This window comes from Ileibacterium valens, from assembly GCF_001945525.1.
GTDB lineage: Bacteria > Bacillota_I > Bacilli_A > Erysipelotrichales > Erysipelotrichaceae > Ileibacterium > Ileibacterium valens.
In genome coordinates this window covers 1-46,638 of record NZ_MPJW01000105.1, presented here as the reverse complement: position 1 = coordinate 46,638, position 46,638 = coordinate 1, and the positions used below count along the sequence as shown (strand labels likewise).

The window sequence follows — 46,638 nt, the reverse complement described above, 5'->3', positions numbered from 1 at the left end:
ACAGTTCTGAGGTTCATCAGGATTGGGCAGGATTGGAAAGTTGGATCCGTCTACGCCAATGAGTCTGTATTTTCCTTTGAATAAAGGAGATTCCTGAACAAGCTCATCAGTAAAGCCCAGACAGGCGGTCTTTAAAACTGTGTGGTCGAACTTGCTTCGAGCCTGACATATGGCAGAGTCAGTGACCTGGATTTTATGCGTCTTGAAGTAAGTCAGATTCTGCTGGCGAATAGAGCCGCTTGTCAGAGAAGCGATAAAACGAGCAATACGGGAAAGGCCAATTTTTCTGTTTCGCGTGAAGGCTTCGCCTTCAATCAGGGAACGATCCGGGCAGTCTGCCAGACCGTCCAGGTAAGAATAGAAGATTTGGCGATACTGTTTAGGGGATTTCGAATGGGTCAAAATAACCACCTCCGAAATCCTTCGGATTATGGATTAGTTCCGAGCTTCGGTCTGTCAAGTGCTATATTCGGATAATTTATAAACTTTTGGAGCAACTCCACTGCTTGTGTTAAAAATCAAAAAAACGAGGAGCGAATTCCGCATGGAAGACACTCCTTAACTTAACGACATTGCTGAAAATCCCGATTTTCTTATATCGCAATAAAGAAAAACCATATCGTCTAGAAGATTAAAAAACTTCAGAAGTAAAAAAGGATGATTCATATCAATCCTGGAAAACAGAAAAAAATGAATCATCCAACCTGATGGAAACTCGAAAATTCAAGAACTGCTCTTCTTAATCGAGTAATTTCTTTTGAAAACGGGAAAAGTAATACAGCACACTTCTGAATTCAACGACATTTTTAATCCATTCAAAGAAGATCAGATTACTTTGAAAATCCCTTAATGATGAATTTAAAATCAGATGATGATCTTCGTAAGAAAAAAACTCTGCTTCGCTGTGAGTCAGAAAATGAACAGGCTGTGAGCGAATCTTCTGAAGATGTGCACGATCAGTAATTTGTTTGTATTCTTGAAAACTTAGATTCTGACCTTTTTTGCTCAGATCTTTCCAGTTCTCATTTTTGGAAAAAAAGCTCTTCCATTACTCAAGCATCTTCTTATCCGAAACTTCCATACGAATCACCTGATGTTCCTGATCGATCAGACTCATTAAGACTGGCATCTTATAGACGCGGCTCATGGCAGTTGTTTCAATACAATGAATGAACTTTCCTGCCATTGAATTCATCAGTATTTTTTCTTCTTCATTCAATTCTCCTAATCCACTTAAGAAGGCAAGATAATTTTGAAAAGGATTCAGAGAAGATTCACGAAGAATGATATCAAGCAGCTCATCTTCCATATTTTCGAAGAATTCTCTTTGAGAAGGTCTATGCTCGATGGTCTGTCTGATTCGATAATATTCATCCTTGATCCACTCTGATTTGGTTCGTTTGGATTTTTTGATCTTTTCGAACAGATCGATCAGTTCAAGATCAAAATCGTAAAGACATCCTTCAGGTAATGAAAGCTGGTGAATAGATACCAGACTGTTTGCCTTTTTCACTCCTTTACTGAGTAAGGCCGCACTTAAAAACGCCCTCTCATAGTTGCCAATGAAGTCAAGCACAGTCAGATATTTTTTACCTTTTGAAAGACGCAGGCCTCGACCCAGCTGCTGCAGAAAAATTGTACTTGATTCAGTCGGACGAAGAAACATGACCATATCGATCGTTTCGATATCGACGCCTTCGTTAAACATATCTACTGTAAACAGAACGCGTTTCTTCCCTTCCTGCAGCTGTGAAATCGCCTCTGCTCTCTCAAGAGCATATGGATCCTTAGAACTTGAGGAATAAACTGCTGCGCTCCGGTATTCCGTTATCGGTAAAATACCTCGCCATCAATGAAGCATGAGCTTTGGATGCGCAAAATCCAATTGCCTGTTTTGAAGGATACTTTCGATAATGCTTCAGGATGGATAAGGATCGGCTCTTTGAAGATTCATATGCTTTTTCAAGATCCTCAATGACAAATCGTCCACCTGATTTTCTCATTTGAGAATAATCTGTATCGTCATAGATAGCATAGTAATGGAATGGAACCAGCAATGATCGATTGATTGCTTTCTGAAGATCGACCTTGTAAGGCACATTAAAGTCACAAAGTGCATAAACGCTTCTTCCGTCCATTCGTTCTGGAGTGGCACTTAATCCTAAAAGAAATTTCGGTTGAAGATAATCAAGGATTTTCTGATAGGACTTTGCTGCAGCATGGTGAAATTCATCGATTACGATATAGTCGAATGCCTTTCTGGAAAAAATTTCATGATTCAGATATTGATCCGATGAAAGTGTGAGGACTGAAGCCATAAGAATCTTGGCATCCAGGTCCTTGTGATCCTGATCGAGCAAGCCGATATTTTCTGTCTGGTGAATTTTTTTAAAAGCTTTTGCAGCCTGCAGTAAGATTTCCTGACGATGAGCCACAAATAAGATTCGCTGATAGGACAGTGAATCAAAAGCAGCCAGATAGGTTTTTCCTACACCAGTTGCAGCCTGAATCAAGGCTTTCGAATATCCTTCCTGACGAGTTTTGTTTAATGCGTATAACGCTTCAATCTGAGCATCCCTTGGCTCAATCACTTTATATTTTTGCGATTGGTTCTCTGAAATGTCTGATTCTTCAGATCCTTTATAATTTTCTTCCAGGATTGGAGAATTTAAAAGTTTTGGCCGGATCCAATTTTCTGAATATTCCTCCTACAAAGTTTCATCGACAATTCTTGCCTGCTCAAACAGACGATCAAATTCAAGATGCATCTTATGGATGGTCTGCTGATCTTGTATACCATCAATTCTATAGTTCCACTCGATCGAACGGGTCAGAGCCGAAGCAGAAAGATTGCTTGAACCGATATAGGCTTCCTGTTATCCATCTTCTCGTCTGAATAAATAACTCTTGGGATGAAAGGAGCGCCTGTTTTCTGTATAAAAACGAATCTCGATGTTTTCAGGCAATTCGTAGTAAAGCATCGCTAAGGCGGCTGGTTCAGTAATGTTTAAGGTATTCCCGCACAGGATTCGAATCTGTGCATTTCTTTTAGCACCTTCCTTGAGATCCTCAATCAATAATCGAACTCCAGAAACCATCACAAAGGAAACAATGAAATCGATTGACGAGGCTTTAGCGAGGCTCTTTTTCAAAGGAGTGATCAGCCAGCAGCTTTGTTGGTCACTTCCAAAGGTGATTCGGTTTTCTTTTGAATCAATATATTGAGCCATTGCTCGTTTTTCCTTTCTTTTCTGGCATCTTCAGTCAACCATATTTTTAAAACATCCGCTTGTTCAATTGATGAAATCATCTGAAGAAAAGCTTTTTCATTTAGATCCAGGAAAAACCGTCCATTTCGAAGACCTTCAAATGCTCCATATTTAAAAGAACAATAAAGGATTCCTTTTTCATGAAGTCCATCCATCAATGATTGAAAGACTTCTGGCAGCTTCTTTGAGGAAAGATGAAGCAGACTTGCACAGGCCCAGATTCCATCGTACGAATCGATCTGATTAAATTCTTCAAAACGCATTTTTTTACAGGGATACCAGAAAATTCTGATGCGATTTCACACATCTTTTTAGAACCATCAATTGCACTCACCTGAAAACCTAGAGATTTGAATGCAGCACTATCCCTTCCGCTCCCACAGCCAAAATCAAGAATACTGGAATTCGGCTGCAGTCTTGAAATAAACTCCTGATGAATATCTGACAGAGAAGCTTTCTGTGTTGAATTGGTGAAAGCTTTTGAATTCAGATTATAGTACTCAATCGTTTCATTGGTTTCTAATGTTATGTTCTGACTATCCATTCATAATCTCCTCAGCAATTGTATTTTTTGTTTATTTGGTTGACCTTTCTGGTTGAATTCAAATTGTCTCCTACCCAGAACAGATTAAAAGTATAGATATCTCCTTTTTCATTAAACCACATCCATAAAAACAAATACGATATCGTATAAATATCCATTGTCCTGGATTAATTCCTGTTCAATCACTATAAACAGGAGAGAGATCAAATTTTAATTTTAATATTTTAAATTAGTAATATATTTTTAAGTTTATTGTAATAATCGTTTTAATCAGTTTATCTAACATAAATAATGCTATATTTTCAATTAACAATAAAAAACTTCAGATCTATTCTGGATTTGAATCCTGATTAAGATCTGAAGTATGTTTTTTACTAACAACTAGTTTGCAAATCCTTGCTGCATCTCTTGGAGAACATGGTAAACGATTTCCCACTCGTCTTCTTCAATCGGGGAAAGAACCTGTTCTGGATCACTGGCATCAAAACTTGCAGCACTCAAAGATGTTCCTCCGTGTTCACTTGGAGAATAATCTGTAAATACCACATATTCCTTTTGAGAATCTTCCTTATTGAAGACGAACAGAATATCGAATTCCTTTTCATCACCATTATCGGCTTTAATCGTAATTGTTTTATTATCAAGATCAATCATTCGAATGTCCTCCTGATCTCTATTGTAGAGATTCAAAAGGTTTCTCATCACCATCTTGACCTGATCAATGACCGTTTCTCTTAGCTTATTGAGCTTTCTTTTTCTTACGCTTCTTTTCGATTTTCATCTCTAAATCCGTCAGCTGCCGGTTGATCTTTCCAATTGACAATATGTCCGTTATTCTCAGTCGAATACCAGATGGTTTTACATCTGAATTTAAATATTCTGTATTCTGTTCAAAAACAAGTTTTAGTCCCGCAGGATCTGGGAAAATCTTATAGGAGGTTTTTGATCTGGCATCCTGAGAATGGTGAGATATAACCATTTCTTTTCCTGGGATGGCTTTAACGACAGCAAATCTGGTTGTTCTGGTACCATTCTTTGTGGTTGTTTTTACTTTATGAGAATATCCAGTCTGTATGTCTTCAGGACTTAGTGATTTTGACAGCTCAACATTGATCTGATGGGCCATCGATTCCTGCATGGCTTCATAAAACTCTTCTGGTGACATATTCAGTGTTCTTTCGATTTTCATCTAAGTTCATTCCTACTCTTGTTTTTTAAACCTATTGTAAATCAGTCTTCGCAAAGATCTCATCAATCACATCGAAAAGATCGGTCAAGGATTTGATACGATACGGAGTATCTGAGTTTCCAAAACCGTATTCTGCCAGGATAAACGGTACCCCCGCCTTATTGGCACTGATTCCATCGTCTTCAATATCTCCAACATATAACGCTTCTGAGATATTATTTCTCTTGATCACTTTTCGGATATTTTCATCTTTATAACATAGCGTATTGCCATAACTTTCATAGTCATCAAACAGATCCGCCAACTGATGCGCTTTTAGAAAGGCTTCGATGTATCCCTTCTGACAATTAGATATGATGGCCAGAAAATAGTCTTTATGAAGCTCTTCTAAAACCTTTCTCAGATTTGGATATAATGTCGCCCCATGGACTTCTAGGTATCGGTTCTCGTTTTCCATACATTCTTCAAGCATCTTAGAGGCATTCTCGAAATCCTGATCCGGATACATCTGTCTTGCAAATACATCCATTGGCTGCCCAAGCAGGGAGCTGATTTTTTCATGACTCACAAGATCATATCCCTGCTGAATACGAATGTCATTCCAGGATTCAACGATCTGATTGGTGGAATCCCACAAGGTTCCATCGAGATCAAAAAGTATTGCCCGTTTATTCTGATTCATTTTTTCATCTTTCCTTTCTGAATCGAACTGCTTCCTCGAAGCTGTTTCCAGACTTCTAAAAATTCAGTATTGCTGGCCGTGACAAATTTCATTTTTCGTCCTCGAATTTCAAGTTCAATACCATTTTTTGTTTCTTTGACTTTTACCAGGTGAACAGGATGCCTGAACGAAAAATCGGGATTTTCAAAAGCGATATTTTGATCACTTAAGAGCAGCAAACCTTCTTTTCCATCATAGTGATCCTGCCTTGCCTGGTCTGCCCAATAGAGAATTTCTTTCGGCTTTAAAAACTTCTGGTCGATCTGTAAAGGAATCAGTTCTCCTTTTTTCATGTCTTTTTTCTGATCTTCAGTCAGGATTGAAGTCAGCGCTGATGTTTGTGATGACTCTTTGGATTGATTCTGTTTTTGTTTTCGCTTTTTATCCCAGAGAGACATACCGATTAATACCACACTGCCGATTGCCAGCCAGAGAGAAGCCCTGGCTGCATTTTCATCCATGAATTCCATCACAGCAAACCCAACAGTAATAATGACTACACTCCAATACAGTGTTTTATACGTCGATTTTTCCATGTCCACATTTTACAGAAAAACCAGCAAGAATGATTGAGTATTCTTGTTCCATCTTAAAATTTGAACAAATTCGTAAAAGAAGCAATCTCAGAAATTCAATATAAAAAAAGCTGGTCCATTCTGCGTGAGATACTCACAGCAGTGATCCAGCCATTTGTTATGGACAGATATAAACAGTTTCAGTGCGTTGCTTTGTTTTTCGATGAAAAGTATTTCACCAGAAAGACCACAAAAGTAATAATTCCAATCAGATATGGAATACTTTTGGAATACTCTTTTTTCTTCAACGAACCAATCGCACCAAAAATATTAGCCATTCCACTCAGGACAGAAGAGATTGCCAGCAGATTCATAGTCGCCTCCACAAACGTTGTTTTGTTTTTATGCTTCTATTTTAGACTGCAAAGACTTTCTCAACAAACTTCCTGATTATTGGATATATTACTCAGCCTGGTCTTCATCAGTCACTTCCTCAACAGTAATTGATTTGATGACTGGCTGATTGTCGGGCGCTACAGATCCGTTGTTATCGGTAACGGGTGTTTCATCTGCAATCTGATCTACAATATCCATGCCGGACACGACATGACCAAAACCGGCATATTCGCCATCCAGGAATGGTGAATCTTCATGAACAATAAAGAACTGACTGCTTGCAGAATTCGGATCGCCTGAACGTGCCATAGAAATGACACCCCGTTCATGAGAAAGATTGTTTTCGACACCATTGGAAGCAAATTCACCTTTAATGTTGGTTCCACTTCCCCCGGTTCCATTCCCTTTTGGATCTCCACCCTGAATCATGAATCCCTTGATCACTCTGTGGAATGTTAATCCATCGTAAAAGCCTTCGTTGGCTAGCTTTACAAAATTATCGACAGTTTGCGGAGCAATGCTTTCGTCGAGTTCGACAACGATATCTCCCTTATTCTTAACAGAAATAGTTGCCAGATATTTCTTATCGGGTTTAGCTGTCCCTGAACATGCGCTTGCAAAGATCAGCGTAAAGACCAGGAACAGACCAAAGAATTTCTTGAATTGTTTCACTTCTGAATTTCCTCACTTTCAGTCACTATTTTACAAAATGATTTCGTTTAAACAAAATCGATTCACTGCAGTCTGAAGAGGCCGCAATGAATCGATGAGTCTTTTCTGGTAATTAAAGATTAATAACGATTATGAATTTTTTCGATTGCAGTACGCAGCTGTTCAATGACTAAAACCGTTCCATCATCTAAAACACAGCTTCCATTGAGAATTCCAAAATACTGGTGCTGATCTGAACTGACAGGTCCAGTTTTAATCAGGGCTGCCCGATCCAGATCAGGTTGGAAGATGGCTTCGAAACGTCCATCCGAACTGGTGATTGTCCATGGCATCATTGGATCCTCGGGGATCAGAAAGTTTATGTCATCCAGCTTATGAATTTTTCCATCATAGAAAATAACATTTTCACTGGCTTTTGAGGTATCGCCAAAACCATAACCCAGGTTGATTCCAAATGGTTTTTCATTCAGGTAAGCGGATGCTGTGGCCCAGTACCAGGTTGTCTCATAAGGCCAATAACCTCTGCCCCAATCCAGAACACCCAGATCTTTCTTTGGATTGAACCGATAGATATGCCAGTTGAAAATCACTTTTCCAGCACAGGGCATCGCATTCATCTTCTGGTTCAGATAAAAATGCTTCCCATCTTCAAAAGGAGTCAGAATGTTCATACTTTCCTTTGGCAGATCGGTAAACCACAAATCGGCCTTAAAATCACTTCTGCCTACGAAATTCTTAAATTCGCAGTACACGTGTCTTCCATTTGGGGCAGACTCAAATCGCAAAAGCAAATCATTGCTCTTGAACTCGCAAACACCCTGTCTGGGAGATACAGGCATTTTATATGAGATAGATGGCGCTTTTAATACCGTTCTGGTGGTTTCTTCATGGGTTTCAAAATTTAGAAAACTAACTGAAGCCATTCGAATATAGCCCAGATCGGAAAGAGTAAATGCAACTCCAATTTCATGATTCATTACGAGATAGTAATCCCATTCTTTCATTTTCAATCGATTGACTTTCAAATTTTCCCGATTATATGTAAATAATCCCTTCCTTGCAAAACCGGTTGTCTGCAGATTTCCCTGTGTATCAAATATGGAAATCGGTCTAAGAATTTCAATATTTCTCATTAGTAATTTCCTTTTTCTTTTTCAAATACTTATTCAGCTGTTTTTGATCGAATTACATCATAGAACTTCAGCTGTCCAGGTTCACTTTACCATATGGATAAAGCTCATCGCTTTCAAAATTGCAAGGTTACAGATTCGTTTTGATCCATCAACCATTTCTCCAAACAAAATAGTGAAAAACAAAGCAATATCGCTAACCAAAAGCGGCAGTAAAAATCAGGTTTAAATTATAACAATGTATATAGTTTATCTATTTATATCATTTAATTATCAGATTTAATGGCATTTAATATCTTTTGGATCGGAGATTTTGAAGTCTGATTCGTATTTTTATCCGAATTGGATTCGTTTTTTTCATTTTCTAATTCTGAAGATGATTCAAGAGACTGATTTTCTTCTACCTGATCATCTGAAGCATTTTCCGCTTTTAAATCACCATAGCTTTCCTTATGAATGACGGCAAGCAGATCATAATAAGCCTGCCAGTAATCTTCCTGCTTCGCATAACAGGTCAGATTTAAGCTTACTTTATTGAGCTGATAGCTGCTGATATATGCCTCTGGCTTTGGCTCTGGATTGATCAATGAAACTTTTGAAGCGGCATGTTCGAGCAATGAAATATAGTAATCTACTTTATCATTAGGGACCGGAAATTCTACTGTAATCTTTCGGTTCGGTTCGTTGGAATAATTTTTTATGATTTTTGAAACGACTTTATTATTTGGAACGACGTCGATCTGATTATCCTTTGTTAACAGGGTAATATAAGTCATTTCGACCGATTCAACTCTTCCTTCATGATGTCCGATTTTTACAATATCCCCCACTCTAAAAGGCTTTGTTAAAAGAATCTGCATGCCTGAGGCAACTGACGCCATATTATCCTTTAAAGCCAGAGAGATTCCAACACCAAACGCTGAAAGAGCTCCAATAATAATATTCATCGCTACTCCGATCTGGTCGAGCGCAATGATAATGCCAACAATCTTGATCGTTATATTGCAAAATGAAGCAAAAAACGTCATGATCCCCTTATTTAACGCTTTATTGGCCATCTTCAGAATCATCGTTTTAACGAGTGATCCAATGATAAAGGCAGCGGCAATTTCACCTGATGCCAGTATCAATCGAATCAGCAGATCGTAATTTCCGATATCATTCTTTAATTTATACCAGTCCATCTTGCTCAGATAATTCATAACCAAAATAGAATTCATTTTTCATCTCCCCTTTCTTTTTCAATTATATCCAGCCTCAAAATTCATTTTTTCCAGGATGACTTTGGAAACCAAATAGACAAATATATTCCTCAAATTCGAACTCTTTTAGAAATCGAAAATCAGATTTCAGCTTTAACATCATTCAACTTTCATCCATGAAATATAAAAAAGAGAGCCTGACTGAACAGACTCTCTTATGATCTGATTTAACAAAATCAAATATATTTTTATTTTTTGTGTTTGATCGCAGCCTGAGCAGCAGCCAGTCTAGCAATTGGTACACGGTATGGAGAACAGGATACATAATCGAGTCCAAGCCCATCGACAAATTCAATAGAAACTGGATCTCCACCATGTTCTCCGCAGACACCAAGTTTGATATCAGGACGAGTGTTACGTCCGCGTTCAGCAGCGATTTCAATCAGTTCGCCAACGCCTTCCTGATCAAGTTTTGCGAATGGATCATTTTCGTAAATCTTGGCTGCATAGTATTCTGGCAGGAATTTACCTGCATCATCACGTGAGAATCCGAAAGTCAGCTGTGTCAGGTCGTTGGTACCAAAGGAGAAGAATTCTGCTTCTTCAGCCAGTTCACCTGCTTTTAAGGCAGCTCTTGGAACTTCAATCATTGTACCAACATGATAATCCATATCTACGCCTTCATCGGCTATGATCTGATCAGCGGTATCGGTAACCATTTTCTTGACATATTTCAATTCTTTGAGATCGCCAATTAATGGAAGCATGATTTCTGGAACAATGTTCCATTCTGGATGACGTTTATTGACATTGATTGCTGCACGGATCACAGCTTCTGTCTGCATCTTGGCAATACCAGGATTGGAGACGTCAAGACGGCTTCCACGATGACCCATCATTGGGTTGACTTCATGCAGACCATCAATGATTGCAGTCAGTTCTTCAACATCCATGTTCATTTCAGCAGCCAGTTCAGCAATATCTTCTGGTTTTGTTGGAACGAATTCATGCAGAGGTGGATCGAGGTAACGGATGGTCACTGGACGGCCTTCCATGGCTTCGTAGATGCCCTCGAAGTCTTCCTGCTGCATCGGTTCGAGTTTTGCAAGAGCAGCTTCCATCTGTTCAGGAGTCTTGGCAACGATCATTTCGCGGATTGCCTTGATCTTATCGCCATCAAAGAACATATGTTCAGTACGAACCAATCCAATACCTTCAGCACCAAATTTAACTGCCTGAGCAGCATCTCTTGGTGTATCGGCATTCGTTCTGATTTTCAATCTGCGTGCTTCGTCAGCCCAGTTCATGAAGCGTTCAAAGTCACCGGAAATTTTAGCTTCAACTGTAGGAATGGCTTCGCCGTATACATTACCAGTTGAACCATCCAGGGAGATCCAATCTCCGCTTTTGTAAGTTTTGCCATTCAGAGTAAATTCGCCGGCTTCTTCATTCATTGCGATATCTCCAGCACCCGATACACAGCAGGCACCCATTCCGCGGGCAACTACAGCAGCATGGGAAGTCATACCACCACGAACAGTCAGGATACCCTGAGCGGCAGCCATACCCTGAATATCTTCTGGAGATGTTTCAAGACGGACAAGAATAACCTTTTTGCCTTTTGCAGCTTCTTCAATGGCTTCTTCAGCAGAGAATACGATCTGACCGGATGCAGCTCCAGGAGAAGCAGGAAGTGCAGATGTAATCGGTTCTGCTTTTTTAAGTGCTTCTGGATCAAAGTTTGGATGAAGCAGAGCATCAAGCTGCTGAGGTTCAACCATCATTACAGCTTCTTCAGGAGTAACAAGTCCTTCATCAACCATGTCGCAGGCTACTTTTAATGCAGCCTGAGCAGTTCTTTTACCGTTACGAGTCTGAAGCATGTAGAGTTTTCCATTTTCAATGGTAAACTCCATGTCCTGCATATTCTTATAATGTTTTTCAAGTTTAGAGCAAATATCTACAAACTGGTCAAACGCAGCTGGAGCGATTTCCTTGAGCTGATCGATTGTATTTGGCGTACGAACACCAGCAACAACGTCTTCGCCCTGAGCGTTCATCAGGAATTCACCGAACAGTTTGTTTTCACCAGTTGATGGAGAACGGGTAAAGGCAACACCAGTTCCGCAGTTATCACCCATATTACCAAATACCATCATCTGTACGTTGACAGCTGTACCCCAATCAGAAGGGATATCATTCTGACGACGGTAGTAAATGGCACGTTCGTTATTCCAGGATTTGAATACTGCTTCGATGGAGTCCATCATCTGTTCAGCTGGTTCGGTTGGGAATTCTTCATTGAGCTGTTCTTTATAGAAAGCCTTGAAGCGTTTAACGAGTTCCTTCATATCTTCAGCATCGAGATCAAGGTCGTTCTTAATTCCCTTTTCAGCTTTCAGTTCATCAATAATTTCTTCAAAACGTTTCTTGGAAAGTCCTTTAACAACATCCGAGAACATCTGAATAAAACGGCGATATGAATCGTATACAAAACGCGGATTCCCTTTTGCAGCCATGGCTTCCGCTACTGTGTCATTGATTCCAAGGTTTAAAATGGTATCCATCATACCCGGCATGGAAGCACGGGCTCCGGAACGTACAGATACTAACAGAGGATTGTTTGCATCCCCGAATTTTTTTCCTGTCTCTTCTTCAAGAGTTGCAAGGAATTCCATGATTTGGGCTTTGATATCATCATTGATTACTTCGCCGTCTTCATAGTACTTATTGCAGGCTTCAGTAGTAATTGTGAATCCATTAGGCACAGGCATTCCAAGCTTGCTCATTTCAGCAAGGTTGGCGCCTTTACCACCAAGGAGTTCACGCATGTTTGCGTCGCCTTCATTGAAAAGATAGACGTATTTCTTTTCCATTGATTCTTTTCCTCCTAAGTAAAGCGTTTACACGGTGTATGATACACTACTTTGTTCACAAAATGAAAGAACTTTTCAAAAAGCTGAAAGTCTGTTTTGTAATTAAGATTAAAAATCACAAAATAGGTTACAAATACAACGAAATATTGCCATATTCTTCGAATTTGTACAATATTTTTTCAAACTTGATTCCCATTATTTTTCCAAGTTTATCGATTATTGCAATATTTTGAATACAAATGACCTGATTCTCAGACTGTCAAAATTTTTATTTATTCCCAATGCTGAAATTTCTGAAACAATCATCAAAAAGAGAATTATTCGTTTTAAAGTACATCAGCTTTTCTCAAACCCATTACATAAATGAAAAAAGAGTCCTGATGGACTCGGAAGCAGAACATTTCATTTGGATTGAATCAGTCTTTGATCTGGATTTTTTCGAATGATAAAGGAAGGCCGATCTAAATTGTCTTTGATCTGTTCTCTTGTTTTAGAGCAGACCAGATAAAGTGAGCAATGGTTTTTACAATCAAGATTTCTTTGTGGATTGCCCAGAAACTGCTCCAGAAGTTTCATCTGATCTTTATATCGGATCAGATCTTCCTGATCCAGGATGATTATAGGCCGTCTGATCAGGGAAGGATTGTGCTGAAGAAATTTACGAAAACGGATCAGATCTTTTTTCATCTGTTCCGAATCTGTTTTGTTCTGATCTGAAAACTCATCTTCCTCTTCGCCAGCTGAAACTGGCTCTTTTTTTCGGTTCTTTTGCGAATTATGAAGCTCCAGTGATTTTTTCAGGTAAAATGGCAAAGAACTTTCACAGACCAGATCTTGCGGATTGGAAAGTGCAATCAGCTGATCGCTTAATTCGTCATCCAGCAGCAAAGCATACAACGGGATATCCTGGTATTCAATCGTCCGTTCTTTAAACCACGCTTTGACTTTTTTAGAGCGAACACAAGCGGGCTGACTTATGAGTTCAATCATCAAATCTTCCTCTCACTATTTCCTGAAATTAGGTTTACCATTACCATTGTACAGATAAAAGCAAAATGTGGAGGATGATTTGAAAAGACAATTCAAATTCCGAAAGATCCTCTCGTCTGGAATATCCATAATCAGCCCACCACTGATTAGAAAGGAACCCTATGAAAACCATGTTAAGCGGGATCAAGCCGACTGGCCGGCTGACCCTTGGAAACTATATCGGAGCCATTGGCGAATTCATTAAATATCAGGACGAATACGATATGTATATTTTTATCGCCAACGAGCATGCCATTACTGTACCAATTGAAGCTAAGGAGCTAAGAAAAAATACAAAAGATCTGATTGCTCTTTATTTAGCTGCTGGACTGGATCCAGAAAAGGTCACTCTGTTCATGCAGACGGATGTGCCGGCTCATGCAAAACTGGGTTGGATCATGACCTGTCTCTCAGGCTATGGTGAACTTCAGAGAATGACTCAGTTTAAAGACAAAATGGCTAAACAGGAAACTGGAATTACTGCAGGACTTTACGCTTATCCAGCATTGATGGCGGCTGATATTCTTCTGTATGATCCTGATTATGTCCCTGTTGGGGTTGATCAGTCTCAGCATGTTGAACTGACCCGTGATTTAGCTGAACGCTTCAACCATCGATATTCTGATACCTTTAAACTGCCTCAGCCACTGGTCACCAAAGTTGGAGCAAAGATTTATGATTTGCAGAATCCGACAAAGAAAATGTCCAAGTCTGAAACCAATCCAAAAGGCGTTATTGACCTTCTTGATGATCCAGCTGTAGCCAGAAACAAAATCAAGGCTGCAGTCACTGATTCTTTAGGTGTCGTCCGTTTTGATCCTGAAAATCAGCCTGGCGTCAGCAATCTTTTAACAATACTTTCCGCTTTGACTTCTGAAGACATTGACTCGATCGTTGCCAGATATGAAGGCAAGGGATACGGCGAATTGAAAAAGGAAGTTGGAGATGTTGTATATGACTTCTTGACAAATCTTCAGGCTCGATACAAAGAAATCATCGATTCGGGAGTTATTTATGATGTATTAAAAGATGGAGCTTCAAAAGCCAATCAGATCGCTGAAAAGAAAGTCCGTAAAGTCTATAAAAAAGTTGGTTTTACAATCTAATTTCAGAAGAGTCTATCAAAACAAAGATTCATTTTTATTTAACCATTTAGAGATTAGCTATACGGCCAATCCTTTATTACAGCTCCGGAATGCAGGTTTTCGGAGCTTTTTTTATTCTGTTCTGAACTGCTGGTTATTCACTGTAAATTATTTTCAATATCGTATCCTGATTTACATTTTTGTTTCATCTGGATTGACTCGAATTTTTATCGGTGGTATCTTTCCACCATCAAAACCGTTGAAGCGGAGATAACGGCGACAATGCCATCAAAGAGAGTCCGGGCTGGTGGAATCCGGATATGAAACAAACCGTCAAATGGACCGCTGAGGGAGCTGTCAAATGCCTGTGGCAAAGTATTCAGCTACGTCAGATTCACGTCACGAATCAGGGATATGTTTGTATCCTGCAAGCGCACAGCGATCGCTGTGAATTCAAGGTGGCACCGCGGATCCTTTATGTCGATTCGTCCTTGACAGAACTTTACCCAATTTCTGTCGAGGACTTTTTTTGTTCCGGCAGACAGGAGAAAAAACGATGCAAAACACTTCTTCCATTCCTACTCTGGCAGATGCTTTACAGATTTCCTTTTCGCCAGAATATTCTGATTATCAAAAGCTATTGAGTAAAAATCCAGACTGTTCGTTTTTATTCAAAGTTGAAATTTCACTTGCAGATCTTCATGCTGCTTTACCTCGATCTTTAGAAGATCTTGCCCGATTCTTTCTGATCACCGATTCAGATCAGCCGATCTTTTTAATGGAATCAAAATCGAACAATCACGAAAATGGACGGTATTCCTTTCTGGGAATTCATCCATCAGATCATTTGGTTCTCAATCAGGGAGTCATTTATCGACTAGAAAACAATCACAGAAAAAAGATCACTGATTCCAAAACCAATCCCATCGAGTTTCTGAATGAACTGATTGCCTCGCGCAAAACCATTTCCCCTGATGACTTTCCTGGCTTTGCGAGTGGAATAGCTGGAATGTTCTCGTTTGAATTCTTTGCTCATTATGAGCCTTCCATTCCGGTCTTTCATCCTTTTGAAAATCATCAGATGTTCAATGACTTTGATCTGATGATCTTTGATGAACTGTACTGTATGGATCATCAAAGTGATCAATTCATGTTTTTAATCCGGATCAATCATCCGTTAAATCAAAACGAATATGAAACCTTCAGAAAAAAACAGATTCAAAAAATAGTCTGTGTTCTTGATGAATATGCCAAGTTTCAAGATTGTAAAAACCGTTCGAAAGAGAATGGATTCAAGCTCTTCCGAAATCTTAGCGGACGATTTCTTAGTCAGCCCAGACCTCAAAAATCAAAAGATCAGTATATGGAAATGGTCAAAAAAGCCAAGGTTCATATTGAAAATGGTGATATTTTTCAGATCGTTCTTTCAAATCCGATTCAGAGTCATTTTGAGGGTCATTTATTTGAAAGTTATTCAAGACTCAAGCAAAAGAATCCTTCGCCATATCTGTTTTACTTTCAATCCGATGAGCTTGAAGCAGCGGGATCTTCTCCGGAAACCTTAATTACCCTAAAGGACGAAATTTTAAAAACCTTCCCTTTGGCTGGAACTCGAAAGCGAGGATTCAATTCATTTGAAGATCTAAAGCTTGAGCAGGATCTGCTTAGAGATCAAAAAGAAAGAGCTGAGCATTCCATGCTGGTTGATTTAGGAAGAAACGATCTAGGAAAAGTCTCGGAACCAGGAAGTGTTCATGTCAGTCAGCTCATGAACGTTCTTCGTTATTCAAAAGTCATGCATTTGGGTTCAGAAATCACCTCGACCATAAAAAAAGATCTTCCTAAATTAGATGCTTTCTGTTCTGTCTTCCCTGCTGGAACGCTTTCAGGAGCACCAAAAATTCGAGCCTGTCAGCTGATTCATGATCTTGAAGCTAAACGAAGAGGATTGTATGGCGGAGCCTTTGGATATCTTGATGACCGTGGAAGCATGGACTTCTGTATTGCCATTCGTCTTGCCTATCAAAATCAGGGATTACTAACCATTCAATCCGGTGCGGGCATCGTATATGATTCAGATCCTCAAAACGAATATGAAGAATGCTTGGCGAAAGCCAGTGCCGTCATCGAAACGCTTCTGGAGGTTTGTCCATGCTCGTACTGATCGATAATTACGACAGCTTTACCTACAATCTGGTCCAAATGGCTTTTGACTATGATAACGATGTTCGCGTCTATCGAAATGATGCCATCAATTCCCAAACGATTCGGAACCTGAATCCCGATGGAATTATTTTTTCTCCGGGGCCAGGCACTCCTGAACAAAGCGGAAATATGAAGCAGATTATTCAAGATCTTTATTCTGAATATCCCATGCTGGGAATCTGTCTTGGTCATCAGGCCATTGGTGAAGTTTTTGGATGCAGGATCAACAAAGCGGCTCAATGCGTTCATGGCAAGCAGGATCAGATTGAGATCCTTCATCAGAATGCAGTCTTTGATCATCTTCCTTCCTGTATCAAGGCTGGCCGATATCATTCCCTGGCAATCGATCCAGAGAACTTCAGTAGCGATCTTCAGATTGATGCAAGAAGCAGGGATCAGACCATTATGGCTATTTCCCATAGAATCTATCCAGTTTACGGAATCCAGTTTCACCCGGAATCGATATTGACTCCATTGGGATCAGAGATTATCAAAAACTTTATTCACATTACAAAAACGGTAAACCTCAAGTCAATAAGCAAAGCAAAACCGTAAAATACTGCACATAAATACAACCAATGAATACAAAAGGAGAACTGTCATGATCAGAGAAGGAATCCAGAAAATTATTAACCACGAAACACTCAGCTTTGATGAATCCTATCTTTTAATGAACGAAATCATGAGCGGACAAAGCACCCCAACGCTGAACTCATCCTTTCTGACCGCCCTGTCCTGTCGAAAAAACATTCCAGAAACCCCGGATGAAATTTCAGGCTGTGCCAGAGCGATGAGAAGTCAGGCTTTAGAGCTTCATCTTTGCGATGGCCTGCTTGAAATTGTAGGAACTGGCGGTGATCACAAAGGAACGTTCAATATCTCCACGGCGGCTGCGATCATTTGTGCGGCTGCTGGAGCAAAGGTAGCCAAACATGGCAATCGAGCAGCTACTTCCAATTGCGGCACAGCTGATTGTCTTGAAGCATTGCATGTCAATATCAATCAGTCTCCAGGGCTTTGTAAAAAGCTGATCGATGAATGTGGAATCTGTTTTCTGTTTGCGCAGAAATATCATTCTTCAATGAAACATGTGGCTTCCATTCGAAGAGAACTTGGCTTTCGAACCATTTTCAATCTTCTTGGACCCTTAACCAATCCCGCCTTACCGGATTATCAATTGCTCGGAGTCTATGATTTTTCACTCATCGAACCAATGGCTTTGGCATTGATGAAATTGGGTCTCAAAAGAGGAATGGTCGTCTGTGCGCAGGATGGCATGGACGAAATCTCGCTTTGTTCTAAAACAGACGCCTGTTTCTTTGATCATGGAGAACTGACTCATATAGTCATTGATCCAGCAAATTATGGATTTGAATATTGTAAAGAATCAGATTTGAAGGGATCTACGCCACAGGAAAATGCAAAAACAATGATTCAAATCCTGAATAACGAAGATTCTTTTCTCAGAGATGCCGCCATCCTGAATGCAGGTTTTGCCTTGTTTATCTGCAATCAGGCAGAAAATCCAGAAAAAGGAATCGAAATAGCCAGAAAAGCCATTGAATCCAAGGCTGCAATAAATACGCTCAATCAGCTGATCCGATTATCCAATGAAAAGAACGGTCTCGAAAATAATGATTTTGAAAATGATGATTTACAAAATGAACCATCAGGACGGCAGATATGAATAACAATATTCTTGAAAATCTGGCCAGGGCCTCCTTTGAACAGACTCAGGAAAGAAAGCTGCTGCTCTCAGAACAGGAACTAGACCAAGAGGTTTTAAAAAAGATTAATCAATTTGAATCTGAGATATGTCCATCGAAAGGCTTTCGATTCTTTCAGGCCATCATACAGGGAAAAAATGACAACAGTCCTGCTTTAATCTGCGAATGCAAAAAGGCTTCTCCGTCTAAAGGAGTCATCTGTGATAACTACGATCCAGGATTTATTGCCAGAGCCTATCAGGAAGCAAAAGCCGATGCCATCTCTGTTCTTTGTGAAAACTCAGGATTTCAGGGCTCTGTCCTGGATTTAAAAGCAGTCTGTCAGAATGTATCGATTCCCGTTCTTCGAAAGGATTTCATTACGGATCCTTATCAGGTTAAGGAAGCTTTTGTGTATGGTGCTGATGCGGTTTTATTGATTGTCTCAATTCTGGACGATCAGCAATTAAAAGTGTTTCTTGATCTGTGCCTGAAACTTCACCTGGATGCTTTAGTAGAATGCCATGATCTTTCTGAAATCAGAAAAGCCATCCAAACCGGGGCCAGAATTATTGGAGTTAATAACCGCAATTTAAAGGATTTCTCCGTCGATTGTTCAAATTCATTAAACCTGAGAAATCAGGTTCCTGACTCCATCCTGTTTGTCAGCGAATCTGGATTTACCTCCCGTACAGATATTGAAATAGCCCTGGCGAATCAGGTCGATGCCGTTTTAATTGGTGAGGCATTAATGAAATCAGACGATAAAATTCAAAAAATTCGAGAACTCAAAGGTCTCGTACCCAGCAGCCTTTATGAGAAGAAGTTAAATGGTTTAAACCTGAAAAAAGCCACTCCTTTTATTAAGCTCTGTGGAATTCAAACAAAAGAAGACGTTGATCTGATCAATCAATACCATCCGGATCGGATTGGTTTTATTCTGGCTCCCCGATCAAGACGCTCTGTTTCTATAAAACAGGCCCAGGAGTTATCGAACTTTTTAGATCCAACAATTGAAATCACAGCTGTTTTTCTTAAACCAGATGATGAAGATTGTTTGCAAGCTGTCTCTTTTGCAAATCGAATTCAGATCCATCAGCCAAAAGATCCCGAGCAGATTTGCCGGCTGAAACAAAAGATCAAAATTCCGGTCATTGAGGCCTTTGGTATTCGATCTTCTCAGGATCTAGAGGCAGCTTCTCGATCTGTTGCTGATGAAATTCTGTTAGACGCATCCTGTCCAGGAAGCGGGAAGAGTTTTAATTGGAATCTGCTCAAAGATTATGATCGGCCTTTTATTCTTGCAGGAGGTATCGACTCTTCAAACATCCAGCAGGCTCTCTCTTTTAATCAGATCCAGGGAATCGATCTGGCCAGTTCCATTGAATCCATGTCGCCCGAAGGAAACATTTTTAAAGATCAAGATAAGATCGAAACCATGATGAAGCTTTTCAAAAAAGAAATACAAAGAATACAGGATCAGGCAATCAATCCCCAAACGATCAAATTGCAAACCAATAAATATCACCGTACCAATAACGGAAAATATGTATCCTGAAGAAAGGAATTTAAATATGATGGAGTGTAAACCAGTTTCACGAGGCCGTTTTGGTCTTCATGGCGGACAATATGTCCCCGAGACGCTGATGAAAGCTCTGATCGAGCTGGAAGAAGCGTATGACTACTATAAAAATGATGATGAGTTTCAGAATGAGCTCAAAGATCTGCTGAATAATTACGCAGGCAGACCCAGCAGGCTCTATGAAGCCAGAAAAATGACGCAGAACCTGGGCGGAGCCCGGATCTTTCTTAAACGAGAAGATCTCAACCATACCGGAGCTCATAAAATAAACAATGTTTTAGGTCAGGCCCTGCTGGCCAGGAAAATGGGTAAAAAAAGAATCATTGCCGAAACAGGTGCCGGTCAGCATGACGTAGCCTGTGCCACGGCTGCAGCATTACTCGATCTTGAATGCGTCGTCTATATGGGCGCAGAAGATATCGAAAGGCAGGCCTTAAATGTTTACCGTATGAAGCTGCTCGGAGCCAGCGTCGTATCAGTTACCAGTGGTACAGGAACCTTAAAGGATGCAGTCAGTGAAGCCATGCGCGAATGGTGTTCAAGAATTGAGGATACTCATTATTGCTTAGGCTCGGTCATGGGACCTCATCCATTCCCGACAATCGTCCGTGATTTTCAGGCTGTAATCTCTGAAGAAATAAAAGAGGAACTGCTAAGAAAAGAAGGACGTCTTCCTGATTGTGTCATTGCCTGTATAGGTGGTGGAAGTAATGCCATTGGCAGTTTTTATCATTTCATCGAAGATAAAGCAGTCCGGCTGATTGGCGCAGAAGCGGCTGGACGCGGTATAAATACCAAAGAAACGGCAGCCACCATTCATGTTGGTAAACCAGGAATTTTTCATGGGATGAAATCCTATTTCTGTCAGGATGAATTTGGTCAGATTGCTCCTGTTTACTCCATATCGGCTGGACTGGATTATCCAGGAATCGGACCAGAACATGCTCATCTTTATGACACGGGTCGGGCTGATTATGTTGCGATCACGGATGATGAAGCCGTTGAAGCCTTTGAATATCTATCGAAAACGGAAGGGATTATCCCGGCTATTGAATCAGCTCATGCCATTGCTGCCGCAAAAAAGATTGCTCCTTCGATGGACAAAGATCAGATTCTTGTCATTACGCTTTCAGGCCGTGGAGATAAGGACTGTGCTCAAATCGAAAAGTATTGTTCCAACAGAGATTCAAAATTTACAAATTGTGAGGTGATCTGATGTCTGCACTATCAAAAGCGTTTGCCAGTGACAAAGCATTCATACCTTTTCTGACTCTTGGTTTTCCGGATCTTGAAACCACAAAGCAGAATATTTTAGCCGCCCAGAAGGCTGGAGCCAATGTGATTGAGTTAGGAATTCCCTTTTCAGATCCAACGGCTGAAGGCCCAATCATTCAACAGGCCAGTCTGATTTCCTTAAATAACGGCTATACGACAAAGGATTTTCTGAATTTCGTCTCTTCCATCAAAGATGAAATCCATGTTCCGCTGGTTTTTATGACTTATTCAAATGTCGTCTTCAGCTATGGCATTGAGCAATTCATGAAAGAGGCAAGTCAAAGCAAAATTTCAGGAATCATACTGGCAGATCTTTCATTTGAAGAACGTGAAGAATTTGAATCAGTGGCTAAATCTTATCAGATCGATATGATTAGCATGATTGCTCCTACTTCTCAAAACCGCATTGCAAAGATCGCAAAACAGGCCAGTGGATTTATTTACCTGGTTTCATCACTAGGAGTCACCGGAATGAGATCTTCTCTGAATCAATCCTTAGAAGGAATCATCGAGCAAATCCGGAAAGTCAGTGATGTTCCCATTGCGGTAGGTTTTGGAATTTCAAATCCAGAACAGGCCAGCCAGATGGCACAGATTGCAGATGGTGTGATTTGCGGATCGGCGATCATCAAAAATATATTTGAATCCCAGAAGGATAATCTGCCAGTACCTGATCAGGTCTATTCATTTGTGTATGATATGAAGCAGGCAGTTTCCTGCTAAGAAAATAATGGATCTGCTCATCCTTCCTGCTGAGCTTTCAACAGGTGGGATGTGCAGATCCTTTTTTTGCTGGATTTCTTCTTTTCAAACATTCTTATGATCGAGGATAATAAGAATTCTTTATTTAAACCATTTACAGACTTTTGGAAGATTTCACAATTCGATTTTCCTGATGATCAAAAGGAACAAAATGAATCTTTGCATTTGTCAGAGCATTCCAATATCGATCATTCATCTTCAAATCGTATCGTTCCAGAAAATACTGGTCTGTAGCCTGCCATACGAAAACCCATCCTACAATATCGAAGATTTCGGACAGATACGGTTTCATTCCGATGGATTGAAGAATTACCATCACAGCTAAAATTGCAGCTCCAATCAGAAACAGAACAATGGATGTAGTTGTATTCCATTTCAGATGGACTCGGTTTTCGATCTGAAGGTTTTCGTAATAGTTATGAATCGCCTCTGTACAGATTTGTTTTTGAAAATGACTGAGATGCTCTGAAGAAATTTCTATGATCAGTTGGGAATCCTTTTTTTAGATTTAAAGGTTTGATCCCATTTTCCAGAAACGAGACCACTTCTGAAGAGATGACTGGCTTATTTGAATAAAAGTCAGAAAGCAGATCATGATCATCGCGAATGATCATATGGACCAGCTTGATTGTATTATGGTCAGAATTTTGAACCTGGACCAATTTTCTGAAATCTTCATTTCGATCTTTATTTTTACAAACTGTATTGTTTTGATTCATCGGTTTATCTCATCCTTTCAGTTGAAATCACTCTTATGATTTCAACATTACCACCAGTAATCGAAACATCTCAAATTGCATAGCCTGTCAAAAAAATCAATGCTTTTTGTTAAAGAACCGCAAACAAAAAATCTTCATAAGTCTCATTGGATAAGACAAGACTTATGAAGAGTTCAATTCAGGAATATCGGAATTCAAAACAGTAGATTAGGACTGTCTCATCAAGAGAAACAGATCAGATTCATCAGGTCTTCCCTGTGTCTTGCTGATTTTTAAATCAGGTAGAAAGCAATCAATACCAGAATACCAAGAACGATACGGTACCATCCGAAGATTTCGAATGTATGAGTCTTAACATACTTCATTAATGCCCGAATCGCAAATAATGAAACGACAAATGCAATCAGCGTTCCCAACAACAGCAGTCCAATCTGTGACATGGTAAAGACGGTCCCTGACATTAAAAACTTAACAACTTTAAGCAAGGAGGCTCCGGCCATGATTGGAACGGCAATAAAGAAAGAAAACTCTGAAGCAACAGGCCTGCTGCACCCCTGATACATCCCACCCAGAATCGTGGCTCCAGAACGGGATGTTCCTGGAATTAAGGCAAGACATTGAAAGCAGCCAATAATAAAGGCATTTTTGAATGTCAGTTTATTCAGGCTGGTAATCTTCGGGGTTGAAGGGTGTCTGGAAACAATAATGAAGATGATTCCATAAACGATTAAGGTCACCGCAATGACATATGGAGCGGACAGATAATCATCAATAATGTCATCAAGGAGCAATCCGACAATTCCGGCTGGGATACATCCAATAATCACCTTGATCCAAAGCTGCCAGGTCTGTTTTTTCTGAACTTCAGTCTTTTTTGGAGACCATGGATTCAGTTTATGAAAATAAAGAACGAGAACGGCAAGAATCGATCCAAACTGGATAACCACCTTAAAAACATTGAAAAATTCTGCCGGTTCCAATGGCCAGAGCGCATTGAAGAGAATCATATGTCCTGTGCTGGAAATCGGCAGCCATTCAGTGATTCCCTGAATGATTCCCAGGATGATAGTCTTTAAAATATCAATCATTTGATTTCAGATTCCTTTCCTTGACTCACAGCGGTTTTGTTTCGAACCAGATCCTTGAAGATTTCACCGCGAACTTCATAATTTTTAAACTGGTCAAACGAAGACGTTGCAGGACAAAGCAGGATGACTTCTCCAGCTTTCGCATCGTTCATAGCGGCATCCAGTGCCTGTTCCATCGTTTCATAAGAACTCTGGCGGGAAAACAGATCAGAGAATACATCTTTAATTTCTCCAAAAGAGTAACAATGAGCGATACGGTCATCAAACTCCGTAAGTTCTGAGTAATCGATTCCCTTGTTTTTTCCTCCGCACAGCAGACGGATTCCAGATTCAAAACTCGATAAGGCTGCCTTTGCGGAATGAGTATTTGTCGCCTTTGAATCGTTGTAATAGCGAACGCCATTCTTTTCCAGGATATATTCAATACGATGTTCTACTCCAGGAAACTCAGAGATGACCTCCTGAATCTGATGCGAGCTTACACCCATAAAATAAGCCATAGCCGCTGCCATCATCGCATTCGCCAGATTAAATTCACCAACCAGCTTCAGATCTTTCTTGTTAAAAAGTACAACATCATTCAGAAACACTTCCCCTGTATTCCGATCAATTCTCAAATCTGCGTTATCATCCTTCAGGGAAAAACGAACAACTTCTGGCGTGATCGGTTCGTATTTTTCGAAATATTTCATAATGGTTGGATCATCAGTATTCAGGATAAAGAGATCTTCCGGTTTCTGATTCTTAAAAATTCTGAATTTGGAATCATAATACTCATCCAGGGAATTCATATAATCCAGATGATCGGGGGCCAGATTGGTGATCGTACTTGCATGACAGGAGAACTCATCAATACCAAGCAGCTGAAAATTAGAAAGTTCCAGCGCAACATCCAAAGGAATATCTCCATTTTCAAGGACAATCTCAGAAAGAGGAATTCCAATATTGCCAGCCACCTGCGCATTCGGATCTTTCTTTTTAAGCATTTCATGAAGAAGGGTTACTGTCGTCGTTTTTCCATCCGTGCCGGTCACAGCCGCATAATTAAATTTTGGGGCTGCCTGGTAGGCCGTCTCGATTTCCGTATAAATCGGAGTCTTTTTATTTAGAAAATGAGCAACTAAAGGAGCCTTATATGGAATTCCAGGATTTTTAACCACGTAGTCAAATTGTTCTTCATATAGAAAATCTGGATGACCCTCATCCAGAACCCGAATTCCCAGGGATTCAAGTTCTTCTTTTTGTGCTGCTGGCTTCATATCCGTTAAAGTTACATTATTTCCATTTTGTCTTAAAAGCTTAGCTGCAGCATTTCCGCTTCTCGCTGCTCCAATCACCAGAACATTCGCCATTTTACATTCCTCCTAACCAGAGTCCGATCAGCGCAAAGAGCGCCCCAAATGCCCAGAAAACAGTATCGACTTTCCATTCACTCCATCCCTTTTTCTCAAAATGATGATGAACTGGAGACATCAGGAAAATCCGTTTATGCGTTCTCTTATAATAGGTCACCTGAATGATTACTGAGAGGGTTTCAGCAACGAAAACCCCGCCGATCACAATCAGAGTCAGCTCCTGTTTTAAAACCATAGCCAAAGCCGCTAAAAGGCCTCCTAAAGCTAATGAACCCGTATCGCCCATGAAAACTTTTGCCGGGTGAACGTTGTAGCGCAAATATCCAAGCAGGGCCATAAAAATCAAAAAGCAGATCGCCGCCACATCAAACATCTGCTGCCATAAGGCAAAGATAAAAAATGGAACAAGAGCAATTGCCGATAATCCGGCACAAAGTCCGTCAACTCCATCGGAAAGGTTGACCGCATTTGTGGTTCCGGTAAACATAAAGAAGACCACCAGGAAATAGAACCACCCCAGGTTTACAGTTAATCCAGTTCCTGGAATGATGATATCGGTTGAATTATGCATTTGATACAGAAAGAATACCAGAATAGCCAGAATTGACTGCATGGCAAATTTAATTGCAGGCTTTAATCCGGTGTTGTCTTTCTTTACAGCAATAATATAGTCGTCCAGAAAACCGATCAGTCCATACCCGACAAATGAAATCCAGATGATCAGGGTATTGTTATCCATTTTGAACGGTGAAAATAAAGAACAAAGTGTATACACAACAAGCGGAACGATGATAAAAGCCAGTCCACCCATTGTCGGCGTTCCTGTTTTCTTCTTATGCGAAGCTAAGCCCTCTTCCCTTTCGGTCTGTCCAAATTTGAGCCGATGAAGTACGCGAATCAGCCAGGGCATGGCAAGCAGTACAATGATCAATACCGCAAAACCTTCCAAAACCATCCATAAAAGGTCCTGCGAGCTCAGGTTGATAGTATTCAATTTAAAATCCCTTCTTTCAGTCGTGTCGATTATATCACAGGGATTTCAAGCTTCCTGCACCCTGGTCTCATATGGCCCATCCCATACCAGTTTGTAATGACAATGGCTTTCAAAACGACTGTTTTGATCCAAATCCAAAATAAAATCCAATCAAAACCGATTGACCATCATCAGAATAACTCAGTCCTGTTCACTGGATCTGATCCTCTGAATCAGACGTATACAGAGTGCTGCCTTGTTAAGACCAGACCTGGTTTATCTAAGATAATGATTATATTTTCAGGTTCATTTTGTCATTTGATGATTTTTGTCTGAAATTAATCTGCGAATTCGATGAAAACAGAAAAAATGGGACAATCATTTCGTTACAGTGGATTTTTTTACTGTATCCCTCTACAATAGGCATTCGTGATGGGATTTATATGGCTTATGGATAAGCACTCTGATCAGGCCCGCAGATCCCTCAGAACTGCATAATAAGCAGACCTCTATCCTCTGATTTTCTTGAAAAGAAAGTCGTTGAGTGATAGACTATCAAAGCGGAACTGAAAAGTACCGTTTTTTTTGGAGAAGGAGGGACGAATCAGATGTCAAGAAAATGTGCAATCTCCGGTAAAGGACCAATGTCCGGTAACAAACGTTCTCACTCCATGAGAGCTTCCCGCCGTAAATGGAACGTTAACCTGCAGAAAGCCACGATCATGGTTGACGGAAAACCTAAAAAGGTAAAACTGGCAGCCAGAACCATCAGAACCCTGAAAAAACAGGGCGCTATCTAAGTTAATTCATGCATGCATATAAAAAACCTGATATCTTCGGATGTCAGGTTTTTTATATGCTCTGTTTTTAGCTGCCAAATATGAATCTTATTGCTCAACTTTTATCTGTCAATCTGATTTGACTCCACCTCTGAATTCAAACTTAATCCTTTGGCTTGGGGCATTCTTTAACAATCGGATGTCTGATGATCGTTTTGCATTTTTCTGGAGCCGTTCGACGGGGATCGGAAAGATAAATTTCATGATGAAGTCGATCCTTTGAAAAGTCGTTTCGGTATCCATACTCCTGAATATAGTCATCCATCAAGGCAATGGTTGCTGGTTCATCATCATATGAACCGATATGCATGATCTGAACGCAAAGTCCTTCATCAATCTTCATGAATTCTACTCTGGAACAATCCAGTTTTTTCTTTTCTTTTGCCTGCTTCACTGCCCACTCAAAGTCTTTCTCGGTGATAAAATCCGGCAGGCGGATGACCGAAATCCAGTGAAAATCAGATTTCCTTGAATAATCGAAGCTTCCTTTGGACTGATTGGATGGCTGCCACCAGAATCCTTCAAGCGGTGGAACAACATATTGATAAAATCCTTCAATCTCATGGTCCGTTTTATAGCTCATCTTTAATGTATACGCAACAGCATACAAAGCTTCAATGGCCTTTTTATATTCTCCTGCTTCTTCATTCGGATCCCCTTTTCCCTGAACCGCGATAAAGTTTGCTGCTGGAACATCAATAATTTGCGGAACCTTCTTTGGCTGGTAAAGATCCTTCATTTCTTTTTTGAAGTCAAACATAACCTATTCCTTTCCAATTGAAATCTATTTGTTCATTCATATTTAATTATAGCTTGATCATCCTGATGCAGCCGAGTAGGTAAAATATCAAAAAAATCAGTCCGAAGACTGATTTGAAGTTAAGCGAGAGTTGGATAGAGGGTGGAAGGAACCTCGGCTGAATGCCAGGCTTTATAAACAACATTCGATTTTGGATCGGCAAAGCACTCCTCAAAAAATTCGAAATATTCTCCAGGGGTAACAACTCCGCTTTTATGCACAATGCCAGGATCAATCTGAGATAGAAGATCGGAGGCAAATAAGGAGCAGTTGTCTCCGAGTATCCAATACGTTTTCCATTGCGAACTGTAAAATTTCCTGAATTTTGCTCCCGTTCGAAAAGAAAGCCTGGAAGCATAATCAGATTCGTATTTATGGAAGTGTTCTCTGCCCAATGGATCCTGCTCAATGGGTGAATACCATCGATACGTATGATTGAATATGTCTCGGACAAGTTCTTCAAGTTTTGCTTCCTGTTGCGGATCAATATGCAGTCCATATTCAAATAATGTACTTCCTTCATAAATACAGCTGTTATTGATGTAAATGTTTGCTGGAACGGTAAAGAAAATCCCCGGACCGACACTGCGGAAAAATTTTTCTTCTTCTTTATCGTAATTGCCATAGGAGAACATGATACCCTGATATGAAAAGGTCATATGTCCAAATATATGTTCGCTTTTTAATCCCGTATGGATAAAGACACGAAGGTTAACTTCCTGATCGTTCTTTCGTTCTGAATAATCAGCCTTCTTACCCTTCATTTTGTTTAAAAGCATGTAACGTAAAATCAGGGAAGGCAATACTGAGACGAAATAGACCGGCAAAGCCGTCCATCTAGCAAAGGTGTACGATCTTGAAGACTGCGGATGCGAAAAGGCATAGATTTGATTAAACATCTGAAAAGCCTGAATTAACAGATAAATTCCAAACAGCCGCATTAAGATTCTTGAATCCATATCCTTATAGAACCAGGAAAAAAAGCATAAGAAACCATAAACGACAGTCATCAACGCATGGGCCCAGACATGATTCGATCGATCGCGTATATCTAAAAACCACTGAACTCCTTCACAGAACATATTAAAGAACATGTAGAAGGCAAAACAGTTGATGATCAGGTCCTCTGATTCAAGACGATGCATCCACAGAATAATCGCTCCAATCGTGCAGATCAAGGCACTTGCGATCATGAACCCCTGCGGTTTACGAATCGCCTGAAACCAGAAAACCCCTGCCGAAATACTCAATGCGCCAGCGACCAGATAAAAGAACAGATCAGCATTCAATGATGGATAAAAAATACATCCAAGGCCCAGCCCGAGAAACAGACAGCCAGCTACTAATTCCCATTGTTTTATTTGTTTCATGGGCCCATTATCCCATTCTCAGAATTGAAATGGGTTCAGGCTGACCAGTCATCCTACTAAAATTTGAAATTGTCTCAATATATCGGCTTTAAAAACGATTCCTGAAGATCTGAAAAAAATTCTTTACTGGCTGTCCCGAATATGAATTTATCAGATTTATTCAAGACTATAATAAGTACAACGAAAAAAAGACCCCCTGTAATCTCTGAAAGTTGAACCAGGTAGTCTTTTGACAGGCTGTAAACTCAGTATTCATACGTTGTCTGTGTCCGAACCATGTCTATCGGTTTTTTAATCGTGATCAGGCTTATAGAGCGGATCCTGCGAATCCAATGGACGGTATGGATGAATCACGCAGGAGACAACCGGTGAATTTTCCTTTTCGTATTCTTCCTGTAAGTAATCAAAATAGGTTCCAGGAGTGATCACACCTCTCATGCTTAGGATATCCGCTCCAATCATTCCCAACATCAGATCAGCAAATACGACACAGTTTTCTCCAAGAACCCAATAGGTTTTAAAACGTCCTTTTCGAATCTTATAAAATTTGGCTCCTGTTCGATAATGCAGCCGGCATCCATAATCGGACTCATAATCCCGAAAATGAAGATATCCATCTTCTCTTTCGATTCGGGTATACCACCTGTAGGAGGAATCGCGTAAATTCTGAATCAGATGATCCATCTGCTTTTCCTGTTCTTCGGTAATCTGGATGCCATACTCAAAGATTGTATTGTGCTCATATTGAATAATATTTGGCAGGTACAGGCAGAGCGGAACATTGAAGTATACTCCATCACCCAACAGTCCTCCTAAACGATCCGAATCATGATCATAGTTACCATAAGAAAATACAATATCCTTATAGGCAAAGGAGAAATGGCCGACTTTCTGAAACCCTTCCGGTCCAATATGAACCATGGCTTTCAGGATTGGCTCTTTATCGCTTTTTAAAGGATAGGTTTCAACATCCATCCCTTCCTTGAAATGGTTATTGATTTTTTGCAGAGTCCAGTCAGGGATCAATGCGGCAAAAACCGTCGGTAATGAAATATGAAATGTTCTTTTCCAGGTGTAGTTTGGATTGGTCAGATTCTGGATATCGGAAACGTAACGAATAGCCAGAAGTATGAAGTAGCACCCGAACAGCCGAATCAAAAATTCTTTTGAAATTCTCGGCGTGAATAACAGCAAAAAACCAATCATGATATATGCAGCTGAAAACATCCAGTTTAACAATGGTCTGCGCACACTTTCATAGATATAAATTCCCTGCTGAATAAGCATCGAGATCCCCATCAGCATCGAATAGGTTCCAAATGAAACTCGAATGACCCACTCTGGAATCATCGATGAAAACATCAGGACACTCGCAAAGGCAAAAGCCAGTACCGCAAGTAAAAAATGTCGAATGGAATGTCTGGAAAATCCTTTAATGACCAGTCTGAATCCATTGAATAAAGAAAAGATCAAAGCCGCATCCATGAAGAAATCCCAGACGATTCGCGGATCGAATACACAAAGAAATCCGACGATGAATAAGATAATAATTAAAATGATGCGAAAGATTCTGTCGAGTTTTTTCTGGCGCATTCATATCTCCTTTCTTTATCTGTTTATGGACTATTTCAAGAAATCTTTACCGGTATCCAGATATCAAAAACAAAAAAACCTGCATCGAATAAAAATCCGCTTCAATTTATTTCGATGCAGGATTCAGTCATTATATTTAAATGTTTATTATTTCTGCAAAAAGTCCAGATTGATTTTGACGTTTTTTTGACTTCTCGTGTTTATTATTCATACCAATCTTCATTATTTATACAGCCATTGACCATCATGTAAATCGGCTTTGAATACATAGAAGCCGCCCTGAATCGATTGTAACAATACCTGCTCTTTCATTTAAGAAATGGTTGGAAAGAGTAAGAACTGATGATTCACTTAAAAAATGATGATCTAACGGATATTGAAAATTTTCCAATGAAATCGTTGATTCTCCGATTGAGAAAAAAGAAATGTGATCTGCATTGGATGGAATTTCATGAACTCCTTCATTCAGGATCCAGGCTTTCTGCATTTCATCTTCGAGAATGATTTTATTAAACCGATAACTGATCAGCCGAAGATTGGCATAGGTATGATCGAGTCTTCCAGAAATACCACCCCATAAAATAATGGATTCATATGGATGAATTGAATCAAATTCCATAGCCAGCTTCATAGCCAGTTCAGAATCGGAATAATCTTTTCTGACAGGATACAAAATGCTTTCCTCTGGAATCGTTTCGCCTTCTTCAAGGGAATCAAAGTCTCCAAGTGCTCTTAGGACTGGCAGACCTGCTTCCATGATTCGATAGACGCCTGAATCAATTCCAATATAGTCTGCCTGATCATCGATGGGAAAATTCCTGGCGTGCGGAGTAATCAGATACAGAGTCTTTCCAGTGCTCTGTAATCTGGCAGTTCGGGTTCTACTTAAATCCATGGATTTTACTTCTTCCTGCACAGGACACAAAGAGCCGTTTTGAACTAATTCTGTCATCGTAATGAATCAACGGCATCGCAGATATCGTTTTTAAAGACATAACTTCCTGCGACCAGAACATCTGCACCAGCTTCCCTGGCCAGTTTAGCCGTCTGATCATTGATTCCACCATCAATTTCAATTCGATAGCCAAGATGGTGATTCTCTCTGTAATCTTTCAGCCAGGAAAGCTTGGGCAGCATATCCGGCATAAAGGACTGTCCTCCAAATCCAGGCTCTACACTCATCACCAGGACCAGATCCATTTTATCCAATACCGGTTCCAGAATCTGTACAGGTGTTTTAGGCTTTACAACTACTCCAGCCTTAATTCCACATTTGTGAATATGATCGAGCAAATCCGAAACCTTCTTCATATCATTTCCCAGAGCTTCACAATGGAAGGTGATCAGGTCCGCTCCAGCGTTTGCGAAAATATCCGAGAAGAAGACTGGATCGTTGACCATCAGATGAACATCAAGATAAAGCGGACTGGCTTTTTTGATTCCTTTAAGAAGATCTGGTCCAAAGGTCAGGTTAGGAACAAAGTGTCCATCCATGACATCAAAGTGCAGCCACTGGGCTCCCGACTTTTTGACTTCATCGAGCTGAGATTGAAGATTTGAATAATCCAGGGACAGAACACTTGGAGCAATAATGAGATCATCCATTTTAATTTCCTCTTTTTCTTTCAGGTTATTCCTATATATCGAAAACTGTAAATTTTCTATTCTGATTGACTGACAGAATTTACAAGCTGCATCTGATCAGCATACTATGAATTTTTCAGGAATGCAGATCAGAATACTGCTTATTGGCTTTCTGTTGATTAAGACAATGAGTTGATTTTCAGATATCAGTACTGTTTTTTCTTCAGATCGGCTTCAGTCAGAATCTGATAATAATCTTCATAGATCGAAGGGTTAATTCTGCCTTCCTGTAAAGCTTCTTTCACCGCACAGCCTGGTTCCTTAAGATGTCGGCAGTCGGCAAAACGGCATTCACCAATATATTGTTCAAAATCAGGAATTCGACTGTCAAGATCACTGACATCAAGCCGCGTAAAATCAAGAGAAGAAAAACCAGGTGTATCCGCCACTAAACCACCAGCCACTGGATGCAGTTCACAATGTCTTGTCGTATGTCTTCCGCGTCCGAGTGCTTTAGAAATTTCCTGAGTCCGCAGATGAAAATTTGGATCCAGGCGATTGAGCAAAGATGATTTGCCAGCTCCGGATTGTCCGCAAAGAACGCTGACCTTATCCTTGAGAATTTCTTCGAGTAATTCATCATCGCTGCCCGGATGAGAATAGAAAACATCGTATCCTGCTTTTTCATACCACCTAAGATCTTCCTCAATCTTTTTACGGCTTTCTTCATCCATCATATCCGACTTGGTCACGACAATTCTTGGACGGATATTGGCTAATAAGGAAAGAAAAATTAATCGATTGAGCAGATGCTCAGAATAATCAGGATCCTTCATACTCGTAACGATCAAGGCCTGATCAACATTCGCTACAAACGGCCGCAGCAGATGATTCATTCTGGGTAAAACATTCAAGATGATCGTCTGATCATCTTTATCTTCATATTCCACCAGGTCTCCCACTGCCGGTTTAAATTTCAATCTCTGCTTGCCGCGGACTGCAGCGACTGAAATTCTCTGATCATCCTGAATCGTGTACTGATTGGAGATAATTTTTATAATTCTTGCTTTAGGCATACTTGGATCGCTTTCCTGATTTAATCATAGAGAATCACCACACTGTCGGTTCCTTCCTGAGTGTATTCCGTTCCTACTGGAGGATCAGTGTAAGTTACCTGACCACTTCCTGACGAAGGACGAATCACAGCAGCAATTCCTCGATCATTTAAAAAATCCTTGGCTTCCTGGCTTCCCATACCGATCAATTCTGATGGAATCACGATGGTTGGATACTGAGAAACCGTGAAAATTATTTTCTGATTGCCAGTTGGATCGATTCGATCTCCTGGATTGAGTTCCTTTTGGGAAAGAATGATCCCGGGCAAGGTATTGGCCGCCCCCTGATATTCCACCTCGATATCGAGTTCAACTCCGTCCTCATGAAATTTATTCACTACATCCTGCATATACTGACCTGTGTAGTCTGAGATTAGATAGGAAGGCCCTTTGGATACAATCAGAGTGATGGGATCCTTCGTTGAAATCACCTGGCCGGCTTTTATGTCCGATTCAATAACCCGTCCAGGATCAATGGAATCAGAAACTTCCTTTTCGATCAGAACCTTGTCCGTATCAAAACCAGCATCAGCTAAAATCTTTGATGCCTGTTCTATCGAAGTATCGGCCAGATCCGGAAAGGTCTCATAACCCATAATACCTGAAATCTTAATAACTCCTGTTCCGACCAGAGTGATGCAGATCACACAGGCCAGAACAGCTCCAGCGCATCCAAAAATCATGGCTCTTGCCAGTCCAGACTTCTTTTTGGGCTGTGGTTTTGGAATGATTCTTTGTGAAGACGATTGATTGATTCGTGATCCTTTATAATCTGTCAGATTGTCTCTGAGATTGTTTCTTTTTGAAGAACTGATTGCGGCGCTCTGTCTTGAAGTCAGATTTCTCTGGGTTGATGCAGAGGTTTTGGCGGCAACAGTCTTTTTGGACGTCGTTATTCCATCATCTTTTTTAGCCGAAGGCAGAGCATTCAATCTTTGAGTTTTTAATACCAGTGGTTTTTCATTCTTTCTTCCAAAATCGAGACAGTGTTCAAGGTCTTCCTGCATTGCCGCTGCACTCTGGTAGCGTTCGGCAGGATCCTTGGCACTGGCGCGGATTACGATGTTTTCAATGCTCTGAGGGATCTGGGGATTAAACCGGCGAAGACTTGGAAGAGGTTCTGTCATATGCTTTAAGGTGATTTCAGCCGGATTATTTCCTCGAAAAGGAACCTGACCCGTCAGAAGTTCATAAAAGACTATTCCCATAGAATAAATATCAACCTTTTCATCCGGCATCATCCCTTGAGCGGATTCCGGAGATAGATAATGAGCTGAACCCATAACGGCATTATTATGGGTTAAGGAGACTGAACCATTGGCGATGGCAATCCCAAAGTCGGTAATTTTGAGCGTTCCATCAGATTTAACCAGAATATTCTGTGGTTTGATGTCGCGGTGAATAATCTGATGATGGTGGGCTGAAACCACGGCTGAAATCAGCTGTTTCATCATTGATAAAGCTTCCCTGTAATCCAGAGCTCCTCTTCTGACGATCAGCTGCTTGAGTGTCTGACCGCGAATATATTCCATCACAATATAATGAAGGCCATCACTTTCACCGACATCATAAATATCTACTACATTCGGATGCGAAAGGCGGCTTGCAGCTGAAGCTTCTCTGGTAAAACGAACCAGAGTCATTGGATCTTCTGAGAGCTTAGGCCTTAAAACTTTAATCGCAACTTCACGATTCAGAATTTCATCATGAGCCAGATAGACATCTGCCATACCGCCCTGCCCGATTAAATTAAGAATCGTGTAGCGCGAAGCTATGGTATGAAGTGTCTTATCCGTCATTGCGGTCCACCAGAATCACGGTACAGTTGTCGTGACCCCCTGCTTTATTGGCTAAATCAATCAGAATCTGCGTTTTTTCTTCCAGTGGAGCCTTCAAGGACAGAATCGATTCGATCTTACCATCTTCGACATAGCCTGAAAGCCCATCAGAACAGATCAGCAGCATCCGATAATCGGATTTTATTTTATTGACATCAATTCGAAATACCCGCCACACGCCAAGCGCATTGGTCAGAGTATTCCTTTTTTTATGGTGAATTGCTTCTTCCGGAGTGATTTTCTGCTGATTAATCAATGATTGAATGACCGAATGATCTTCAGACATCTGAATCAGCCCATCTTCATATAAAGCGTACAGTCTTGAATCCCCTACATTAAAGATGTAGGTACCAATCGAGGTAATCACAGCTCCAACCGCCGTTGTTCCCATACCACGGTTTTTCTTTGACCACATACTTTTGGCAAAGATCTGATCATTGGCCCGGTTGAGAGCCAATCGTAACCATTCATCCACTTCATAATCTTTTTTAAAAGGCTCAGCTTCCTGAAATTGATCTCCAAGCAGAGTTACTGCCAAATTACTGGCTACTTCTCCGGCAGCAGAACCGCCAATTCCGTCACATACGGCAACAAGCAGATCCCCGTTTGGATTTTCAGTTATCAGGAAGCTGTCTTCGTTGACCTGACGGCTTAACCCGATGTCACTTAAACCAAATGATTTCATTTCCTTCCCTTTCTGATTTCCTTAATCCGCAGCTGACCACAGGCCGCATCAATATCTGAACCATGTTCCTTGCGGATCGTGACTGCGATTTTTTCTTTCTTGAGCACATCATAAAACTTCATGGCTTCTTCCCGATTGACTGGTCTGAACCCATGTTCATCCACTGAATTATATGGAATTAAGTTAACATAACAGTTATAGGGTCTTAATAGTCTGGCCAGTTCTTTTGCATCCTCAACCGAATTATTCACGCCGTTTAACAGAATATATTCAAAAGTTAAGCGTCGATTGTTTTCTTTTGTGTAATAGTCAATGGCTTTCATCAGTTCTTCGAGCGGATAGGCTTTATTAATTGGCATCAATGAATCCCGAAGCCTGTTGTTTGGTGCATGAAGGGAAACGGCAAGATTGTATTGATAATGTCCATCCGCAAATTCATAAATCTTTGGAACGACTCCACAAGTCGAAATGGTGATATGTCTGCTTCCGATAGCTAAACCGCGGTCGTGATTTACAGTTTTTAGAAAATTCATCACATTTTCATAGTTATCAAAGGGTTCTCCAGTACCCATGACGACAATATGTGAAACTCTCTCATTGGATCGATCAAGTTCCTTCTGGATGGCCATGACCTGAGCGACCATTTCTGAGGCTTTCAGATTCCGGCTTTTCTTGGTCAGCCCCGATGCACAGAAAGCACAGCCCATATTGCATCCAACCTGTGAAGAAACACAGACAGAATTTCCATAATCAAAAACCATCATCACGCTTTCAAGCAGCGCCCCATCTTCCGTACGAAAAAGAAATTTACGGGTCCCATCTTTGGCGATCTGCTGACGAACGAGCTCAAGGGGAGTAAATTCAAACTCTTCACTTAAAGCTTTTCTGGTTTCCTTGGAAAGATTGGTCATTTCTTCAAAGGAGTCTACCCGGCTTTTGTAGAGCCAGTTATAAATCTGCTGAATTCTGAATTTTTTCCATCCTTTTGATACAGCCCAGTCTTCCATCTGTTCATAAGTCATATCATAGATGCTTTTTTTTCTCAGACTTTGTTCTGGGTGTTCAAGAAGAGAAACAGGATTCTTTTCCATTTCAGGCGAAACGTCAATCTGTTCATAAATATTCTGAATTTCCTGAACTTCTTTCTGAAGGTTCTCGTTCTCTTTATCCATACTTAATCCATCCTTTGTCTAGTATCAATGTTGAATTAAATCACAGTAAATTTTAAATACATAAATATCATATTTAATTAAATTGTAATTAAATAATAATATCGATTTCGGTGATTATTGTGCTCAAACCTCACTAATTTGGTTTAAGGCTCATTATTTATGTTTGTTAAAATATAAATTATGTGAATAAATTTGTTAATTATTTTTTACGAATCATTCTGGCCATATAAAATCCGTCGTGATTTCCATCGGGATAAAGCGTCTGCTGTTCATCCAGTTCAAAATCCGGATGATTCTTAAGGAATTTTTCGACCTGCTTTTCGTTTTCTTTTTTATTCAATGTACAAGTGGAATAAACAAGTCTTCCTCCAGTCTTCACAGCTTCTGATCCCTTTTCAAGCAGTTTAGCCTGAAGCGGAATCAACTGATCCATATCTTCAGGATTCAGCCTTAATTTCATATCTGGTTTTCTTGCCAGAACGCCATAACCTGTACATGGAACATCACACAAGACAAGATCATAATCCTTTGTGGGTTCAATCATTGTTGAATCAGCAGCCTTCGCGCTGATATTGGATAAATGCAGACGGTTCATATCCTGCTCAATCAGTCTGGCACGATGTTCATGCAGATCATAGGCATCGATATGACCTAAATTGTTCATCTGTTCCGCCATGATCATCGTCTTGCTGCCAGGCGCTGCGCAAAGATCTAGAACCTTTTCATTTTCACTTGGATTTCCATAAAGAGCGATAGCATAGCTGCCAGGATCCAGAATGGAAATCCGGCCTTCCCTGTAAAGCGGATCATTGGCTACTGAAGTTTTAGGATAAACATATAATCCATCCTGTACTTTTTGCCAGGATTCAATTTCTTTTCTTGATGCGGCTGTCTGATTGGTTGGGTTAATGGCTGCATAGACAGGAAGCGTATCAAGAGTAGCTTCAGCAAAAGCTTTTGCCTCTTCCATGGAATACTGCGCTTTCCACATTTTTACAAGCCATTCTGGAAGCGAAGTTTCCAGAGCCAGAGCCTTTATTTCATCTTCAGGAAGATCAAAGTATTCCCTGGTAACTTTGCGAAGAATGGCATTAATAAATGATGCCTGTTTTGATGAATTCTTTTTTACCAGATCCACCGCATCATTGATGACTGCATATTCTGGAACTTTATCCAGAAACAGCAGCTGATAGGTTGAAAAGGTCAGTAAAACCTGAAGTTTTCCTGAAACTTTCGTTTTTGCAAAGCGCTGCCAGGCTGCTTTGCAATAGACATAATTCTGCAGAGTTCCATAAAAGATTCGGCTGGCTAAGGCTCGATCTTTTTCCGGCAATTCCTGCAGATGATTTTTAAGATACAGATTCGAATACGTCTGATGAAGAACCACTTCACATAATGCATTCCACAGCCATTCTCTCATGATTATTCCTCCAGCATCATTGGATTCACATTGATCTCCAGTTTGACCTGCCGACTCTTTTCGTGATGTTTCTTCGCCACTTGCCAGCAGGTATTTCTTAAATTTTCAATCGACTTATCTTTAATCAGAATTCTGATACGGCTCTTTTTTTGACGCATGCTCAATTCGAGCGGTCCAAAAACATTAACACCCTGCTCACGGAGAGTTTTTACCCATTGATCAGCCATCGAATAGGCTAAAGTCGGATCTTCATGGATGAAAACCAGGCTGGCCATATAAATATATGGCGGATAAGTTCCAAGGTGCCGATAATTCATCTCCCGCTTAAAGAAAGCCAGATAGTTATGATGAACAATCGACTGCATGACATAATGTTCCGGATTGTAGGATTGGATATAAACTTCTCCTGGATATCTTCCCCGTCCGGCTCTGCCGCTGGCCTGTTCGAGCATCTGATAAGTCGTTTCAGCGGCTCGATAGTCAGCTCTGACTAAAGCGGCATCCGCCTGCAGGACTCCTACAAGAGTTACCTTTTCAAAATCAAGGCCTTTTGCGACCATCTGCGTTCCAATCAGGATGTCTCCATCCGCTTCAAAATCATTGAGCAGAATTTCATGGGCGTTCTTTGTTCTTGTTGAATCGGCATCCATTCGAACGATCTTCGCCTGAGGAAACAGATCCCGAACATTTTCTTCAAGCCGCTCCGTTCCCAAACCAACCACTGACCAGTTTCGCTTATGACAATTCGGGCAGACTTCAGGAACCGGATAATGCCTGCCGCAGACATGGCAGACTAAAGCCTGTTCTTTTTTATGATAGGAAAGAGGAATTCCACAATCTTCACAAAGCAGCACTTCCTGACAGGAAGCGCACTTCATCACTGGAATAAATCCGCGGCGGTTCAGAAGCAGAATTGTCTTTTCCTTTCGTTCGAGCCTTTTTTGAATCTGTTGGATTAAAGGAACACTGATTCCGCCAATGTTTCTTTCGCTTTTCATATCGATTAAATGAATCGCAGAAACGGTATTGCTGATTCTTCGTTCCATTTCCACCAGCTGATAAATTCCCCGAGCGGCTCTGGCATAGGAGTCCAAAGACGGTGTCGCACTGGCCAGGATCAATGGACAGTGCCAATAGTTGGCGCGAAAGATCGCAGCATCTCTTGTATGATATTTTGGTGTATTGTCCTGTTTATAGCTTGAATCATGCTCTTCATCCATGATGATGAGACCTAAATTCTTAAATGGAGTAAACACCGCCTTGCGGGTTCCAATTACGATCCCATAATCCATCAGCAAAGCCTTCTGATATTCAGAAGCCATTTCTGCTTTGGTTAGCCGGGAATGAAAAACCAGGACGGGAACATCAAAACGGCTGCAGACTCTTTCAATCATCATTGGAGTCAGTGAAATTTCCGGGACCAGGAGCAGAACACTCTTTTTTTGTTCGAGCGCTTTCTGGGCCAGGCGAAAGAAGATTTCCGTTTTGCCACTTCCTGTTACCCCATGCAATAAAAACGGGCGATGATCCCCATGCTCAATGGCAAATAAAGCCATACGCTGCGATTCAGTCAGCTCAGGAGGCTGCTTCAATTTTTTTTGATGAACAAGCTGATAAGTCTTCAGCTTGCTTTCAAGCCGAAGAAGCCCCTTTGCCTCAAGAGTCTTGATAATACTGGCTGAAAACTCTTTGCGAGCTTTGGAGCGGATAATTTCCAAAGGAAGAGCCTCATAGATTTCCTTTTGTTTTTTAGTCAGTTTCAATCGCTGCAGCTCATCTTCAGGAATCGGATCCTTGATCAGCCAGGTTTCAAACACTTCGCCACCCGCTTTGCTGGCTGGTTTGTAGGCAGCAGGCAGCATTGTCTTGAATACGGACATTAAAGAAGAAACGCTGTCTTTTGAAAGCTCAGAAGCCAGGTCAAAAAGCTCTCCATTTAATAATGGATGTTCATCAACAGCTTCTATGGCATCAAGTATTTCATAACTGGTTTCTGGTTTGGTCTCTGAAACTTCAATGACAAGCCCCATTAAGATTCGATGAGAAAACGGAACGCGGATTCGGCATCCCTTTTGAATTGGAAATGAACAGAAATAAGTAAAAGGCCTGTTCAATGACAGGACCTCGTGTTCAATCATAACTTGGACATAGGACATATACCCCAATTATAACAAAATGAAAAAAAGCTGCTTCCTTGCCGAAAACAGCTTTTTTTCTTATTGAATCGTATCCTATTGAATACGAAATGATTCGTTGAGTTCAGTCCAAAGATTCACATTATCTCAGGAACAAGAAAAAACTGACCAGTCCCTTCAATGGATGAAGCATTCTTTTCCTGATTAATAATCTCTTTTTATATTGGGAAAGTAGTTTTTCAGATTTGCCTGATCTGTTATCACGGGAGTAATTTTTCCATTCTTACTTGTCGCAATTACAGTTACTCCTGGTCCATGACCTGAAGAAAATGAATCAGAATGGACGATCACACCAATACTCATGGCTCCTTTTTTTAAATGTGGTCCATACTCACAGTCATGATCTTCAATCGCAATGATATCTCCAAACCGCAGACCATTTAATCCAAGTTGTTCGTTGATCTCTTTATCCTGCGTCATGATGTCATAATCCCCCATCATGATTGTCGAAGCGCCCAGTCCGCTGCCCATTAATGCCGCTGGAATGATATGAGTCACAGGAAAGAGTAAATTTCCCATTTCATCCAAGGTAAGTTCCATTGCTTCAAGCAGATCTGGATCAAGATTCATAAAGAAGACTTCGGGACACTCTTCCACTTTTAAACCCTGCCCAAATCCCTGAATAAAGAAAGTTTCGTTACCTTTCATTTTTTCTAAATCTTCCTTATCAAAATAGGCCATGGTATGATCCACACCACCGTGCGTTCCAGTCACAAATCCTTTAGCACCAGCTGCAGGTCCGCTTAGGCATTCCACTTCATTACCCACACAGGAAAGAAACTGAACGGCTCCATTTTCTCCTGAATCTGAAGCAGCCATGGATACACCAGGTTCAATATGGTCGCCAGCCAGATCCATACAGTTGTCACCAATCTGATGAGTATAGGTAACCCCACCTGTCGAAACACAAATTCTGGCTTTTCCATCAAAACTTCCTCGGTATCCCTTGATTTTTGGATGATCGACTTTGGCATTTAAGGACTGTCGAACAAGTTTATCCTTATTCATGGTTAATGTCATACTGATTCCCTCTTTCTTTTCATATTCTTATTTTTGTCTTGTTTCATATTCCGTAGATCCGCTTTACATTGCTGTAAGACTTATTTGGTTTGAATACATAAACCATTCTCAATTCAATTTGACAAAATCCGGATTATCTCTGAGCCATGAAAAAGCAAAAACTGCAGCCGCACTTGGTGTATCCAGAGCATTTCTGAAGTCGTTTCCATACGGGATACAGATCCGATGATCACAGGCATTTTCAAGTTTTGGCGATATTCCGCGCAAGGCCCCGCCTATAATTCCAAGAACTGTTGGCTCAAAGGAATAATCAAACAATGAAACAGGATCTTTACGGCTGGCGCAAAACATTGGAATCTGACTTAATTTCTTAAATTCTATCAGCTCATCTTCATTCGCAATTATGGACAGATTCATTTTCTCCCAGGCGCCAGCAGAAGCTTTAAGAATCACTGGATTCGACCAGCTCCAATCTCTTTCATTTAAAATAACCTGACTGCAGCCTGCTGCATATAATGAACGAATGCTGCTTCCTAAATTATACGGATCTTCTAGGCCAGAAAGGTAAATAATCAATCCATAGGCTTTTGATTGAAGATTCAGTTTTTTCAGTTTTCTAGGAAGAGCAATCAATGCAATCCCTCCGCAATTTGGAAACTGTTCCTGAATTACTCTGGCTCCAAGCAGAGTTACCTGTACATGATTTCTTTTAGCCAGCGAAATGATATACGCAAAGTCCTTACTGCGTTTATCCTGATTGACATAAAGGATTCTGCAGTCCTGAGGCCTGTTTTCAAGCACAGCCTTGCAGGAAATACCTCCAGTATAAATTACAGTATCCGAATCAGAAAAATCTTCTTTATTTGGTTTTCGAATGCTTAATGAAGCTTTTTTTTCGTCCATTGGTCAAACTCTTCCTTCCTGTTGAATCACTCGAAATTCAACCGATTAGTATTATTGTCAATTTCCAGAACCTGGCTTGTCAAGTAATTGCCAAACTGGGATTAAACCTTTGGTGTCATCAAATGCTGCCTGAAACTCGGCCAAAATGATAAAGTCTGCTTACCTGGAATGTCGAATCAAAATAAGCCGGAAAAATGTCTTTGAAACAAGAGCTGCAGATTGTTTTACAGGGAATCAGTAATGGAAAAAATCGTTTCTTTTTCTTACGTTCCAAACGAAATAATTCTCGATTTGGTACACTGTTATCGATTGAAGATGTAAAATTGGAAATCCGGTATAAACGAACTGAATACGACAAGAGGTCTTCGTCGGTAAATCACTGTAGGATATGACTCCCGAATTCAGATCAATGCCTGTTAACCATGAATTACCCCCGTTTCAGTTTTACATCTGATGATTTTTAAGGCAGGTGTTTATGAAACTTTTTGATATGAGAAATGAGATCCACCGCAAGATCTTCATTAACTCAGCTTCACTGATTATTGCCATATTGTTTTTCCTTCTATTGTCCAGACTGAATGATATTTCCACCTTTATTGGAAAAACCACTTCGGTTCTTTCGCCGTTTATTTTAGGGTTTGGAATAGCCTTCGTATTGAATGGACCGGTCGTCTGGTTTGAAAACCGGCTTTACCCATTGAACATGAAAGATTCAACAAAGCGAGTTCTTTCAGCAGCAATCGTATTTGTTTTAACTTTTCTGTTCATCATTTTCTCATTCTGGGTAATTGTTCCATCCCTGATCGATTCAATCCGTGGATTCCTTGAAAATATTACCGGTTATACAGAGAGAATTGAGCAGTTGCTTCTTGGGGTTTCTGAGAGCATGAATCTGGATATCACTGGAATCTTTGATGCCTTCAACTCCTTAAATATTCCAAAAGCAATCACAGATCTGATGCAGAACCTTTCTTCTCATGTGATGTCCTATTCATTTGACATGATTCATTTCGTGACCAATACAGTCATCGCATTGGCTGCAGCTTTCTATATGCTTCTTGATAAGGAAAACTTATTGAGGATGGGTAAGGAACTGATTTATTCGGTCTTTGGAAAAGAAAGAGCCAATTACATCTCTTTGTACTGCATGGACGTCAAAAATGTCTTCCAGCAATACATCATCGGCAATTTACTTGATTCATTGATTGTTGGAATTGTCTGCTGGATCGGAATGCTTCTGCTGAAGATTCCATATGCTCCTATGATCGCCTTTATTGTTGGAGTGACCAACATTATTCCCGTGTTCGGTCCATTTTTAGGAGCTATTCCAGTCGGCATCATTTTATTTATTGTTAATCCTGTTTATTGTCTGGAATTTGCATTATTTATCCTGATTCTTCAACAGGTGGATGGCAATGTGATTAAACCGATTATTCTTGGCGATAAAATGGGTATTTCGGGATTCTGGATTCTGTTTTCCGTTTCGATTGGCGGATCGCTGTTTGGAATTGCGGGTATGCTTTTGGGAGTTCCAGTATTTGCTTTGATTTATGAAGGAATCCAGGATTTAATGCAGCATCAATTAAAGAATCAGGGGATCAAAATACCTAAGAATTCAACGGTCATTCGCTAAAGTCTGACTGATTCATTCTGATTGAAAACTTTCCCAGCAACAAAAGCATTAAGATAAGAGTGATATTATTCAGGTCCTGTTTGAAATGAAAATCGAACAGGACCTTTTTTCATTTTATCTTGTTTTTATACGAAGTTTAGATCGAGTCCTGATAAGCACTGTTTATGAGAGAATTTAAATGAAAGTGAAGAAAATGCAGATTGAAACAAAAAGATTATTGCTCAGAGAAATGAATCAACAGGATTTTAGCGCACTATTCAATATATTCTCTGATCCAGAAACAATGAAACATTATCCCGCGCCATTTGATAAAAAACGAGTTAAAGATTGGATTGAATGGAATATTCAAAATTATAGGAATTACGGATTTGGATTATGGAGCGTTGTCCTGAAAGAAACCGGTCAGGTGATCGGAGATTGTGGAATCACCATTCAAAACATCAATGGAGATTTACTGCCGGAAATTGGCTATCACGTTCATAAAAATTATTGGAAAAGAGGTTATGGAAGCGAAGCAGCCAAAGCAGTCAGAGACTATGCCTTTCAAAATACAGATTATGAGATTTTATACTCGTATGTGAAGTATACAAATCTTGCGTCCGCTTCAACCGCTCAAAAGATTGGGATGAAAAAGATCAATGAATTTCCTAATAAGAAAAATAAAATTTCTTATGTTTATGCCCTGACTCGAAGTGAATGGCTCGACCACCAAGAACTGCCTTTTAGGACAGCCAAAGAGCACTCTGATCCCTCTTATCAGAAAGTCTCCTCAGCCAGCAAATCAGAATTGGATTAGAGTTCATTATTTTCTATAAAAAGTAAAGACTTGTCTTAATCAAATGGTTTATAAATTGTTAAATTATTTGGTCTGTTACTCAATATAAGTGCTTGCATGAAAACTTTGACCTTCAATAAGGTGTTCGGTTTGATTAAAGCCACGCTTATCCGATATAAATGAGTCATGGAATTATTTATACATATGTTTGAGCATGCATTCGAGCACTCAATCGAAGATACCTGGACGATGATTCCGATCCTTTTTCTGGCTTATTGCCTGATCGAATATTTTGAAAGAAAGCCCTCAAAAGATGATGGTCTTTTCTGGAATCTTCAAAAATTCGGTCCGATTTTCGGTGCAGCCCTCGGGCTTTTACCCCAATGCGGATTTTCCGTACTGGCTGCCATGCTCTATCTTCAGAAAAATATCACTCTTGGAACGATGATCGCAGTCTTTATCGCAACCAGCGATGAAGCCATTCCAATCCTGATCAGCGAACCGCAGCTGATCCCATCCTTGATGGTTTTACTCGTTCTCAAGTTCATACTGGCTGCAGCAGCCGGCTATCTGACAGACAAAGTTCTTGTCCGTCACCAGCATGTGATTTCGTTCAATGATTTGCCTGAAGATGAAGAGGAAGAAGATTTCGAAGAGGATCAGAATGATGTCAGTTCGTGCCCATGCTGCTATCCTCAATACCCTATGTGGCTGTCCGTAACGATTCGGACACTGAAGATCTACTTTTTTATCTTTATCACAACACTAGTTTTAAACCTTTTGATTGAAGGAATTGGTGAAGAAAATCTTTCTGCAATCCTTTTACATGGTTCCTGGCTGCAAATTCCTCTGGCCGCTCTGTTTGGTTTTATTCCAAACTGTGCCGCAACAGTCGTATTATGCCAGCTGTTTGCTTCCGGTTCATTATCCTTTGCAGCTTTATTTGCAGGTCTATGCACAAATGCTGGTCTGGGCTTATTGGTTTTCTTCCAATATAGTCCAAATAAAAAGATTTTCTTTAAAACGATAGCAATCATTTTTATGGTTTCAATTGCAGCTGGTGCTCTAATTGGCTTAATTCAAACCATGTTGCCGCTCTAAATAGATTACAAAAGAACAGTATCTTTAGCAATGTCATTAAGTTAAGCAGATAGAAGCGCGAATTGCTCCGCACTTCATCGTGGTGTTCAGAATCTACCAGAAATTTTTATCTGGAATCAGCCATTTTTCGGCTTCAAGCCTCACGAATACGATAAAAACTGAGTGATTTTCCGCACTTTATCGCCTCTTTTTCAAAATTAAGGCATACTGAAAACAGCGATAATGTTCTGTTATCGCTTCGGGATTATTTCTAATCTTGGAAACAGGCTATTTCCAGTGCGAGGTTGAAGCGCTTGAACTTTT

General features: G+C 40.3%; 43 protein-coding genes. 11 read left to right on the top strand and 32 right to left on the bottom strand.

From position 1 onward, the window contains the following. The 15 genes from BO222_RS05045 to BO222_RS04990 all read right to left on the bottom strand — a co-directional run. Window positions 1–402 (bottom strand): hypothetical protein (locus tag BO222_RS05045; protein ID WP_143356945.1); only part of this gene is annotated, 402 nt, incomplete at its 3' end. A 646-nt stretch (window positions 403–1,048) separates the two neighbouring features. After that, complete coding sequence (locus tag BO222_RS13310; RefSeq protein ID WP_269843616.1) at window positions 1,049–1,831, bottom strand: helicase-related protein; 783 nt, start codon at window positions 1,829–1,831, stop codon at window positions 1,049–1,051. Beyond that, on the bottom strand, window positions 1,788–2,591 hold the full coding sequence (locus tag BO222_RS13305; RefSeq protein ID WP_158024559.1) for a DEAD/DEAH box helicase: 804 nt from the start codon (window positions 2,589–2,591) through the stop codon (window positions 1,788–1,790). Before BO222_RS13305 ends, BO222_RS13310 begins: the two co-directional genes overlap by 44 nt. A gap of 285 nt (window positions 2,592–2,876) precedes the next feature. Next, entirely contained in the window at window positions 2,877–3,230 is a 354-nt protein-coding gene (locus BO222_RS13300; protein ID WP_083647680.1) for a phospholipase D-like domain-containing protein, read from the bottom strand. Between the two features lie 193 nt (window positions 3,231–3,423). After that, window positions 3,424–3,813, bottom strand: coding sequence for a class I SAM-dependent methyltransferase (locus BO222_RS14385; RefSeq protein WP_143356944.1), 390 nt, complete (start codon window positions 3,811–3,813; stop codon window positions 3,424–3,426). A gap of 381 nt (window positions 3,814–4,194) precedes the next feature. Continuing rightward, window positions 4,195–4,467 (bottom strand): DUF1292 domain-containing protein, encoded by a 273-nt coding sequence (locus BO222_RS05030; RefSeq protein WP_075818948.1) that lies wholly within the window; start codon window positions 4,465–4,467, stop codon window positions 4,195–4,197. An 85-nt stretch (window positions 4,468–4,552) separates the two neighbouring features. After that, on the bottom strand, window positions 4,553–5,002 hold the full coding sequence (locus BO222_RS05025; protein WP_075818946.1) for a DUF3284 domain-containing protein: 450 nt from the start codon (window positions 5,000–5,002) through the stop codon (window positions 4,553–4,555). A gap of 31 nt (window positions 5,003–5,033) precedes the next feature. Next, window positions 5,034–5,684, bottom strand: coding sequence for an HAD family hydrolase (locus BO222_RS05020; protein ID WP_075818944.1), 651 nt, complete (start codon window positions 5,682–5,684; stop codon window positions 5,034–5,036). Then, on the bottom strand, window positions 5,681–6,259 hold the full coding sequence (locus tag BO222_RS05015) for a hypothetical protein (RefSeq protein ID WP_143356943.1): 579 nt from the start codon (window positions 6,257–6,259) through the stop codon (window positions 5,681–5,683). Before BO222_RS05015 ends, BO222_RS05020 begins: the two co-directional genes overlap by 4 nt. A 179-nt stretch (window positions 6,260–6,438) precedes the next feature. After that, entirely contained in the window at window positions 6,439–6,612 is a 174-nt protein-coding gene (locus BO222_RS13675; RefSeq protein ID WP_158024558.1) for a hypothetical protein, read from the bottom strand. 88 nt (window positions 6,613–6,700) lie between these two features. Continuing rightward, window positions 6,701–7,306, bottom strand: a complete 606-nt coding sequence (locus BO222_RS05010; RefSeq protein WP_075818940.1) for a peptidylprolyl isomerase — start codon at window positions 7,304–7,306, stop codon at window positions 6,701–6,703. 119 nt (window positions 7,307–7,425) lie between these two features. Then, window positions 7,426–8,439, bottom strand: coding sequence for a DUF2804 domain-containing protein (locus tag BO222_RS05005; RefSeq protein ID WP_075818938.1), 1,014 nt, complete (start codon window positions 8,437–8,439; stop codon window positions 7,426–7,428). A gap of 263 nt (window positions 8,440–8,702) precedes the next feature. Further along, on the bottom strand, window positions 8,703–9,656 hold the full coding sequence (locus BO222_RS05000) for a mechanosensitive ion channel family protein (protein WP_075818936.1): 954 nt from the start codon (window positions 9,654–9,656) through the stop codon (window positions 8,703–8,705). A gap of 230 nt (window positions 9,657–9,886) precedes the next feature. Beyond that, a complete protein-coding gene (gene ppdK / locus BO222_RS04995; protein WP_075818934.1) occupies window positions 9,887–12,514 on the bottom strand; it encodes a pyruvate, phosphate dikinase in 2,628 nt (875 codons plus the stop codon). A gap of 402 nt (window positions 12,515–12,916) precedes the next feature. After that, window positions 12,917–13,504 carry a thioredoxin domain-containing protein gene (locus tag BO222_RS04990; protein WP_075818932.1) on the bottom strand — a complete coding sequence of 196 codons (588 nt, stop codon included), beginning with the start codon at window positions 13,502–13,504 and terminating at the stop codon, window positions 12,917–12,919. A 161-nt stretch (window positions 13,505–13,665) separates the two neighbouring features. Between BO222_RS04990 and trpS the strand changes: the two genes are divergently transcribed. The 7 genes from trpS (at window position 13,666) to trpA (ending at window position 22,119) form a co-directional block, all read left to right on the top strand. After that, window positions 13,666–14,649, top strand: a complete 984-nt coding sequence (gene trpS / locus BO222_RS04985) for a tryptophan--tRNA ligase (RefSeq protein ID WP_075818931.1) — start codon at window positions 13,666–13,668, stop codon at window positions 14,647–14,649. 535 nt (window positions 14,650–15,184) lie between these two features. Next, window positions 15,185–16,792 carry an anthranilate synthase component I family protein gene (locus BO222_RS04980; RefSeq protein WP_083647678.1) on the top strand — a complete coding sequence of 536 codons (1,608 nt, stop codon included), beginning with the start codon at window positions 15,185–15,187 and terminating at the stop codon, window positions 16,790–16,792. Continuing rightward, on the top strand, window positions 16,780–17,388 hold the full coding sequence (locus BO222_RS04975; RefSeq protein ID WP_075818929.1) for an anthranilate synthase component II: 609 nt from the start codon (window positions 16,780–16,782) through the stop codon (window positions 17,386–17,388). The genes BO222_RS04980 and BO222_RS04975 overlap by 13 nt, the downstream gene beginning before the upstream one ends. Before the next feature lie 46 nt (window positions 17,389–17,434). Next, entirely contained in the window at window positions 17,435–18,520 is a 1,086-nt protein-coding gene (gene trpD, locus BO222_RS04970) for an anthranilate phosphoribosyltransferase (RefSeq protein WP_075818927.1), read from the top strand. Next, window positions 18,517–20,097, top strand: a complete 1,581-nt coding sequence (gene trpC / locus BO222_RS04965) for an indole-3-glycerol phosphate synthase TrpC (protein WP_075818925.1) — start codon at window positions 18,517–18,519, stop codon at window positions 20,095–20,097. The genes trpD and trpC overlap by 4 nt, the downstream gene beginning before the upstream one ends. Before the next feature lie 16 nt (window positions 20,098–20,113). After that, window positions 20,114–21,337: a tryptophan synthase subunit beta gene (gene trpB, locus BO222_RS04960; RefSeq protein ID WP_269843615.1), complete on the top strand. Its 1,224-nt coding sequence runs from the start codon at window positions 20,114–20,116 to the stop codon at window positions 21,335–21,337. Continuing rightward, on the top strand, window positions 21,337–22,119 hold the full coding sequence (gene trpA, locus BO222_RS04955; RefSeq protein ID WP_075818923.1) for a tryptophan synthase subunit alpha: 783 nt from the start codon (window positions 21,337–21,339) through the stop codon (window positions 22,117–22,119). The genes trpB and trpA overlap by 1 nt, the downstream gene beginning before the upstream one ends. 133 nt (window positions 22,120–22,252) lie before the next feature. Here trpA and BO222_RS04950 read toward each other — a convergent pair whose 3' ends face one another. From BO222_RS04950 to mraY, 4 genes are all read right to left on the bottom strand, one after another. Continuing rightward, window positions 22,253–22,477 carry a hypothetical protein gene (locus BO222_RS04950; protein ID WP_143356942.1) on the bottom strand — a complete coding sequence of 75 codons (225 nt, stop codon included), beginning with the start codon at window positions 22,475–22,477 and terminating at the stop codon, window positions 22,253–22,255. 672 nt (window positions 22,478–23,149) lie between these two features. Then, entirely contained in the window at window positions 23,150–23,965 is an 816-nt protein-coding gene (locus BO222_RS04940) for an undecaprenyl-diphosphate phosphatase (RefSeq protein ID WP_075818917.1), read from the bottom strand. Further along, complete coding sequence (murD, locus tag BO222_RS04935; protein WP_075818915.1) at window positions 23,962–25,317, bottom strand: UDP-N-acetylmuramoyl-L-alanine--D-glutamate ligase; 1,356 nt, start codon at window positions 25,315–25,317, stop codon at window positions 23,962–23,964. The genes BO222_RS04940 and murD overlap by 4 nt, the downstream gene beginning before the upstream one ends. A gap of 1 nt (window position 25,318) precedes the next feature. Next, on the bottom strand, window positions 25,319–26,314 hold the full coding sequence (mraY, locus tag BO222_RS04930; protein ID WP_430623967.1) for a phospho-N-acetylmuramoyl-pentapeptide-transferase: 996 nt from the start codon (window positions 26,312–26,314) through the stop codon (window positions 25,319–25,321). 587 nt (window positions 26,315–26,901) lie between these two features. On the opposite strand from mraY, the gene rpmB reads away from it, so the two are divergent. After that, window positions 26,902–27,093, top strand: a complete 192-nt coding sequence (gene rpmB / locus BO222_RS04925) for a 50S ribosomal protein L28 (protein ID WP_075818911.1) — start codon at window positions 26,902–26,904, stop codon at window positions 27,091–27,093. Between the two features lie 142 nt (window positions 27,094–27,235). On the opposite strand, the gene BO222_RS04920 is transcribed toward rpmB, so the two are convergent. The 13 genes from BO222_RS04920 to BO222_RS04860 all read right to left on the bottom strand — a co-directional run bounded on the left by BO222_RS04920 (window position 27,236) and on the right by BO222_RS04860 (window position 42,826). Continuing rightward, entirely contained in the window at window positions 27,236–27,892 is a 657-nt protein-coding gene (locus BO222_RS04920; RefSeq protein WP_075818909.1) for a GyrI-like domain-containing protein, read from the bottom strand. Window positions 27,893–28,011: 119 nt separating this feature from the next. Continuing rightward, window positions 28,012–29,301, bottom strand: a complete 1,290-nt coding sequence (locus BO222_RS04915; protein ID WP_075818907.1) for a hypothetical protein — start codon at window positions 29,299–29,301, stop codon at window positions 28,012–28,014. Window positions 29,302–29,592: 291 nt separating this feature from the next. Beyond that, window positions 29,593–30,894, bottom strand: coding sequence for a hypothetical protein (locus tag BO222_RS04910; protein ID WP_075818905.1), 1,302 nt, complete (start codon window positions 30,892–30,894; stop codon window positions 29,593–29,595). A gap of 244 nt (window positions 30,895–31,138) precedes the next feature. Continuing rightward, the gene (locus tag BO222_RS04905) at window positions 31,139–31,789 is read right to left on the bottom strand and encodes a thiamine diphosphokinase (RefSeq protein ID WP_075818903.1); all 651 of its coding nucleotides are present in this window, start codon (window positions 31,787–31,789) and stop codon (window positions 31,139–31,141) included. Window positions 31,790–31,842: 53 nt separating this feature from the next. Beyond that, window positions 31,843–32,499 carry a ribulose-phosphate 3-epimerase gene (gene rpe / locus BO222_RS04900; protein ID WP_075818901.1) on the bottom strand — a complete coding sequence of 219 codons (657 nt, stop codon included), beginning with the start codon at window positions 32,497–32,499 and terminating at the stop codon, window positions 31,843–31,845. Window positions 32,500–32,684: 185 nt separating this feature from the next. Then, on the bottom strand, window positions 32,685–33,554 hold the full coding sequence (gene rsgA / locus BO222_RS04895) for a ribosome small subunit-dependent GTPase A (protein WP_075818899.1): 870 nt from the start codon (window positions 33,552–33,554) through the stop codon (window positions 32,685–32,687). 20 nt (window positions 33,555–33,574) lie between these two features. Further along, complete coding sequence (pknB, locus tag BO222_RS13455) at window positions 33,575–35,392, bottom strand: Stk1 family PASTA domain-containing Ser/Thr kinase (RefSeq protein WP_075818897.1); 1,818 nt, start codon at window positions 35,390–35,392, stop codon at window positions 33,575–33,577. After that, entirely contained in the window at window positions 35,382–36,116 is a 735-nt protein-coding gene (locus BO222_RS04885) for a Stp1/IreP family PP2C-type Ser/Thr phosphatase (RefSeq protein WP_075818895.1), read from the bottom strand. The genes pknB and BO222_RS04885 overlap by 11 nt, the downstream gene beginning before the upstream one ends. Then, window positions 36,113–37,207 (bottom strand): 23S rRNA (adenine(2503)-C(2))-methyltransferase RlmN, encoded by a 1,095-nt coding sequence (gene rlmN, locus BO222_RS04880; protein WP_075818950.1) that lies wholly within the window; start codon window positions 37,205–37,207, stop codon window positions 36,113–36,115. The genes BO222_RS04885 and rlmN overlap by 4 nt, the downstream gene beginning before the upstream one ends. Window positions 37,208–37,487: 280 nt before the next feature. Then, window positions 37,488–38,708 (bottom strand): 16S rRNA (cytosine(967)-C(5))-methyltransferase RsmB, encoded by a 1,221-nt coding sequence (gene rsmB, locus BO222_RS04875; protein ID WP_075818893.1) that lies wholly within the window; start codon window positions 38,706–38,708, stop codon window positions 37,488–37,490. 2 nt (window positions 38,709–38,710) lie between these two features. Continuing rightward, window positions 38,711–40,822 (bottom strand): replication restart helicase PriA, encoded by a 2,112-nt coding sequence (priA, locus tag BO222_RS04870; protein WP_158024557.1) that lies wholly within the window; start codon window positions 40,820–40,822, stop codon window positions 38,711–38,713. Window positions 40,823–41,047: 225 nt separating this feature from the next. Beyond that, on the bottom strand, window positions 41,048–41,923 hold the full coding sequence (locus BO222_RS04865; protein ID WP_075818889.1) for a DUF4438 domain-containing protein: 876 nt from the start codon (window positions 41,921–41,923) through the stop codon (window positions 41,048–41,050). Between the two features lie 108 nt (window positions 41,924–42,031). Next, window positions 42,032–42,826 (bottom strand): TrmH family RNA methyltransferase, encoded by a 795-nt coding sequence (locus BO222_RS04860; RefSeq protein WP_075818887.1) that lies wholly within the window; start codon window positions 42,824–42,826, stop codon window positions 42,032–42,034. Window positions 42,827–43,301: 475 nt separating this feature from the next. Here BO222_RS04860 and BO222_RS04855 point away from each other — a divergent pair, with 475 nt between their 5' ends. The 3 genes from BO222_RS04855 (at window position 43,302) to BO222_RS04845 (ending at window position 46,335) form a co-directional block, all read left to right on the top strand. Then, window positions 43,302–44,459, top strand: a complete 1,158-nt coding sequence (locus BO222_RS04855) for an AI-2E family transporter (RefSeq protein WP_075818885.1) — start codon at window positions 43,302–43,304, stop codon at window positions 44,457–44,459. 178 nt (window positions 44,460–44,637) lie between these two features. Continuing rightward, window positions 44,638–45,255, top strand: coding sequence for a GNAT family N-acetyltransferase (locus BO222_RS04850; protein ID WP_075818883.1), 618 nt, complete (start codon window positions 44,638–44,640; stop codon window positions 45,253–45,255). A 183-nt stretch (window positions 45,256–45,438) separates the two neighbouring features. Continuing rightward, entirely contained in the window at window positions 45,439–46,335 is an 897-nt protein-coding gene (locus BO222_RS04845) for a putative manganese transporter (RefSeq protein ID WP_075818881.1), read from the top strand. Window positions 46,336–46,638 lie beyond the last annotated feature (303 nt).

Excerpts from the sequence above, each read along its gene's own strand:
- BO222_RS13675 (WP_158024558.1), bottom strand. The coding sequence starts at position 6,612 with ATGAATCTGCTGGCAATCTCTTCTGTCCTGAGTGGAATGGCTAATATT.
- rsgA (WP_075818899.1), bottom strand. The coding sequence starts at position 33,554 with ATGCCTAAAGCAAGAATTATAAAAATTATCTCCAATCAGTACACGATT.
- BO222_RS04915 (WP_075818907.1), bottom strand. The coding sequence starts at position 29,301 with ATGAAACAAATAAAACAATGGGAATTAGTAGCTGGCTGTCTGTTTCTC.
- trpS (WP_075818931.1), top strand. The coding sequence starts at position 13,666 with ATGAAAACCATGTTAAGCGGGATCAAGCCGACTGGCCGGCTGACCCTT.
- pknB (WP_075818897.1), bottom strand. The coding sequence starts at position 35,392 with ATGACGGATAAGACACTTCATACCATAGCTTCGCGCTACACGATTCTT.
- BO222_RS04860 (WP_075818887.1), bottom strand. The coding sequence starts at position 42,826 with ATGGACGAAAAAAAAGCTTCATTAAGCATTCGAAAACCAAATAAAGAA.
- BO222_RS05030 (WP_075818948.1), bottom strand. The coding sequence starts at position 4,467 with ATGATTGATCTTGATAATAAAACAATTACGATTAAAGCCGATAATGGT.
- BO222_RS04990 (WP_075818932.1), bottom strand. The coding sequence starts at position 13,504 with ATGATTGAACTCATAAGTCAGCCCGCTTGTGTTCGCTCTAAAAAAGTC.
- rlmN (WP_075818950.1), bottom strand. The coding sequence starts at position 37,207 with ATGGAAAAGAATCCTGTTTCTCTTCTTGAACACCCAGAACAAAGTCTG.
- BO222_RS05000 (WP_075818936.1), bottom strand. The coding sequence starts at position 9,656 with ATGAATTCTATTTTGGTTATGAATTATCTGAGCAAGATGGACTGGTAT.
- rpmB (WP_075818911.1), top strand. The coding sequence starts at position 26,902 with ATGTCAAGAAAATGTGCAATCTCCGGTAAAGGACCAATGTCCGGTAAC.
- trpA (WP_075818923.1), top strand. The coding sequence starts at position 21,337 with ATGTCTGCACTATCAAAAGCGTTTGCCAGTGACAAAGCATTCATACCT.
- BO222_RS04850 (WP_075818883.1), top strand. The coding sequence starts at position 44,638 with ATGAAAGTGAAGAAAATGCAGATTGAAACAAAAAGATTATTGCTCAGA.
- BO222_RS04845 (WP_075818881.1), top strand. The coding sequence starts at position 45,439 with ATGTTTGAGCATGCATTCGAGCACTCAATCGAAGATACCTGGACGATG.
- BO222_RS04975 (WP_075818929.1), top strand. The coding sequence starts at position 16,780 with ATGCTCGTACTGATCGATAATTACGACAGCTTTACCTACAATCTGGTC.
- BO222_RS04905 (WP_075818903.1), bottom strand. The coding sequence starts at position 31,789 with ATGGATTTAAGTAGAACCCGAACTGCCAGATTACAGAGCACTGGAAAG.
- trpC (WP_075818925.1), top strand. The coding sequence starts at position 18,517 with ATGAATAACAATATTCTTGAAAATCTGGCCAGGGCCTCCTTTGAACAG.
- BO222_RS05015 (WP_143356943.1), bottom strand. The coding sequence starts at position 6,259 with ATGGAAAAATCGACGTATAAAACACTGTATTGGAGTGTAGTCATTATT.
- trpD (WP_075818927.1), top strand. The coding sequence starts at position 17,435 with ATGATCAGAGAAGGAATCCAGAAAATTATTAACCACGAAACACTCAGC.
- BO222_RS04920 (WP_075818909.1), bottom strand. The coding sequence starts at position 27,892 with ATGTTTGACTTCAAAAAAGAAATGAAGGATCTTTACCAGCCAAAGAAG.
- BO222_RS04940 (WP_075818917.1), bottom strand. The coding sequence starts at position 23,965 with ATGATTGATATTTTAAAGACTATCATCCTGGGAATCATTCAGGGAATC.
- murD (WP_075818915.1), bottom strand. The coding sequence starts at position 25,317 with ATGGCGAATGTTCTGGTGATTGGAGCAGCGAGAAGCGGAAATGCTGCA.
- BO222_RS04885 (WP_075818895.1), bottom strand. The coding sequence starts at position 36,116 with ATGAAATCATTTGGTTTAAGTGACATCGGGTTAAGCCGTCAGGTCAAC.
- rpe (WP_075818901.1), bottom strand. The coding sequence starts at position 32,499 with ATGGATGATCTCATTATTGCTCCAAGTGTTCTGTCCCTGGATTATTCA.
- BO222_RS04980 (WP_083647678.1), top strand. The coding sequence starts at position 15,185 with ATGCAAAACACTTCTTCCATTCCTACTCTGGCAGATGCTTTACAGATT.
- BO222_RS05025 (WP_075818946.1), bottom strand. The coding sequence starts at position 5,002 with ATGAAAATCGAAAGAACACTGAATATGTCACCAGAAGAGTTTTATGAA.
- rsmB (WP_075818893.1), bottom strand. The coding sequence starts at position 38,708 with ATGAGAGAATGGCTGTGGAATGCATTATGTGAAGTGGTTCTTCATCAG.
- BO222_RS04855 (WP_075818885.1), top strand. The coding sequence starts at position 43,302 with ATGAAACTTTTTGATATGAGAAATGAGATCCACCGCAAGATCTTCATT.
- BO222_RS04865 (WP_075818889.1), bottom strand. The coding sequence starts at position 41,923 with ATGACATTAACCATGAATAAGGATAAACTTGTTCGACAGTCCTTAAAT.
- ppdK (WP_075818934.1), bottom strand. The coding sequence starts at position 12,514 with ATGGAAAAGAAATACGTCTATCTTTTCAATGAAGGCGACGCAAACATG.
- BO222_RS13300 (WP_083647680.1), bottom strand. The coding sequence starts at position 3,230 with ATGGCTCAATATATTGATTCAAAAGAAAACCGAATCACCTTTGGAAGT.
- BO222_RS14385 (WP_143356944.1), bottom strand. The coding sequence starts at position 3,813 with ATGGATAGTCAGAACATAACATTAGAAACCAATGAAACGATTGAGTAC.
- BO222_RS04910 (WP_075818905.1), bottom strand. The coding sequence starts at position 30,894 with ATGCGCCAGAAAAAACTCGACAGAATCTTTCGCATCATTTTAATTATT.
- BO222_RS05005 (WP_075818938.1), bottom strand. The coding sequence starts at position 8,439 with ATGAGAAATATTGAAATTCTTAGACCGATTTCCATATTTGATACACAG.
- BO222_RS05020 (WP_075818944.1), bottom strand. The coding sequence starts at position 5,684 with ATGAATCAGAATAAACGGGCAATACTTTTTGATCTCGATGGAACCTTG.
- trpB (WP_269843615.1), top strand. The coding sequence starts at position 20,114 with ATGATGGAGTGTAAACCAGTTTCACGAGGCCGTTTTGGTCTTCATGGC.